We start from the raw sequence: 50,006 nt of genomic DNA, 5'->3' as shown, positions 1-50,006 counted from the left end.
GGGCCGGTCGGATCCACTCGCGGTGTCAGTCGCGGTTGCGGTGCGGGAACTCGCGGGCGACGTCGAGGAAGGCGTCGTTCTCCTCGGCGGTGCCGATGCTGACCCGCAGGCCCTCGCCGGGGAACGCGCGCACGGCCACACCCGCGGCCTCGGCGGCGGCGGCGAAGGCCGCGGTGTGCTCGCCCAGCCGCAGCCACACGAAGTTGGCCTCGGTCGAGGGCAGCTCCCAGCCGTCGGCCAGCAGCGCGTCGCGCACCCGCTCGCGCTCCTTGACGGTGGCGGCCACGCGCTCCAGCAGCTCGTCCTCGGCGGCCAACGATGCCACGGCGGCGGCCTGGGCGACGTGGTTGACCGCGAAGGGCACCATCGTCTTGCGCACGGCCGTTGCGATGTGGGGCCGGGCCACCAGGAAGCCCACGCGCAGCGCGGCGAGCCCGTAGGCCTTGGAGAACGTGCGCAGCACCGCGACGTTGGGGCGATCGCCGAAGGCCGTGATGCCGTCGGGGACCTGCGGGTCGCGTACGTACTCGCGGTAGGCCTCGTCCAGCACCACCAGCACGTGCTCGGGTACCCGGTCCAGGAACGCGGCCAGCTCGGACTCGCGCACGGCGGTGCCGGTGGGGTTGTTCGGGTTGCACACGAAGACGGCGCGGGTGCGGTCGGTGATGGCCGCGGCCATGGCGTCGAGGTCGTGGGTCTCGCCGCGCAGCGGGACGGTCACCGGGACGGCCCCGGACAAGCCCACCAGCGACGGATAGGCCTCGAAGGAGCGCCACGCGTAGACGACCTCGGTACCGGGCTCGGCCACGGCCTCCAGGATCTGCTGCAGCAGTCCCACCGACCCGGCGCCCAGGGCGATGCGGTCCTCGTCGACGCCGAAGCGGCTCGCCAGCGCACCGGTGAGCTCGGTGGCGGCGGTGTCCGGATAGCGGTTGAGGTCCGCCGCCGCCGCGGCCACGGCCTCTACCACGGAGGGCAGCGGGCCGTACGGGCTTTCGTTCGAGGAGAGCTTGACCGAGCGGCCGCTCGGCGAGACCACCTTCCGTCCGGGCTTGTAGGCGGGGATCGTTCCCAGCACGTCCCGGAGATATGGCGAATTCGGCTCAGCCACCGTTGTCCTTCCTCGATACTCTGTGCAATATCCAGGCTACTTTCGGCGATCTTCGCTCGGGAGCAGCCCCTGCGGAGCTCAGCGGCAATATCGCATAGAAGAGGAAACAGCACCATGGAGCACCCCCTTACAGCACGCAGGGCGACGACGACGGCACTGGCCGTGCTCGCCGTCGCCGCCGCGGCCGCCTGCGGCGGCGCACAAGGCGAGGAGGACGGTGACAAGGCGTCCGGCGCCGAGGCCGGCGCCGCTGCCGCCAAGCGGCTGCACGAAGCCCAGATGGCGCAGTTCGGCGAGGCCAACGTCGTGCCCGACCGCAGTGAGCTGGGCGCCTACTCCGAGCTGAGCACCACGCAGCGCACCGACCAGATGCGCAAGGCCACCGAGCTGGACAAGCCCCAGTGCATGGACGCGGCCAACCAGTGGGGGGAGCTGCCCGAGGTCCGCGACGCCCCGACGTCGCTGGCCACGTTCGCACGCGGAGACGACACGATCACCCACACGCTGGTCGAGCTTCCCGAGGAGATCGCCGAGAAGGCGGTGGCCGCCGAACCGCCCGAAGAGTGCTCACGCTACGAGGCGACCATGAAGGACGGGTCGACCACCTCCTACCGGCTCAAGGAGATCGACATCGAGCAGGTCGCCGACGACTCGCGCGCCTTCGCGGTCGAGACCGAGATCGGCGGCGACACGGTATGGCTCTACAGCCTCGTCTACCGCAACGGCGGGTACCTGGGCACCACCACCATGCTCGGGCCCAACGCGAAGGAGGACTACCGGGAGACGGTGGTCGCCTTCACCGAGAAGGCGCTGGAGCGCGAGCAGTCGGTGCTGGCGTAGGGCGGTGCCCGGCAGGCGGCGGGAGCGGTCGGGCGTGAGCCGCGGGCGCGCGATCCAGGCTGAAGCGCGAGTGGATGCGCAGGTCGGCGGCGGCGCGTGGACACGCGTGCACAACCCGCCGCCGCACGGGTGGCGTCGTCGGCCCTTCATCCACTAGAGTCACACTCATCGAACACGCGTTCGAGAAAGGAGTGGGGGGCATGACCACGGCAGCGCACGTCCCAGGTCGGACCGCGCCACGGCCCCCTGGGCTCGGGCGCGCCCCCCACTCCCCATTCGACGACCGCCGCGCGCTGCGCCGCGTCGACTGGGACGCGCGATCGTCTGCGGCTTTCTACCGCTCTCTAGAAGCCGCACTAGAGCCGCGTATAGAGTCCGATGGCATGGACCCCGTGCGGAACCCCTACGCCCCGGGCGCCGGCCAGCGTCCCCCCGAGCTCGCCGGGCGCGAGCGCGAACTCCGCCAGTTCGAGGTCGTTCTGGAGCGTGTGGCGCGCGGGCGGCCGGAGCGCAGCACGGTACTGACCGGACTGCGCGGCGTCGGCAAGACCGTCCTGCTCAACACGTTCCGGTCGATGGCCATCCAGCGCCTGTGGGGTACCGGCAAGATCGAGGCGCGTCCGGACCAGTCCATCCGCCGACCGGTGGCGGCCGCGCTGCACATGGCCCTGCGCGAGCTCGCGCCGCGCCACCGCGCGCCCGACCGCATCGAGTACGTCCTGGGCGTACTGAAGGCGTTCGCCCAGGCCAAGTCCGAGGACACCGCCACTGGGAAGTCCGGCGCCAAGGCGGCCAAGCAGGGTCCGCGCTGGCAGCCGGGGATCGACGTACCGGCCGTGCGCGGCAGGGCCGACTCCGGCGACCTCGAGATCGACTTGATGGAGTTGTTCGTCGACGCGGCCTCGATCGCCACCGACCTCGGTGTGGGCATCGCCCTGTTCATCGACGAGATGCAGGACATCACCCCCGACGACGTCTCCGCCCTCTGCACCGCCTGCCACGAGCTCGCGCAGAACGGCGGGCCCCTGGTCGTGGTCGGCGCCGGGCTGCCGCACGTTCCGGCGGTGCTGTCGGCGAGCAAGAGCTACTCCGAGCGCCTGTTCCGCTATACCCGCATCGACCGGCTGAGCCGCGGGGCGGCCGACTACGCGCTCACCGCGCCGGCCGAGAGCGAGGAGGTCTCCTTCGCTCCCGAGGCCCTTGAGGCGCTCTACCGCGTGTCCGACGGGTACCCGTTCTTCGTGCAGGCCTACGGAAAGGTCACCTGGGACCACGCCCTGGACACCCCCATCACCGCCGAGGACGTCGACATAGCGGCGCCCGAGGCCGAGGAGGAGTTGGCGGTCGGCTTCTTCGGCAGCCGCTACGAGCGCGCCACCCCGGCCGAGCGCGACTACATGCGCGCCATGGCGTCCCTGGGCGACGAGCCGGTGCAGACCACCGAGGTCGCCACCTCCCTGGGCCGCCGTCCCTCCAGCCTCTCCCCCGCCCGCGACAGCCTGATCAAAAAGGGCCTCATCTACAGCGCCGAACGCGGCACGATCGCGTTCACCGTCCCCCACTTCGGCCGCTTCCTCCGCCGCCAACCGGACTGAGGAGGGCCGGGCGGACTCTGTCGGAAAGTATCCGGGTGTCTAGGGTTTCCGCTAGATCGGCCTAGAAAGATGGAGACGGCCGGACGCTAGTGTCCTCTATTCCTGTCTAGGAAAAATCCTAGATTGGAATAGAGGGACGCATAGTCTTCTATCCGCGCGCCTGACCACGGCCTCAGCTCTGTTCATGGCAGGGAACCGCGCACCGCGTCTCGCTCGGATGCGGACCGGGCGCCGCAGCGCGGGCGGTCGCAGCACGGTCGGACTCCGGGCACAGCCTCGCGATCGACCGTTCCGCCAAGGCCATCGCGCAGGCCGAGGTCGGTTCCGTCGGCGAGACCGCCTCAGGACGCATGAGCCTCCGGCGCGTCACGGTGGAGGACCTCGTACCCGGCGAGGCGGCCTTCGACGTCGCCTTCGCGGTACGCGTCGGAGCCCTCGACGGCCGCCGCGCCGAGGCGGGACGCCGCGCCCTGGAGCGCATCACCGCCGCGCCGACGAACCGGCGGCCGCCGGTTCGTCGGCGGCGACCCTCTACAGGAGATCGCGCTGCCGCGCCGAGGTCGGGCGCCGCGGCGCCCGGGGCCGTCCCACCGCCCGGTGGTCGTCGGCAGCCGCGCTCGCAGTCGCCGGAACCGGATCGGCGCGGCCGCCGTCGGCCGGGCCGCCCAGTACCGACAGGAGCGTGCCCGTCTCACGGTCGGCGATCACCGCGCGGACGCCGGGGCGGCGGCCCTCCACCGGGACGCCGAACACCACGTCGACGCACCTGCCGGTGCGGCGCCCGGTGAACAGCACGAACCTCCAGCAGCCGTGACGCCAGACGTCCTTCGGCTCGGTGTCCTCCAGCAGCGCCGCGTTGATGCGCCAAAGGTCGCTGGCGCGCAACCGGGCGAGCGTGCGTTTCAACGGAACCTCCCGTACCGCGCAGGGCACCCGGCGGGTGGCCCGGCGCGCGAGTTCGGCCGATTCCGGCGAGAGCACACCCAGCAGCACCGTTTCGATCGCCACGACCGCCGCGTGGCCGGTCGATGCGCCGACCACCACCCCCGCGGCTGTGGCGGGGACGCCGACCGCGGCGAGGGCGGACACGGCCAGCAGAGCGCTGCGCGCGATGCTGCGCCAGTCCACCGGTGCCGTGCTGAGCCCGCCGAAGCAGCCGCACCCGGTCTCCGGCGCGGTGCGCCGCAGGACGACCAGGGCTGCGACCCCGCAGGCGAAGAGCGCGGCGGCCGCGATCCGGGCGGCGGCGCCGCCCGCGGCTCCGGAAGCGCCGAGCAGCGCGAAAGCGACCGTCCCCTCCGCCACCCCGTGGGCGAGCGTGGCCGCCCGCCGCCACCCGACGGGCAGCAGCACCGCCGGGCCCTGGCCGCGCTGCGAGCGGTCGGCGAATTTGGCCACCGCGCCCAAGAGCAGCACCACCGCCAGCACGGGCAACTGCGTCTCGCGGACGACGTCGAGCACGGAACCCATCACCAGCCCACGGTCAGCGTCGCGTTGAAGCAGCCGGCCTCCGGCCGACCGCCGAGCGCGACGAAGCTCGGCAGCGTCAACTGCGCGACTCGGCCCTGCTCACCGGGGCCGCAGTCGGCACAGCTGTCGCAGAAGTGCGCGGCGGCCGAGGCGCAGGCGAGTACCGGGAGCACGGCCGCAGCCTCGGCGCACTCGTTGCGCAGCGCCACGGTCGTACCGAGCGAAAGCAGCGGCAGCGGCAGGCAGCTGCGCACGCGGTCGCACTCGGGGCCGCAGTCGCCATCGCGGTCGAGCGCCGGGTAGGCGGCGCCACGCAACCCGGCCTGCTCCGGGGCGTCCGCAGCCGGGTCGTACCAGGACACAGCGCCCTGGACCCGGTTTCCCGCCTGCGCCGGCACCTCCCGAGGCGCCGCGTCCCACACGGCGAGGGGCGGCTGGGTGGTCGCAGGGACCGCCGCCTCCACGACACCGTCCTCCCAGACGCCGATCGCGTCGAAGAGGTAGCCGGGTTCCAGCACGGGGTGGCGCACGCCGATCCGGCCGGAGGAGCGGTACGGAATCACCACAGGGCGGCGCCCGCCCGTGTGGCCGGTGTCGACCTCCAGCGTGTCGCCGGACCGCGCGGCGATCACGCCGGTCACCCGCGCGATGCGGAGCCAGATCCGCTCGGCGACCCACCGGCCGGCGCGGCACCGCACGAGCGCGTCGTCGCCGACCCGCAGCGCGGACCGATCCGCCTCGCGGCCGCACCACAGCGTCGTCGCCGCATCGAGGAGGAACCGCTCCTCGCCCTGTGAGGTCGCCACGCAGACCACGTGGCGGGAGACGTCGGTGATCACCCCGCGCACGACGGGGTCGGGGTCCTCAGCGGCGGTCGGCTCCGGTGCCGCGCGTTCTCCCAGCACAGCCGCTGTGTAGCGCCTCCGCGCACGTAAGTCGGCCGGCATCTGCCCTCCTCCCAGGCGTCCTGGCTCCATTGTGGCCGCCCGCGGCCGCGCGAGGGCGCCACACGCCGATGCCGCCGCATGCCGGGGCCGTTCGCGCGAAGCCTGGGCCGCGCGGCGGCGAGCTCGGAGCGCCGGCTCGCGAAACGCCCGGTCGGCCGCGTGGATTTCACCGTTCTGGAGCGCCCTGCCAGGCGGGCACCGAACGCCCCCATTTGTACAGAGATAAGACTCATGAGAGCTGGCGATTACTCCTGCCGTGTCACAGTGAAACCACGATGACGAGGTGAAACGCACGATGCGCGCCCGGGCGGCCGTCCCGTGCGTACCCAGCGAGCCCGGGTCGGTGATCGCGTGACGGGAACAGCACACAGGTCCAGGTACGAGGAGTTCTCCGACTACGTCAGCAGCCGCGGTCCCGCACTGCTGCGGATGGCCAGGTCTTTGGCCAACAACAGCTCCGACGCCGAGGACCTCCTGCAGGCCGCCCTGATCAAGACCTTCTTCGCCTGGGACCGGATCGCCAGCCCCAACGCCCGCGACGGCTACGTGCGCCGCGCCATGGTCAACACCCAGATCTCCGAGTGGCGCCGCCAGCGCATGACCGTCTACCCCACCGCCGACATCCCCGACCAGCGCATCGACGACCCCACCTGGAAGACCGACCTCACCGACACCGTCCACCGCGCCATCGCCCGCCTTCCCGAGCGGCAGCGCACCATGGTGGTGCTGCGCTACTACGAGGACATGACCGAGGCCCAGATCGCCGACCGCCTGGGCGTCACCCTCGGCACCGTCAAGAGCACCCTCTCCCGCGCCGTGAACAAGCTGCGCCAGGACGCCGACCTCACCATCGACCGCGCGACCACCTGATCCCGCCTCGCTCCCGCCGCCGGCCACCGCGCCACCTGGCATTCGTTTTGCGGGCGGACCACGCGCTCGGTAGTGTTGTCTCAGCCAGGAGGCTTCGCCTAGTCCGGTCTATGGCGCCGCACTGCTAATGCGGTTAGGGTTCACGCCCTTCCGGGGTTCAAATCCCCGAGCCTCCGCAGGTCAGAAGGGGTCTGTCGCACAGCGGCAGGCCCCTTCGCTCATGTCGGGGGTTGCGCGCGGCTGCGGATGCGGATGCCGGCTCCGGACTCGGACAGGTGCCGCGGGCGCACCCGGGCTCAGAACAGAGGGCCCCACCAGCCGAGGTATTCGCCCAGGACCGCCGCTCCGACGACCAGGAGCGCCAGCGCGTAGCACCCGAGGAACTCCAGGCAGCCGCTGTCGCGGAAGAGCCAGCCGAGGACGATCAGAAGAAGGATGGCAGCGGCCGGCCCTATGACGATCACGCCGCTGTTTTACCCCCGCATGACCCGCCCGACACCCGTGAGGGGCGGGCCCGCGTCCCCGGTACACACGGCTCCGTCGAGCCGAGGAGCGGAGGCGGCGGTCATCCGGGGACCGTGCATACCCGGACGGAGCCGGTGCCCTCCATGACGTGCCAGGAGTTGGCCAGCACTTGGGCGAGCGGCACGAACTCGCGCTCGGCCGGGGTCGTGATCTCGCTGTCGGAGTCGAACGCCGCGAAGACGCACCACCCCTTGCCCGCGACCGTGCACGCCCACGGCGCCAACTCCGCGGGCATGTCCTCGGGCGGAGCGGAGCCGGCCTCCAGCGCGATGCCGCGCCGATCGGCTTCACGCTGCATGACGCGGGCGGCGTGCTCGCCCACTGCCAGGTGCGTCACTGGTCACTCCTTCGGGCGTCGCGCCACGGCTCCTACGACATGTGCTCGTGCTGCCGCGGAAGCGGGCTCGATCAGTCGTGGCACGACCATAGCCGCTCCCCCGGCACAACGTGCCCGTCCTGCGCAGCCGTTCCTGCGCAGCGACCCGGTGGGCGAGCCCGAACGACCGGAACCGCCTTTCTCACGGGATGCCGTGGCGGATCTTGACCTCGCAGGCCTGCGGCATCCCCGTCTGGCGGGTGCACTGCTCGATCTGCTCGTCCAACGGCGGGACCTCGCCCGTCTCTCGGGTGGGCGCGGGCTCGGGCGAAGGTTCGAGCCGCGGCTCCGACACCGTAGCGACCGCGCTCGGAGACCCGGACGGCGGCGAGACCGCGGGCTTTCTCGACGGAGCCTGCGTGCGCTCGGACAGCGACGACGTCTCCGCCTCCGGCAGTACGTACTCTCCCTGCGAACACCCCGCGGCGAGGGCGACGACGAGGGCGAGGCCGGGGCCGACGGCACGTGCGGCGAATCGCATGGCGCCCCCCAACGGCCGCTCCTGTGCTCTGTTCCCGAAAGACGCGTACGGCGCTTGCCGGGTTGCCCGTCCCGCGCAGCCGCTCAGCAGGGCGCCGTGCGGTGGAGCGGCGCGGCGGGCGTGCCGGGCGGAACGGTGCTATCGGGGTGCGGCTTCGCGCAGTAGGCGGGCCACCAGGTCGTGGGCCTTGTGGACACGTGCGTCGCCGCCGTCGATACCGCGGTGGGCGATGGCGCCCTCAAGCAGCAGGAAGACGTGCTCGGCCAGATCCCCGGCATCGGCGCCGGGCGCGTCCTCGGCGATCAGCTCGGCGAGGCGGGCGCGGACCGCCTCCTTGTGCTCGCGGATCACCCTCCACCCCGCATGGCCGGGCGGCAGTTCCGCGGCTGCGTTGATGAAGGCGCATCCGCGTGCGACGTCCAACTCCGGGTGGGAGAGGTAGGCGTCCATGAGCGCGAGCGTGCGGGGCGCCGCTGCCGCGGCCAGGCGCTCGTCGAGGTGTGCCCACCAGTTCTCGTGGCGCCGCCGCAGGTAGTGCACGACCAGTTCGTCCTTCGAGCCGAAGCGGTCGTAGAGGGTCTTCTTCGTCACCCCTGCCGTGTCTGACACCAGTGCCACACCCACCGCGTTGATGCCCTCGCGGTAGAACAGACCGCCCGCCGCGTCGAGGATCCGGCGCCCGGCCGGTGTCATGTCCGCTCGTGTCTGCATACCTCGACTATACCTACCGGTGGGTTGACCTCACGCGAAACGGCTCCCATCCTGGAATGTATACCGATCGGTATACCTCAGGAAGGACACTCATGACGCGGCATCACGCAGACGGCGCCGGTCCCGCAGCCGCACCCCCGTCGAGCGGTGCGGGCGCCGCAGTGCCCGCCGTGCGGTTGGCCGCCGCCGGGATCTCGCTCATCGCGGCCTGCTACGGGCTCGCGCGCTTCGCCTACGGCCTGTTCGTACCGGTTCTCAGCGCCGAATTCGGACTGAGCGCCGCCGCGGCCGGCGCCATCGCGTCGGCGAGCTATGCCGGCTACTGCGCCGCGGTCCTCGCCGCCTCGGCCGCCACGCCCCGTTGGGGCCCGCGCGCGGTGGCCGTCGCGGCGGGCGGCGCCGCGACCGCGGGCACCGGCCTGATCGCCGCGGCGCCCGCCGCCCCGGTTCTCGCCGTCGGCGTGGTGCTCACCGGCGTCAGCAGCGGCGCGGCGTCGCCGCCGCTGGCCGGGGCTGTGGCGCGCTGGGTGGCGCCCGAACGGTCCGACCGCGTGCAGAGCGTGGTCAACTCCGGCACCGGGCTCGGAGTCATGGTCTCCGGCCCGGTCGCCCTGCTCTTCGTCCAGGAGTGGCGGCTTTCGTGGGCGGCCTTCGCCTGCGCCGCAGCCGCCGCGACGCTGTGGGCCGCCGCGGTGATACCGGCGCACCGCCCCCGCGGCGCCGATCGCACCGGCCCCCGCCGCGCTCCGAGGCGACGGGGCGCGGCGCGGCCGACGCCGCTGGGCGCACCGCTGCCCGCCGGGGCCCTGCGTCTGCTCGCCGCCGCGGGTGCCATGGGCGCGGCCAGCTCCGCGGTGTGGACCTTCGGCCGCGACGTGGCCGTCGCCCAGGGCGCGAGCGCCACCGCGTCCACAGTCATGTGGATCGTCCTGGGCGCCGCCGGCCTGCTGGGGGCTCTGACCGGCGACGTGGCCGCGCGTGCGGGACTCGGCCGCGCGTGGACCGGCGGGATGCTCGGACTGGCCGCCGCCACGGCCGGGCTGGTGCTGGTGTCGGGGACCACGCCGGGCATCCACGTCGCCGGCGGCCTCTTCGGCGCCGTCTACATCGCGCTGACCGGTGTGCTGCTGCTGTGGGGCACGCAGGTCTACCGGACCGCGCCCGCGTTCGGCGTCGGCGCCGCGTTCCTGGCGATCGCGGTGGGCCAGGCCGCGGCGTCGCCGGTCGTGGGCCTGCTCAGCGACGCCTTCGGACCCGCGATCGCCTTCGCGGCCGCCGCTGCTCTGTCCCTCGCCGGCGCCGCGCTGGGTCCGCGCCGCACCCGGCGCCCGAGCGGTGAACCGGTGCGGGAGGGCCGACCGCGCGCCTCGGAGGAGGAGCCGGCGCCCTGCGGCAGGTGAGCGGGGTTCCGCATTCCGCGCCCGCCCGCGGGTAGCGGTGTGTCGTCGGTGTTCTGCATCCACAGCGGTGTGGAGGGAAGGGGGAACCGTGTCGGAACCGCTCGGCCACGAGCCGGAAGAGCCCCATGATCGCGAGTACGCTCCGGTGCTGCGCGAGGACGAGGAGGCACAGAGTCGGGAGCAGGCCCGTACCGAGGGGCGCAGGGTGACCGGGACCGGAGTCCCGACCTCCTTCGAGGCGGACAGCGGCGCGGAGGACGAAACCGAGACGCGCTCCGAGCTGGAGGAGCCCGAGTCGGGCGCGGACAAGGGCCCCTGAGACGGCCGGAGCGCACGGTCCGTGCCGACCGGCCACGGGGACGCTCCCGGCACGTGGGGCCGGGCGTTCGATCGGCCGCCGTCACAGGCGGGCGGAGTCTGAGGGGCCGCAGGGTACGGCGCCCGCGCGCATGTTTCCGCCTCTGCCACCGGTTCTCCCCGCCCGCAGCAGCCGCACGGTGTCGCGTCCGAACGACCACAGCAGCAGCGCCAGCGCACCCCCGGCCACCGCCGTCGCCACCCCGTACGGCAGCACCGCCGGGGTGACCGCGACCAGCGCGATCCCCTGCAGCGCGGCGACGGCCCTGCGTGCGTCGGAGGGCGGGAGCGGGGCGCGCAAGCGCGGAACCAGCAGCCCCGCACCGGCGAAGAGGTAGCGCAGCAGGCCGATCGCCAGCACCCACCAGCCCAGCACCGCCGCCGCCACGTGCACGCTCAGCACCAGCAGGAGCAGCGCGTCGGCCTCCATGTCGAACCTCGCGCCCAGCGCCGACGCCGTATCGGTGCGCCGGGCGACCGCCCCGTCCACGGCGTCCAGTACCAGCGCCACCGCGGCGAGGGCGGCCGGCAGCCAGTTCGGCGCCGCACCGGGCGAGACCAGCCCTTCGGCCACCAGCGCGGCCACACCCGCGATCAGTCCGCTGCGCGCCAGCGTCACCGCGTCCGCCGGGCCCGCGGGTCCCCGGCTGCGGCGCCGCTGGGCGGCGGTGTAGAGGCTCCAGGTGCCGACGATGCAGACCGTCCCCGCCAGCAGCCCCGCCGACGTCATCCCCGTCGCCGCGGACAGCACGGCCAGCAGCGCGAACGACGCCAGAGCCGCGGTGGTCTGGGCGCGTCGGCAGCGCCGCAGCGGTCCGGCCGCGATCTGCGCCAGCGCGGGTCCGACCGATACCGCCGCCTCGCGGATACGCGGACCGGCACCCGCCGCACCGCCGGCACCGCGTCGCCGGTCGCTCTCCCCTACAGCCCGCATCAGTGCAGCCTTCCCCGCTGAACACCCGCGCCCCGTCGCCGGGCCGAGGCCCCACGTACCGGGTATCGTACCCAGCGTCGCCCGACACCGGCCGGGAGGAAACGTGGCGCGCTCGGCATCGGCCTTCTGGATCACCGAACCCGGCACCGGCGCGATCCGGGACGCCGAACTCCCACCGCCCGGCGCCGGCGACGTCGTGGTGCGCACCCGCTACTCGGCGGTCAGCCGCGGCACCGAGGCGCTGGTCTGGCGCGGCGGCGTCCCCCAGAGCCAGTACCAGGCCATGCGGGCGCCCTTCCAGGACGGCGGGTTCCCCGGCCCGGTCAAGTACGGCTACCTCAACGTCGGCCGCGTCGAGGAAGGGCCGCCGGAGCTGCTCGGACGCACCGTCTTCTGCCTCTACCCGCACCAGACGCGCTATACGATCCCCGCCGACGCGGTCACCCCGGTGCCCGAGGACGTGCCGGCCCGGCGCGCGGTGCTGGCCGGCACGCTGGAGACCGCCGTCAACGCGGCCTGGGACGCCGCGCCGCTGGTCGGCGACCGGGTCGCCGTCGTGGGCGGCGGGATGGTGGGCTGCGCGGCGGCCGGGGTGCTGGCCGGACTGCCCGGCGCGCGGGTGCAGCTGGTCGACACCGATCCCGCCCGTTCCGCCACCGCCGCGGCGCTCGGCGTCGGATTCGCCGCCCCCGAGGAGGCCGCCGCGGACTGCGACGTCGTGGTGCACGCGAGCGCGACCGAGGCAGGGCTGGCCCGGTCGCTGGAACTGCTGGCCCCGGAGGGCACCGTGGTGGAGCTGAGCTGGTACGGCGACCGCCGCGTCAGCCTCCCGCTGGGCGAGGACTTCCACTCGCGCCGCCTGACGGTGCGCGCCAGCCAGGTCGGCACCGTCTCGCCCGCGACACGCGGCAGAGGCGGGTTCGCCCGGCGCATGCGACTGGCCCTGCGCCTCCTCGCCGACGCCAGGTTCGACGCGCTGATCACCGGCGAGAGCGCGTTCGCCGAGCTGCCCGAGGTGCTCCCCCGCCTCGCCGAGGGCGAACTCGCCGCGCTGTGCCACCGCATCGCCTACCCGGGCGCCGAGGGATGAAGCCACGGCGACGGCCGCGGCGAGGGTACGTCACCAGGCGGTGGGACAATGCAGGTGTGGACCTGCGCAAGGCATCGCATGCGGCAGGCGTCGGCGTGGTCGCCGCCAGTGAGCACGTCGGTCCACCGCGCGTGCACCGGGCCGTCCCGGCCCTGTCCGCGCGGCTCGTCGTCAGCCTGGGCGCTCCGATCGAAATGCGCTACGACGGGCGCGTGCGGAACATGCAGGCGGTGGTCGCCGGGCTGATGCGGCCCGGAGTGGCTACGCCGTCCCTCACGCTGCGGTCCGACCAGCCGACGGTGTACGTCGACCTCTCCCCCGCGGCGATGCAGCGTCTCACCGGTGTACCACCCGGCGAAGTGGACGCCGGCGGGGTCAGCGCCGACGCCCTCCTGCCGTGGGTCGGCCGGTTGAGCGCGGAGTTGGCCGACCACCCGCTCGGCCTGCGCGAGGCGCTCATGCGCGGCCGCCTCCTCGAACACCTGGAACGGGCCGAGCACGCTGCCGTGTCCGAAGACGCCCTCGCAGCGCTGGAGATCATCGGAGTGCATCGCGGGCGGATGTCCGTGGAGGAACTGGCGCGCCGGACACATCTCAGCCCGCGCCGCCTGCGCTACGTGATGCGGCGTGCGCTGGGGATCGGCCCGAAGTTCGCGTCACGCGTCGCGCGCTTGTCGGCGGCGATCAGCCGGGCCGACCACGGGGCCGGATCCTGGGCCCGGATCGCCGCCGAGAGCGCCTACCACGACCAGAGCCACCTCGTGCGGGACTTCGCCGACCTCATGCGGACGACGCCGACCGCATGGCTGGCGGAAGAAGGCCGAAATCTACAAGGCCGGGGGCGCCCGCTCCCGTGATCATCGAGGTATGAACAGCGAATTCCACCCGAAACTGCTCGTGTCCGACGCCGACGCGGCCATCGACTTCTACACCCGGGCTCTCGGAGCCGCACTGAGCTTCCGAACGGCCGACGACCGGGACGTCGTGAACCACGCGGAACTCACGCTGGGATCGGCCGTCTTCGCGCTGGCGCAGAGCGTCCCCGAGTGGGGATGGCACGATCCCCGTTCGGTGGGCGGATCGCCCGTCCTCATCACGGCCCACGTCGCCGACCCGGATTCGACGGCCGACCGCATGGTCCGACTGGGGGCGGAGCTTGTCGTCCCGATCGAGAACCGCCCGTACGGCAAGCGCCAGGGCAGGGTGAAAGACCCGTTCGGACACCTGTGGGTGATCAGCGGTGAGCTCCGTTAGGCCGGGTGTGCGGGGCTGAACGGACTCCGGCGTCGAGGGCGTGCGGCCGCCCTCGGTGTCGGCGCCTCCGGTGCGGCCTCGGCGCACGAAGGCCCTCTCGGCGAGCGCAGCGGGCGGCTGCGCGGGGAAGGATGCAGGCATGTTCAGGGTCACCGTCCGCGACCACTTCATGGTCGCCCACAGTTTCCACGGCGAGATGTTCGGGCCGGCGCAAGGGCTGCACGGCGCCACGTTCACCGTCGACGCCTCCTTCCACCGGGCCGAGCTGGACGCCGACAACGTCGTCGTCGACATCGGCCTGGCCGCCGGCGAGCTGGGCGCCGTCCTCAGCGAGCTGAACTACCGCAACCTCGACGACGAGCACGCCTTCGCGGGGGTCAACACCACAACGGAGTTCCTCGCCAAGGTCGTCGCCGACCGGCTGGCCGAGCGCGTCGCCGGCGGCGGCCTCGGCGAGGGCGCCCGCGGCCTGGAGCGGATCTCGGTCACGCTGCACGAGTCGCACGTCGCCTGGGCCTCCTACGAGCGCGCACTGTGACCGCCACGAGGGAGCACGCCGACCGCCCCTCCACGGTCCACGTCGTGCTGCCCGGCGGGATCGGCGCCACCGCCTCCCCCAGCGGCGGCGACGTCTACGACCGCCGCATGTGCCGCGGGCTCACGGCGGCGGGGCGGCCGGTCGCCGAGATCACCGTGCCGGGCACCTGGCCCCGTCCCGCCCCCTCCGCCCGCGCCCGGCTGGCCGAGTCCCTCGCGGCGCTGCCCGACGGCTCCCTCGTACTCGCCGACGGCCTGGTGTGCTGCGGAGTCCCCGAGATCACCGCAGCACAGGCCCGCCGCCTGCGCATCGCCGTCCTCGTCCACCTCCCGCTGGCGGCCGAGACGGGATTGAGCGGCCCGGAGGCGGCCGACCTCGACGCCCGGGAGCGCGCCGCTGTGCGGTCCGCCGACGCGGTCGTCGCCACAAGCCCGTGGGCGGCACGGTGGCTGGCCGACCACCACGGCCTCGAAGGCACACGGACACACACCGTCGAGCCCGGCGTCGATCACGCCCCGCTCGCGCCGGGAACCGACGGCGCCGCGCGGCTGCTGTGCGTCGCGTCGCTGACACCGCGCAAGGGTCACGACGTGCTGGTGGAGGCACTGGCGTCGATCACCGACCTGGACTGGACCTGCGAGTGCGCCGGACCCGCCGACCGCGCACCCGAGCACGCCGCCGAGGTACGGCGCTCACTCGCCCGGCACGGCATCGCCGACCGCGTGCACCTGGCCGGGCCGCTCGACGGCGCGGCGCTGGAGGCCGCGTACGCGGCGGCCGACCTGGCCGTGCTGCCGTCGCGCTGGGAGACCTACGGCATGGTCGTCACCGAGGCCCTGGCACGCGGCATCCCGGTGCTGGCCACCGACGCGGGCGCACTGCCGTCCACGCTGGGCACGCCCGCGGGAGGGGAGGCACCGGGCGGGGAGGCTCCTGGCAGGGAAATACCGGGCATGGTGGTGCCCGCAGGCGACGCGGCCGCGCTCGCGTCGGCGCTGCACGACTGGCTCGGATCCGCCGCGCTGCGCGATCGGTTGCGCAGCGCGGCGCGGCGTCGCCGCAGGTCCCTGCGATCCTGGACGGAGGCGGCCGCGCGCATGGACTCCGTACTGCAAGGACTGGAACGGGAGCGGCGATGAGCGCGCACGAGAACGGCGCGTTCGCGCCGGACTGGCTGGCACTGCGGGAAGGCGCCGACGCCGCAGCACGTTCCACCGAACTCCTCGAACCGCTGAAGACCGCCCTGCGCATGCCGGCGGCCGACGGCCCGCTGGTGGTCGTCGATCTCGGCTGCGGCACCGGCGCGATGGGGCGCTGGCTCGCACCGCGCTTGGCAGGCCCTCAGCACTGGGTCCTGTACGACCGGGACCCCGGGCTGCTCGCCCACGCCCGCGAGGGGCTGCCCGAGCACAGCGCCGACGGCGGCCCGACCACCGCGGAGCCCCGCATCGGCGACCTGGCGCAGCTAAGCGCCGCCGACCTGGCAGGTGCTTCGCTGGTCACCGCATCGGCGCTGCTGGACCTGCTGACCGCCGAACAGGCGGCAGACCTGGCGCGGGCGTGCGCGGAAGCCGGATGCCCGGCCCTGCTGACCCTGTCCGTGGAGGGCAGGGTGGAGCTGGAGCCCGCACACCCGCTCGACCGCGCGGTCGCCACCGCGTTCGACGCCCACCAGCGCCGCGGCACGGCGGGCGGGCGCCTCCTCGGCCCGGACGCGCCCGCAGTCACCGCCGCCGCGTTCGAGCGCTCCGGCGCGCGCGTGCACGACCGTCCCAGCCCGTGGCGCCTGGGCGCCGACGACGCCGCGCTCACGGCCGAGTGGCTGCGCGGCCGGGTCTCTGCCGCTGTCGAGCAACGCCCCGATCTGGCCGACGCGGCTTCCGCCTACCTGGACCAACGCCTGGAGCAGTGCGCGGCGGGACGCCTGCATGCCCGGATCGGCCACCGCGACCTCCTCGCGGTCCCCGCTCGACCGGGCGACCCACCACCGGCTCCCGATCCGCAGCAGCCGGCGGCGCCCTGACGCGTCACCCCGCACCGTGAGGGCGCCCAGATGTAGCGGTGCGCGCTGCGGAACACCCGTGCGTCCCTGTCGCACGCCCCCGCCCACGCCGCCGGAACCGATATCAAAGGGCCGCGGCTCCCGCCGTCCTCGCCGCCTCATGGGGTGGCCGTCCGCCCACCGCACCGACCGACGCACGCAGGGGCTCCGCCCCCGCTCGACGGCGTGGGCCGCTGGTGCCTACTGCGCCTCGGCGAGTAATACGGGTAGGAAGGCAGTGAATCGTCACCGGCTGCCGACTGGGCGCAGACGCACCGGCACACCGGCACACCGGCAGGCGGATCTTCCGCAGGGGGGAGGATGATGCGCGCGATCGGGCCCTGGGTGCGGGTGCTGCTGGGCGTCGCCGTGCTGGGGCTGCTGGCACGGACCCTGGGCGCCGAGCCGTTCGTGCGCGGGCTGGGGATGATCGACGGTCCCGCCCTGCTCGCCGCGGTGGGGATCGGGATGGCGACGACGCTCGCCTCGGCCGGGCGGTGGGTCGTCGTGGCCCGCGGTATGGGGCTGCGGCTGGGATTGCCGCGGGCCGTCGCCGACTACTATCGAGCGCTGCTGCTCAACGCGGTGCTGCCGGCGGGCGTCCTCGGCGACGTGCACCGTGCGTTCGAGCACGGTCGCCGTGTCCACGTGGAGGAACCCCCCGGGTCCGCCGGGCGGGCGGTACGCGCTGTGGTGCTCGAACGCGCCGCCGGGCAGGCGGTGCTGATCGCCGCCGCCGTGGCCGTGCTGATTCTCCGGCCCGAACTGCTCACCGCCGCCGCACGGGCGCTGCCCTCAGCCGAGGCGGCGGCCGTGGCGTCCGCCCTGCTCATGGCGGCGATCGGCGCGTCGACGGTGTGGCTGCTGCGCTCGGCGGGCGGTCGGCGCCGGCTGCACCGAGCGCGGGCGTGGGCGGCCGAAGCGCGTTCGGCCGTCCTGACGCGCAGGCGATGGCCGGCCGTCGCGCTGCTGTCAGCGGCCGGGCTCGCCGGGCACCTCTCCCTGTTCGTCGTGGCGACGCGGGTCGCGGGCACCGACGCTCCCGTGGTCGTGCTGCTGCCTCCGCTGCTGCTGGCGCTGGTGGCGATGAGCGTCCCCGTAGGCGTCGGCGGTTGGGGACCGCGGGAGTCCGCTGCCGCGCTCGGCTTCGCCGCCGTCGGCCTCGGAGCCGGGACCGGATTGAGCGCCGCGGTGGTCTACGGGGTGCTCGCCCTGGTCGCTGCTCTGCCGGGCGTATTCGCGCTGCTGCCGCTGGGAGGGGCCGAGCGTCGCCGCACCGGGGACCGGCCGCAGGACCCCGCGGTCACGGAGGCGCCGGAACCCGAGCGCCGATCCCCGGTCGGGGCGCTGCCGAAGAACGGCCGCGCGGCCGCGGGCCGCCTTCGCTGAGCAGCGCACCGCTCCCGAGTCCGCGACTGCCCGTCACATGGGCGCCGCCACCGGCGCACGGCGCCCCTCCGGCTCAAAGGCGCCGGATGCGGGCCAGCCACGCCGCCTGGTCGGCCTTGTCGCCCGGCTCGACTCCCATCGCCGCCGCGTCGCCGTCGCCGAGGGCCACGGTGCGGTAGTGCGCCGAACGCAGGTCCTCCAGCTCCCAGCCCGCGCCGAACGCGTCCCGGATGGCGCTGTCGCTGATCCGCGGGCCGATGCCCGGTTCGGCGTCGGAGAGGGCGAGCACGTGCACCAGACCGCCGGGGCGGCAGGCCGCGTGGAGGGATGCGACGTAGGCCGTGCGGTCATCGTCCTCGAAGACGTGGAAGAGCGCGCTGTCGACCACGGTGTCGTATCGGCGGCCCTCCTCCCCGAGGGCGAAGGCGTCGGCGACCTCGAACTCCGCGTCCGCTCCCTGCTCAGCCGCGTTGGCGCGCGCAGCCTCCACGGCACGCGGGGAGAAGTCGACCCCGCGCACGTCATGGCCCCGGCGCGCGAGGTGGATGGCGTTCTCACCCGTACCGCAGCCGGGATCGAGCACCGCCCCGCTGATCCAGCCGTCCCGCTCCAGGGCCACGACCTGCGGCTGCGGCTCCCCGATCACCCAGGGCGCTGTGCGGTTCTCGTAGATGGAGTCGAAGAAGGTCTCCGGCAGTGGCGTCATCGTGTGCCCCTTGTGCAGGTCGAGCGGGCTCGTGGACGGGACGGACGCGGCGCGCCGCCGCATCGCTCGCGTGCGGCCGCCGCGCTCCCGTCCCGATCACCACTCTGATCCCTCAAGCGCAGTCGAGGTCAATCGGTTTTCGCAGCGCCCCGCCGCCCCCCGGCACACCGCCACCACGGGTCAGCTCCCGCCTTCTCCCTCGGAACCGAGCAGGTGCGGTGCGTGAGTGCGCACCGCTTCCACGACCTCGTCGGGGTGCGGGTTGACCAGGGCGGCGGGTCCGATGAAGACCGTCGGCACCGTCTCGTCCCCGCCGGTGGCGGCACGCACCCGGGCAGCGGCGCCGGGGGTCTTCCAGATGTCGGTCTCAACCATGGGGACACCTCGCCGACGCAGCCGCAGGCGCAGCATGAAGCAGAAGATGCATCCCGGGCGCCAATGGAACTCGACGCCGGCAAGGTCGTGTTCGCTCATGCCCACTTCCTACCCTCCTCCCACGGGGTACCGGCCGTACGGCCGCCCCCACGCCCCAGGACGGCGGGGCCGTGCCGCCCCTCAGCGCCTCACGTGCGGGGAGCCCGGCCCTCGGCCGCGGCTGCGCACACCCCGCGGCGCCCGGCACTCGTCGGGCATCGCTCACGGACAGCCGGTCAGGGGGAGGCTGTGCGCATGCGGCCGCATCCGGCCTCGGGCGGCCCGCGCGCCGCGCCGCGGTCTTCCGGCCGTTGTGCGGCACCATGGCCGCCGCGCCGCGAGGGAGGGCGCTCCGGCCTTCAGTCATCGGACCCGACGAGTCGAGGGAAACCCCATGAGCGATGCACCGACCGTCTTCATCACCGGCGCCACCGACGGCCTCGGCCAGGGCCTGGCCAAGCGCCTCGCCGGCGACGGCGCCACGCTGATCCTGCACGGACGCGATCCCGAGAAACTCGCACGTACCGCCGACGAGGTCGTCGACGCGGGCTCCGCCGAACGGCCCCTCACCGTCACCGCCGATCTCGCCGACCTGTCCCAAGTGCACCGCCTGGGCGAGGAGGTGCGCGAACGCACCGACCGGCTCGACGTGTTCGTCAGCAACGCCGGCGTCGGCGCCGGCGAGCCCGACGGCCGCGAACGCCGGACCGGCGCCGACGGCTACGAACTGCGGTTCGCCGTCAACCACCTGGCCGGGTTCGCGCTGACGCTCCACCTGCTGCCGCTGCTGCGCTCGTCCGCACCGGCGCGGATCGTGCATGTGGCCTCCGCGGGCCAGCACCCCATCGACTTCGACGACCTGATGCTGGAGCGCGGCTACGACGGCTGGCGCGCCTACGGCCAGAGCAAGCTCGCCCAGATCATGTCCGGATTCGCGCTGGCCGAGCGCGTTCCGGCGGAGGAGGTGACGGTGAACAGCCTGCACCCGGCCACCTTCATGCCGACCAAGATGGTGTTGTCCGAGGTGGGCCGGCACGACGACAGCCTCGAAACCGGTGTCGAATCCGTCCACCGGCTCGTGGCCTCCCCCGACGTCGAGGGGACGACCGGCGCGTTCTTCGACCGCACCCGTCCCGCACGCGCCCACGAGCAGGCGTACGACCCCGCTGCGCGCGCCGAGCTGTGGCGGCGCAGCCTGGAGCTGACGGGGATGCCCGACATCGGCTGACACCCGCACCCCGCTGGGTGCGCGGCCGCCCGCCGCCCGGGGCGGCCGCGCACTCCTCCTGTGATGTGCGTCGCGGTCATACCTACCAGTCGGTATTCTTCTCTGGGAGTATGGCACCCGACACACCCCACACCCCGGTGCCCCGCACGTAGGAGGAGCCCCCATGCTGAACCTGGCGATCGTGCTGGAGGACAGCGCCCAGAAGAACCCGGACCGCACGGCCCTGGTCTACGGCGACATCCGCATGCCCTACTCCATGGTCGACGGGCTCGCCAACCAGGTGGCCAACCTGCTGGTGGCACGCGGCGTCCGCCCCGGGGACAAGGTCGCCCTGGCGTGCCCGAACCTGCCTTACTTCCCGATGGTCTACTTCGGCGCGCTCAAGGCGGGCGCGGTCGTGGTACCGGTGAACGTGCTCTCGCAGTCCCAGGAGCTCGCCTACTACCTGGAAGACGCCGAGGCCAAGGCGTTCTTCTGCTTCGAGGGCACGCCCGAGCTCCCCCTGGGCGAGCGCGGCAAGGAGGCCTTCGACGCCACGCCCGGCACCGAGCACTTCTTCGTGCTGCCCGGCGCCGCCCTGGCCACCGAGTCCTCCATCGAAGGGGCCCAGACGCTGTGGGGAGCGCTGGAGGGCGCCTCCGACCGGTTCGAGTCGGTGCAGACCGCCGCCGACGACACCGCCGTAATCCTCTACACCAGCGGCACCACCGGCCGGCCCAAGGGCGCCGAGCTGACCCACCAGAACATGCTGCTGAACGCGATGGTCAACGACGAGCTCGTGCCCAGCTACGGGGGCGAGGACTCCACGATGGCGGTCCTGCCGCTGTTCCACTCCTTCGGGCAGTCCTCCATCATGAACGCGGGCCTGCGCCGCGGCGCCAAGCTCGTGCTGATGCCCCGATTCGAGCCGGTCGAGGCGCTGAAGCTGATGCGCGACGAAGAGGTCACCCTCTTCGCGGGGGTGCCCACCATGTACTGGGCGCTGCTGTCGGCGGTGCGCGCCGGCAGCCTGGAGGTGCCCGCGAGCCTGCGGTCGGCGGTCTCGGGCGGTTCGCCGGCACCGCTGGAGGTCCTCAAGGAGTTCCGCGAGGTCTTCGGCGTGGACATCCTGGAGGGTTACGGGCTCTCCGAGACCGCGCCGACGGCCAGCTTCAACCAGATGCACCGCCCCACCAAACCGGGTTCGATCGGGTTCCCCGTCTGGGGTGTGCAGATGAAGCTCGTCGACGGCGACTGGAACACGGTCGAGGGCGAGGGGCCCGGAGAGATCGCCGTGCGCGGCCACAACGTCATGAAGGGCTACTACAGGCGCCCCGAGGCCACGGCAGAGGTGATGCGCGACGGGTGGTTCCGCACCGGCGACATCGCCCGCCGCGACGAGGACGGCTACTACTTCATCGTCGACCGGGCGAAGGACCTGATCATCCGCGGCGGGTTCAACGTCTACCCGCGGGAGGTCGAGGAGGTGCTCATCGCGCACAAGTCGGTCTCGCTGGCCGCCGTGGTGGGCGTTCCGCACGACACCCACGGCGAGGAGGTCAAGGCGTTCGTCGTGCCCGAGGAAGGCACCGAGCCCACCGAGGCGGAGCTGATCGACTACTGCCGCGAGCAGCTCGCCGCGTTCAAGTACCCGCGTTCGGTGGAGTTCCGCGACGCCCTGCCGATGAACGCCACAGGCAAGATCCTCAAGCGCGAGCTGCGGTAGCGCGCCGCCGCCCCGCAGACTGCGCCGGGGCGCTCGTCAGGCGCGGCAGGAACAGGAAGCGGGAGCCGAGAACCGGTCCCGGACCTCGACGGCCCGGGACCGGCCACGCGACCGGTGTGCGGCGCGCCCTCCCCTCATCGGCGGCCGCCGCCGGTCCGTCCGCACCTCGCAGTCCATCGCTCCTCGCACCGAGGCGCGGGACTCTTCGGCAAGATCCGTCCGAGCAAGTCCATATTCGCGGCCGTCGATGTGTCAAGGGCGCTTCCGGCTGCGATCACGCATCGAAGCGCGGCGGAGCGGGCGGCCGTTTCGGAGCCGGCCGGCTCCGAAACGACGGTGCACGAACTTGACAACACGCATCGCGTTCGCGAATCCTCACGGATCACGCGAAGCCGTCCATAACGGCACGCTCCCCGCTTCCCCCTCGGAGGTCTTCCGTGTACGACATGCTGCTCGTCCTAACGGGCGCATCCATCAGCCTGGTGACCAGCGTCGTCGTGACCTGGGTCCAGGGCCGGCAGGTCCGCAAGGGCGATAACCGCGTCGCCGCTCGCGAGTCGACTCGCGAACTGACCGGACTGTTCATCGCCGAACGCGAGGGCGCCGCGGAGAACGGCGGAACCGAACCGACGCCGGCTCTGGCCGAGGCCGAGATGATGTCGGTGGCGATTTCCGACCGCCGCACCCGCGAGCGGATGCGGGCGATCATCCGCCTCCTGCGCGAACTGCGGCTGCCCGAGCTGCGGGAGCTCGCCGACGCCAACCCCGCGGTCATGCGGCCGCTGCTGTGCGACCACGCGCTGGAGGTGCTGGGCTCCCACTTCCGCAACGAGCGGCTGCCCGCCCTGCCGCAGAGTGTCCAGAAGATGCTCGACGTCGAGGACGAGGCGCTGAACATCCACGCCGGCGGCTCGCCGCGCAACGTCGCCTCCGCGATCAGGACCGCGGACAAATCCGCGGACAAGCCCGCGGGGAAGGCGGCGAACAAGGCCTCGGGCCCGGCCCAGGACGCGGGCTCCTCGGGCAAGTCGTCTTCGGCCAAGGGATCCGGGTCCTCCTCGGCGGCCAAGTCCGCCCCCGCCGCGCCCTCCGCGGAGGGCGGCGAGGCACCGGCCCCGCGCGGCCGCATCCGCCGCAAGCAGGGGGCGGCCGAGGAGTCCGACACCTCGGCGCGCCGCTCCAAGACAGGCAAGGGCACCGACAAGGACGTCGAGGAGCACACCGCCTTCTGGAAGGACGACGAAGACTCCTAGAACGCCCCTCCCACACAGGCGGGCGGCCCCGGTGCAGATGGTGCACCGGGGCCGCCCGTTTCTTGTGTCGGGGTAGCGGCTAGCGGCCGCCGGGGTTTGTCAGCAGGTCAGACCAGGCTCAGGTTCCACCGCTGGAGGATCGGGTTGACCTCCTGGTAGTAGGTGGTGCCGCCCGAGCTGCAGTTGCCCGAGCCGCCGGAGGTGACGCCCTGGGCCTGGTTGCCGCTGATGAACGAGCCGCCGGAGTCGCCGGGCTCGGCGCAGACGCTGGTGCGAGTGAGCCCGTAGACGGTGCCCTGGGGGTAGCGCACCGTCTGGTTGCGGGCCTCGATGGTGCCGCAGTGCCAACCGGTGGTCGAGCCCGACCGGCAGATCGACGAGCCCACAGCGGCCTGGCTGGAGCCGTTTACGGCCACAGTGCCACCGGAGTAGTTGTTGACGCGCGGGGTGGGGTTCCAGTTGCTGGTGGCGCCGACGTAGCCCATGTCGCTACCGGGGAACTCCGAGCCCTGGAAGGTTCCGCTGCCGCCGTTGGCGCCGCTGGCCGAGGCGCCGCTGCTACCGCAGTGGCCTGCGGTGACGAACCCTGTGGTGACGGCGAAGCCGACGGAGCACCGGGAACTTCCGTTGATGTAGTAGGCGTCGCCGCCGACGATGTCGGCGAAGGTCTTCGGCTTCTCGGAGCTCTCCTTCACCTTGACCGCGGCCTTGTCGACCCCGGCGTCGGCGAGGAACGCCTTGCCGGCCTTCGCCGAGCCCTTCTCGACGGTCATGACCACATTGTCGGCCTCGACGTCGGCGTACCAGCCGGTCACGCCGGATCCGGCCTCCTCGGCGTCGGCGTTGAGCTTCTTGACGACCTTGTCGAGGGCGTCCTCGCCGTGGGTGACGACCTCTGCTTCGGCACCGGCGTCCTCGACGGTCTCGGCCGCCTCGGCGTCGGTGACCGAGACGGTCAGTTCGCCGGATTTCGCGTCGAACACGGCGCCGCCGAAGTCGGAGCCGAGGTCGCCGCGCAGCTCGTTCTCGAGGGAACGGGCCTTGCTCTCGTCCTTGAGCAGCTTGTTGGCCTGAGACTCGGTAAGTCCGAGGTCGCGCTGCATGGCGTCGAGCTGTTCCGGCGCCGCGGCCGGTGCGGTGTCAGCCGCCACGCCGCTGGTGGCGGCTGCGATCAGCCCGACGGACAGGGCGATGCCGCCGAGTGCCTTGAACTGGGGGGATTTTCGCACGTGCCTCTCCTTGAGCGGGAACGAAAGGGCGCTGCGCCCGGCTCGGGACCGGACGCGAATCCCTGGCGGTCCGGACCTTGTGAGCCCGTCCCACCGATCCACCGAACGTTCGGTGAATGAGACGAAACGATAAGTGAAGATCACGGCGTGCAACAGTCTTGACACGGTGAGGTGGTTTTCCCTAGCGGGACGACCGCGGCGGACCGGCGACCAGACCGGTAACCCCGTGCGGCTCTCCTGACGTCGGGATTCACAAATACGAAATGACTGCCAGAACACTCACGATCGCGGACGCAAGGGACGATCTTGGCCGGATTCGGCCATTTTTCACCGGGCTATCGAGACAGAGGAGGACGAATGACCCGATGCGCGAGACGGTCCCGCACGGTGCCCGGGCTTGTGCTGGACGCAGGGACTTGCATATGCGGGTACGGCGGGAGGGCCGGCATCCCCGCCGTTTAGGGGGCGGCGCAGGTGTCCGGGCTGCCGCGCGGCGGGATGCGGTGCCGGGTGGCGGCCGCCACCCAGTCGATTACGGGCTGCACGCATCCCATCGCGCGTTCGGGAAACAGGTACCAGTGACGGACTACCGATTCGAAGGGGGACCGTCATGGAGGTCACCGGTATCTTCACCGCGATCATCATCGGGCTGATCATCGGCGTACTGGCCCGCGTCATCCTGCCCGGCAAGCAGAACATCCAGATCTGGCTGACGATCGTCGTCGGCATCGCGGCCGCACTGGTCGGCACGGCGATCGCCGGCTTCGCCGGGTACGCGGACACGCCCGGTATCGACTGGTGGGAGCTGATCACCCAGCTCGTGCTGGCGGTCGCCGGCGTCGGCGCGGTCTCGGCCATGCGCAGCGGCAAGCGTTCCTGATCGGCCTCAGAGCGCCCGGGGGCGCGACTCGCGCCCCCCCGGCCCGCCGGGCGGCGCGGAGCGGGCCGCCCGGCCGTGCTCCGCGCGCCTGAACAGGGATCGGCCACGCGCCGCAGAGGAGATCCCCGCTCCCCCTTTCCGGACCGCTCCACCGCGATCCGTCGCGCAACCGGATCCTGCGGATGTGGAGCGCCTGGGATGTGGAGCGCCTGGAGCGTCGGCCGCGGAGGCTGACGGCCGGGGCACGGGGCTCTCGGAGCCGCCCGTGCCCTCGATCAAGCCGCGCGATGGGGCCACGTGTGCCCGAACTCGCCGAAGCGTCCCCACCGCCGGATGCGGCGCCGGGACCGGCCGCTACGTGGGAGGCCCCGGCCCTCCCCGAGTTCCGGTCGCAGATTGCGCGGTCATCAATGGGGCAGAAATCTCCGTTGAATTTCCCGGCATATACGGACGAACAGCCGCAACCTTCTCGCGCGCCGGAGCCGACGATCTCGTACGATCCCCCTACCGCTGCGGTCACCCGGTGCACCCCGGCCGAATCCCCTCCCCGCCCGCGATCCAGCGATTCCGCCTGCCCGGAACCGGCGCAGCCCACCCCTCTGCACGAAGAGATTCCGCATGCCCGACGACGCCCCCGGCTCCGATTCCGGCGCCGCAGGATCCGACCGGCCGGAGCGACCCGGCTCTCCCGGCGCAGATACGGCGGACACCCCCTCCCCGCCGGACGGGGCGGCGGAGGCCGACGATGCCGGGCGCGGCGGCGCCGATGCCGGTGAGACAGAGGAGGCCGCTGCGACCGATACGGCGGACGCGCCGACCGGTACCGGAGCGGACGGCGCGGCGAGCGAGGCCGGCGCCGGGGCGGAACAGGACGGCGTCCCCGGCAGCGCGCCCGCGAAGCCGGCCGGTACCGCCGCTGCCGGGCGGGGCCGGAGGCTGCCGCGCGCGGCCGCGTGGACCGCCGTCGCCCTCGTACTCGTGCTCACCGCCGGCGTCGCCACCGCCTACGGGTACTACCGGTCGCTGCAGGGCGACATCATCCGCCACGACCTCGACACCGCACTCGACGAGGCGGACCGGCCCGAGAAGATCGGCGACGACCTCAACATCCTGTTCATCGGCTCCGACGGCCGCGAGGGCGGCAACGCCGCCTACGGCGGGCGCGACTTCGTCGGCGAGCGGTCCGACGCCCTGATGCTGGCCCACATCTCCACCGACGGGCGGGTCACCGTGATCAACGTCCCGCGCGACTCCCTGGTCGATCTGCCCGAGTGCGCCCCCTACGGCGAGACCGAGGGCACCCCCGCTTACCACGGCATGATCAACGCGGCGCTCTTCCACGGCGGGCCGCCGTGCGTCGTCAAGACCGTCGAGTCGCTCACGGGCATCCGCGTCGACCACTTCGCGCACCTGACCTTCGTCGGATTCCGCGAGATGGTCGACGCGATCGGCGGCGTGGAGATGTGCATACCGCGCCCCATGCACGACGAGCGGGCCAAGCTCGACCTCGACGCCGGCCGGCAGCGGCTGGACGGAGAGGAGGCGCTGTCGTTCGTCCGGGCGCGCTACGAGATCGGCAACGGCGGCGACATCGGGCGCATCGACCGCCAGCAGATGTTCCTGGGCGCGCTGGCCGACGAGGCCGCCGACAGCGACCTGCTGACCCATCCGAGCCAGGCCACCGGCATGCTCCGCGCACTGTCCGAGCACACCGGCACCGACGGCGCGTTCACCCTGCCGACGATGGTCTCGATCGCCTCGACGCTGGCCGGGACCGACCCGTCCGACATCGCGTTCTACACGGTGCCCTGGCAGCGCGCGCCGTTCGACGCCAACCGCGTGGTCTGGGACGCCGACGCCGCAGCGCGGCTGTTCTCCGCCGTCCGGCACGATCGGCCGGTGGAGGACCGCCTGTTGATCACCGGAGAGCAGGAAGCCGACGGCTCCGAGGGCGATGCCGACGCGAGCGGGACCGGGGACGCCGAGGGCGCGGACGCCGCTTCGCCGCAGACCGACGATGCCTCCGACCCCGTCGCCGGTACCGAGGACGCCGCCGAACCGAGCGTCTCGCCCGGCGGCGGAGAGCCGTCGGCCGACGAGCCGATCACGGGGCGGGACGCGACCTCCAACCCCTGCGCCAACGGCCTGGGCCGGGGTACGCAGGACACCGAGGAGAGCGCAGAGCCGCAGATGTGACAGCGGCGCCCGCGCGGGCGCCGCTCACCGGTTCCGGCCGCCCGGAAGCCCGCCGACCAGCCGCCTCCGGAGGCGGGGCACCGGTGGTCAGCGATGGGTTCCGCAGGAAAATCTGTGATTTGTGCGAACCAACCTCCGAGTTCGCGCGTCACAGTCATCGGGTACCAAACCCCCACATCGCACTGTGGCCGACCCGCCCCCGCAGCCGAGCCGCGGTGGCATCCCTCCTGCCACACCCGGGGTCGTGCCCACGAACCGACGACCTGGAGGACCCCCGAAGTGACTTTCCGCTTTCCACGCCGGCCCGCGGCCGCGCTTGGCGCCGCGGCCGCCGCCGTCATGATGGCGGCGTCGGCCTGCAGCACGGGCGAGGGCGACCTGGCCAACGAGGAACCGACCGTCGCCCCCGCCGAGGTCTCCATCACTCCCGAGGACGGCGGCAGCGAGGTCCGACCCGACTCCCCCATCGTCGTGAGTGCGAACAACGGCAAGATCACCGACGTGCAGGTCGAGCAGAAACCCTCCGAGGGCGAGCCCGACACGAGCATGACCGGCAGCTACAACGACGACAAGTCCGAGTGGGTCAGCGACTGGACGCTGCACCCCGGCAGCGACGTCACCGTCACCGCTGTGGCCGAGAACGACGAGGGCGAGTCCATCGAGTCCATCAGCGAGTTCTCCACCGTCCCGCCGGTCGAGGGGCAGCGCCTGGAGATCAAGTCGATCAGCGTCGAGCCCGACAGCACCGTCGGGGTCGGCATGCCGATCGTCGTCGATTTCGACATGCCGGTCGAGAACAAGGCCCAGGTCGAGGCCGCGATGGAGGTCACCTCCGAGAAGCCGGCCAAGGGCGCATGGAACTGGTTCGGCGACAAGCAGGCGGTTTTCCGCACCGAGGAGTACTGGGAGCCGCACCAGAAGGTCGGGGTCGACCTGAACCTCGCCGGCGTCGCCGCCTCCGAGGGCGTGTGGGGCATCAAGAACCGCAGCTTCGAGTTCGAGGTCGGGCGCTCGCAGATGACCGAGATCGACGAGGACAAGCACCACATGACCGTCGAGCGCGACGGCGAGGTGATCAAGGAGTTCCCGGTCAGCCTGGGCGACGCCACCCAGCGGAAGTACACCACCACCTCGGGAACCCACCTGACCATGGCCTTCCACACCGACTACCGGATGAGCAACGACACGCTCGGGGTCGACGAGGACTCCCCGGAGTACTACGAGGTGTTCGTCGACTACGCGATCCGCATCTCCAACTCCGGCGAGTTCCTCCACGAGCTGGAGTCGAACCCGATGCTGGGTGAGGCCAACACCAGCCACGGCTGCGTGAACATGAGCCGCGCCGACTCGCGGTGGTTCTACGAGGAGAGCCTGCGCGGCGACCCCGTCGACATCACCGGCACCGACCGCGAGCTGGAGGTCACCAACGGGTGGGGCTACTGGCAGCGCTCCGCCGAGGAGTGGATCTCCAACAGTGCCACCGGCGAGGCCGACGACACCTCCGAGCCCGGCACCCCGGGCTCCCCGCACCACGAGAAGTGAGGCCGCCGAGCCTCCGATGAGCCGCGCCTCCGCCTGGACGGGCGGGCGACCGGGCGCCGGAGCCGATACGAAACGCGGGGCCCGCCTCCACCGCATCTCCGGTGGAGGCGGGCCCCGCGTCGTGTGCGGAGGGTGGCGGCGGCACCTCTGAGGTTTCCGGCCACAGCAGAAGGGACCCTCCGCGATCCCCTGGCGCCGGCGACCGCAGAGGTTGCGGCAACGGGGCATGCGTGCGCGCAACGCCGTGAGCCGGCTTGCCGCCGAGCAGTGGGCGACCCGGACCTCGCACGGTGCACCACCGCTCGACGGCACGAGAAGAGACGCGATGTGAAGCGTCTCCGGGGCGCCAAGGCCCCGCAGGAAGGTGCTGCGTGCGTTCGGCGGCAAGCCGGCTCGCTCGTTGTTCGAGCTGCGCCCCATCGCCGCAACCTCGGGAGTGGCCCGTCCCGGATGCTTCGCGGAGGGCCCTTCCCCTTCCCGGGGTGGCTCCGCCGCTTACGGGGGCGTCCCCAGGCCCCCTCCTTCCCGGGGACGCCCCGCGACGACGCACCCGGCCGACCCGGCGCGAATACGCTGCACGGTCGCCGGCCCCGCGCGCTCCGCCGCCGTCTTCTGGGTCGACGGCGGGACGGTGCGGAGGCGCGGAACAGGGTGCGAAGAGGCCCCGGGAGCGGGAGCCGACCGGGGAATCCGCCCTGGGAACCCCCACAGTTCCCAGGGCGGCGCTTCCGATCGGCTTCCCGGCGTCCCGGGGCCGACGTGCACCGCGGCTCCGACGGATCAGCCGCGGTGCACGGTCTGGCGGCTCGGTGCGGAGCGCCCGGTTCGCCGAGCGCTCCGCCGGAGGCCGGCTTAGAGCACCGGCGTGTTGACGCCCTCGGCGACGTCCACGGCGCCGGTGGCGCCCGCACCGCCGGCCGCGGCCTCGGCGACGTCGCCCGTCGTCTCGCTGACGTCGACCTGCTCGGTCACCTCGTTCACGGAGGGGGCCTGCTCGTCGACGCTCTCCACGGCGTCGCCGACCTTCTCGCTACCGGGGACGGCGGACTCGAGGGCCTCGGTGTCGGCGCCCTCGACGGAGACCGGGGTCTCCGGCAGCTGCTCCTCGACGCCCTCCGTGGACGGCGCGGGCAGCTCCTCGGCCACCCGGCCGACCTGCTCGGTGGTGTTGGGCAGCACCGCGCCCGCAGCGCCCTCGGCCACTGCGCCGACGGCCTCCCCGGCCTCTCCGGCGGCCTCGGCGGGCCGGTCCTGCACGGCGGGGGCCGGGGCGGGCACCTCGTTGCTCAGCGGCAGGGTCTCGGTGGCGCCGCCGATGGGCACCATGGAGAAGAGGTCGCCGCCGACCAGGCCGAGCGCGTCGCCGGTCGGCAGCATGCCCAGGGGGTCGCCCTGCTGGGGAACGGTGTCGTAGGCCGGCAGCGTCGTCGCGACGCCGTCGACCGGCTCGGCCTGCGGCACGGTGCCGTTGCTCAGCGGCAGGGTGCCGCTCGCCCCGCCCAGCAGGCTCTGCACTGCGCCGGTCGGCAGGACGCTCGCGGGGCCGACCTGGCCGGGCAGGTCGCTGCCGCGCAGCGGCAGGGTGCCGCTCGCCCCGCCCAGCAGGCTCTGCACTGCGCCGGTCGGCAGGACACTGGCGGGGCCGACCTGGCCGGGCAGGTCGCTGCCGCGCAGCGGCAGGGTGCCGCTCGCCCCGCCCAGCAGGCTCTGCACTGCGCCGGTCGACACCGGCAGGCCCTGGCCGGACAGCAGGTCGCCGGCAGGCAGCATCGAGGCGGCGCCGTCGACAGGGTTCGCCTGGTGGACCGCGTGGCTCAGGCCGACGGTGTTGCGCGCACCGCCGACGGCGTCGTGGACGGTGCCGAGCCCGGACTGGGCCTGGGAGCTCACACCGGACATGTCGCCGACCGGGGTCCCCAGGTTGGCGGTGTTGGGCGCGGGCTGGACGGTGCGCAGGTCGACGTCCTTCAGCCCGGAGACCAGCGAGTTCGCGCCTCCCCCGAGACCCGCGGGCAGGCCCGCGGTGGCCGGGGCGGATGTCGGCAGGGAGTCAGTTGCGCTCAGCGCGCCGAGGTCGTCGGCTCCGGCGGAACCCGCGCCGAGAGCGGCGACTCCTGCGGCACTGGCCGCCACGAGAACGGCCTTGGCGGACTGGCGAGCGAACTGGAACATGGAACGTCCTTCCGGATCATGTGAATTTCGGTTGCTTTGGGGATGGACTCTGATGTGTCCGTATTTCCCGCTGGAGAGCCCTGGCCAGAGGCCCTCTGCGGTTCTGGGATGAGTTAGGGGACTTCTCCCGGCGCTCCGCGTCCGTGCGTGGCGGGCAGGGACGGTGGATGCCGGGACCAACCTGAGGATCTGGCGGACCTCGGGCTGACGAGAGCCTCGTGGCGGAGGCGAGCGGACTCGCTGCCGATCACGGACACGGGGCTCACGTCAGCCCCCAGTGGGCGGATGCCGCTGGACCGATGGGCCGGGCGCCAGTCAGGGGGTGCGCGAAGGCGCGCCGCGCAATGCGGGGCGATCGCCGCGTCCCGGGCGTGCGGTCCTAGTCGGGAGAGAAGGTCGGCTTCTCGCCGAGGTCCTGAGGGACGTCGGCGAGGGCCTGGCGGGCGCACTGGAGCATGCCCGCAGCCGGGGCGGCCGTTGCCGCCGCCGGGAGGTACCCGGCGCACATGCCGCCGGGCTGAGCGGTGTTCACGCCGGAGCCGACCGCGGCGGCCGCCTCGGGGCGGTCGACGCCGCTGTCACGCGGCCCGGAGTCGTCGTCGCCGACGGCCTCGGCGGCGGGGCCGCCGTAGGGCGCGAAGCCCGCGTGGTCGGCTACGGGCGCGGCGGCGGAGAACGCCTGAGCGCTTTCCCCGAGACCCGGCGCGGAGCCGGTCCCACGCCCCGCCGGTCCGGCGGGGTCCTGCACACGGCCCGCACCGGGGACGGTGTCGGCGTCGGACTCGTCATCGGCGCCCAGGCCCGGAAGGACCTCGGCGCCGTCGAGACCGGACGGGTCGAACCCGGTCATGCTGAAGGCCGGGAGACCGTGCGCGGCGTTCTCCGCCGCGGCTTCGGACACCGCCGCGGCCGAGGCGGGCGTACCCGGGGAGGTCACGGAGGCGGGCACGGACGTGCCGACCTTGCTGACGGCCGCGACCGTGCCGCTGATCCGCTCGGCCGCCGGCTTGCGCCGGTCGGACTCGGAAGACTCGGAAGAAGAGGAAGCCGCGGAGGAGCCGGAGGACTTCTTGGAGGCGGCTTCGGCGCCGTCCTTGGAGCCGACGGCCTCGGTCGCGACTGTGTCCACACCGTCCTGGACCGCTGTGCCCACACCGCCCTCTGGCGTGTCGGGCCGCGTGCCCTGGTCCCGGCTGCCGGAGCCGGCCGAGTCGGAGGGTCCCGCCGACTCGGCGGAGTCGGTGTTCGCGGACGCGCCGGAGCCCTCGGCCGCGCCGGTGTCTTCCGCGGTTTCCTCGAGCTGGTCCGGACCCTCCTGAACGGCGCTCTGGCCCGCTTCCGCGGAGTCGGCGAGCCCGGGAACGGCGACCTCGTCCGCAGCGGCGTAGGCCGCCCCTGCGAACCAGGCACCCGAGAGCAGTCCGGCGACCACGAGCCACCGGCGCGCCGAGGGCCACACCCCCGGCGAGCGCCGGTCCGCACGCACAGCCGATGCGACGCGTGCTCCGCGTCGCGAACGGTCTGTGCCCTGCATGGAGGTTCCCTTTCGAGGAAGGCTCTACAGTTCGAGGAAGGCTCTCTCAGGAGTCTTCAGGATGCGGGTGTCCGGGGCCGAAGCCCACACCACCGCTCCGGCAATTCCGGATGCGGCGCCCCGCACCGACCGATAACCCGAAACCCGGGTTCGGTTCGATTGGAAGCGACCGTAGCACGATCACTACAGGAAGCAACCGTCCAACCGCATAATCCGCGCGCCCGGCGGTCCCCGATATCCGCATATCAGCGTGTTCGCCGGAGGTGAATTCCGCTGTCGGCGCCACGCGATAACGGCGGAGTGCGGGCGAGGGCGGATCGGGCTCGGATTCACCGATGCTGCGCGCTTCGGGTCGGGCGTACGACGAGGGCGGCGACGACAGCGGAGGCCCGGGGCTCGGCCAACGGCCCTGTCGGCGCCGCGCCGGTCACCTGCCGAGGGCGGGAATGGCGTCTGAGGATTCGGGTGGGCGCCATCGGTACCGCCGTCGTCGGACCGGGCGCCCCGATCGCGGCGGGAGGATCCGCCGCTCTAATCGGGGAACGTGTGCTGCCCGGACACGTTCGACGCAGCACGCCCTTCTGCGGCGCCGCACGCCTTCGGATTTCGCTATGCGAAAAGGAAGTGGCGATTCATCCGTTCTGCTCGCATGCGCAGCCGATTCCAACCGTCGCGCCGCGCCGAGGTGCGCGCAAAGCACGCCGCGGAGGCCCGGGGAGCGGCTTCGCCGAGATCGTCGCCTCCGTGGCGGTGCGGGAGGCCGGAGCGGGATGCGATCCGGGCATTCCAGGAGCGGTTTCCCAGGTGTTCACGCTGCTGCGGCGCGCCGGAAGACCCGAATCGGCGTAGCGCCGGTGTCGTCGCGCGGCCCTGCACCGGTCGTCCTCGGATCGCCCCCGTTCCGGCCCGCCGGCGAGCCGTCCCTCGTCGAGCGCCCGCCGCCAGGGGCTGGGTCCGTTTGCCGCCGACCGCCGGATGCCCAGCCCGACGCCGGCCGTACCGATGGCCGCTGTCCGAGCCACCCGCTGTCGTCGCCGCCCTCGTCGCATGCCCCGGCCCGACGACCGCAGCTCCGAGCGCCGCCGCCCCCCACCATCCGCCGCGCATCGTCCCCACCGCCGCATCGCGATCCCCGGGCACCCGGAACACCTCATTCCGCCCTGTCCGAGCCGGTTGCGGACGCGCTCACGCCCCCTCCACCCCGTCCCCCGCGCTCGGCTTCCCAGCGTCCACTCCGCCTGACAGCTACCGGTTTCCGTCCGTTTGGGCATGATTCTCCGTTGCCGGTGCCGTATCCTGCCGAGGACGGGCTTCCGCGCCCCGGCCCCGGGGGCGCCGGTCGATCGCACTGCCCCCGTGCGGCGGCGGGGAACGCCCCGGCCCCGTATATCCCCCGGTTCCACCGATTCGGGGTACGGCGATCGCCCTCCGCGATAACGTATGCACCCGGAGGTGCGCATCCGATGTCCGACATCCCGGAACGCTCGCTGCTCCCCAAGATGCGGCTCGACGAGCTCATCTCCGAACTGCATGTCCGGCTGGAGTCCGCATTGTCGACCCGCGACCGCGTGCACTCCCTGCTGGAAGCCGTCCTGTCCATCGGCAGCGACCTCGACCTCGCCACCGTGCTGCGCCGCCTGACCGAGGCCGCCGCGACGCTCGTCGACGCGCGCTACGCCGGGCTCGGAGTGCTGGACGAGCACGGGCACTTCGCCGAGTTCATCCCGGTCGGGCTCAGCTCCGAGCAGGCCGCCGGCATCCACGTCTTCCCCCTCGGCAAGGGCATCCTCTCCGTACCCACCCGCGACCGCGCCGCGCTGCGGCTGCGCGACGCCTCCCAGCACCCGGAGTTCCACGGGATGCCCGAGGGCCATCCGCAGATGCGGTCGTTCCTGGGCGTGCCGATCCAGGTGCGCGACGAGGTCTTCGGCAACCTCTACCTCGCCGAGAAGCGCAACGCCGGGGAGTTCGACGAGGAGGACGAGGCCATCGTCACCGCGCTGGCCACTGCGGCGGGCGTGGCCATCGAGAACGCGCGGCTCTACGAGGAGACTCGGCTGCGGGAGCGCTGGCTGTCCTCCTCCACCGAGATCACCACGCGGCTGCTCTCCGGCGCCGACAGCGACGAGGTGCTCGGCTACCTCGCCCAGCAGTCACGCGAGATGTCCGACGCCGACGTGGCGGTCGTGCTGCTGCCCGACTCCCGCGAACGCGACCTCATCGCCGAGATCGCCGACGGACCGGTCGCAGACCAGGTCATCGGCACGCCGATCGGCATGTCCGACACCAAGTGCGGCTGGGTCTACCGCAACGGCGAGCCCGCCACCATCGCCGACCTGCGCCAGGCCAACTGCCCGATGCTCACCCACCGCGGCTTCGGCCCGGGGCTGCTGGTGCCGATCGGCACGCCCGACCAGACCCGCGGCGTGCTGCTGCTGGGCAAGATGAACGCCCGGTCCCCGTTCAACGAGGCCACGCGGCGGATGATCGACGCCTTCTCCGCGCAGGCCGCGGTGGCCCTGGAGTTGGCGGAGGCGCGCCGCGACGCCGAGCGGCTGGTGGTGCTGGAGGAGCGCGACCGCATCGCCAAGGATCTGCACGACGTGGTGATCCAACGGCTGTTCGCCTCGGCCATGACGCTGATGAGCACGGTGCGCCTGATCGGCAACGCCGAGGCGGGCGACCGGGTGCAGCGCACCATCGACGACCTGGACGAGACCATCCGCGAGATCCGCTCGACCGTGTTCGCGCTCCAACTGCCCCCGAAGCCCCAGCACACCTCGCTGCGCGACCGCATCCTGACCGCGGCCGAGGGCGCGGCGCGCTCGCTGGGCTGCCAGCCCGGCGTTCGGCTGGAGGGGGCCATCGACACCTCGGTGCCCGAGGACGTCGGCGAGCAGTTGCTGACCGTGCTGGGCGAGGCGCTGTCCAACGTCGCCCGCCACGCCGACGCATCGGAAGTGCACGTCTCGGTGCAGGCCGACGACCGACTCACCCTGCAGGTCGACGACAACGGCCGCGGCATTCCCCACAACGGCCGCCGCAGCGGGCTGCGCAATCTGGCCGAGCGGGCGGTGTCGCTGGGCGGCGAGTTCGGTGTGGACCCGATTCCCACCGGCGGCACAGCGCTGCGCTGGAGCGTGCCGCTGCGCAGCCGCCAGGAGGGCGGCACGCAGGTGCCCGCCTGAGCGGACGGGGCCCGCCCCGGAGGCCGAGCCCGCGGTCCTCAGCGCCGCTTGCTGCGCAGCTCCGCGACGAGGATGGCGGCCTGGGTGCGGCGCTTGAGGTCGAGCTTGGACAGCAGACTGGACACGTAGTTCTTCACCGTCTTCTCGGCCAGGTAGAGCCGCTCGCCGATCTGCCGGTTGGTCAGCCCTTCGCCGATCAGGTCGAGGATCTGGCGCTCCTGCGGGCTCAGCTCGGCCAGCGGGTCGGGTTCGGGCGTGCCCTCGCGCAGCCGCTCCAGCATGCGGCCGGCGCTGGCGGGATCCAGCAGGGAGCCGCCGGCGGCCACGGTGCGCACCGCGCCGACCAGGTCGGCCCCGTGGATCTGCTTGAGGACGTAGCCCGCCGCCCCGGCCATCACCGCGTCGTAGAGGGCGTCGTCGTCGGCGAAGGACGTCAGCATCAGGCAGGCGATGCCGGGATGGTCGGAGCGGATCTCGCGGCACACGCTCACCCCGGACCCCCCGGGCAGCCGCACGTCCAGGATGGCCACGTCGGGCGCCGCGAGCGGAATGCGGGCCAGGGTCTGCTCGGCGGTGCCCGCCTCGCCCACGACCTCCATGTCCGGCTCGCTCTCCAGCATCGCGGCCACACCCCGCCGGACGACCTCGTGGTCGTCGACCAGGAAGACGCGGATGGACTCGGACCCCGACCCTGCGTCCGCACGTGCGGTGGTCATCGACGCCTCGTTTCGCTAGCGACACCTGCCCGGGTACGACCGTAGCGGCCCGCGCCGGTACAAGCACCGCCGAAAGCCACGAATCGCATAGGCCCAAAGTCCCGGAAGTGAGCCGAGCCGGGTCGTATTCGGACTGAGAGCCCCACTACGACCCGGCTGTGCGCCTCCCGGGTGCGTCTCCCCGGGCGTCCCGTCAGGCGAGCCGGCCGGCCCAGGGCCGCGCGCTCTCGAAGGCGTGGCAGGCCGCCATGACCAGGGCGTCGCCGTGGCGCGGGCCGACGACCTGCAGGCCCACCGGCAGGCCGGCCTCGGTGAAGCCGCAGGGGACGCTCGCAGCGGGCTGCTGGGTCATGTTGAAGGGGTAGGAGAAGCCCGCCCAGCCGGTCCAGCGCCGATCGCCGGAATCGGGCGGAACCTCCAGGCCCGCCTCGAAAGCGGTGATGGGCATGGCCGGGGTCAGCAGCAGGTCGTAGTCCTCGTGGAAGCGCCCCATCGCCTCGCCCATCGACATCCGGGTGGCCATGGCCGTCAGGTAGTCCTGCGCGGAGTAGGTCAGACCCTCGTCGACGATCTCCCGCAGACCGGGGTCCAGCCTGTCGCGCTGGGCCTCAGTGAGGGCCTCGGTCGCCTTGGCGGCTCCCGCGTACCAGAGGATCTGGAAGTGCTCGCGCGACTCCGGAATCGGAGGGTCGGCCTCCTCCACGACGGCGCCCGACTCCTCGAAGGCCTGGACGGCCTCGGCGACGATGCGCGCGACCTCGGGATCGACCGACAGATGGCCCAGCGCCGGGCTGTAGGCGATGCGCAGCCCGCGCATGGGGGTGTCCAAGGACTCGGTGAAGGAGTAGGCGGGCGTGTCCAGCCGGCCCCAGTCGCGGGGGTCGGGTCGGGTGATGACGTCGAGCATGAGCGCGGCGTCGGCGACGGTGCGCGTTATGGGACCGGAGTGGGCGAGGCTGCCGAAGGCGCTCGCCGGATAATGCGGCACCAGTCCCCATGTGGGCTTGATGGCGAAGACGCCGGTGAAGCTGGCGGGGATGCGCACGGACCCGCCCCCGTCGGTACCGGTGGACAGCGGGCCCATGCCCGCGGCCACGGCCGCCGCGGCGCCGCCGCTGGAGCCGCCGGGCGTCTTGCTGAGGTCCCAGGGGTTGCGGGTGACGCCGTACAGCGGGCTGTCGGTGACGCCCTTCCAGGCGATCTCGGGCGTTGTGGTCTTGCCGACGAACAGCGCGCCTTCCTCACGCAGCCGCGCCACCACCGGGGAGTCCTCGGTCCAGGGCTGGTCCGGGTCGACGTTGAGGGAGCCGCGCAGGGTGGGCCACCCGCGAGTGAGCATGATGTCCTTGATCGAGGTGGGTACCCCGTCGAGCCGGCCGGCGGGCTCGCCGCGGCTCCAGCGTCCCTCGGACTCGCGCGCGGCGGCGCGCGCCTCGTCCGGTTCGACCAGGCAGAAGGCGTTCAGGGCGGGGTTGTCGCGCTCGATGCGCTCCAGTACGGCGTCGGTGGCCTCGACCGGCGAGAGCTCGCCGCGGGCGTAGGAGCCGAGCAGCTCGGTGGCCGACATCCAGGCCGGGGAGTCGGCCTGCGCGGGGGCGTCCGCGTCCCGCGGCTGCCGGGTGTCTCCCTGGTCCAGCCCCTCGTACTTGGTACTCAATCTCTGTCCTTCCTCGCGTCGGCACGGGGTGGGCGGAGCGCAGGCCCCCGGCCGCGCGGCCGGGGGCGGGTGTCAGGGACCGGACACGTAGCCGCGGCGCTTGTCGACGACGTTGCGCAGCGGGCTCCCGCCGAGGAAGCGCTCCAGGTTGTCGGCGAACAGCTCGACCAGCTCATCGCGCCAGCCGACGACGTCGCCGGACATGTGCGGGGAGATGAGGGCGCCGGGCGCGCTCCACAGCGGGGAGTCCTCGGGCAGCGGCTCGGTGCGGGTGACGTCGAGCGCCGCGCCGGCGAGTTCTTCGGCGCGCAGGGCGCGCCCGAGCGCGTCCTCGTCGACCAGTTGGCCGCGGCCGACGTTGATCAGCCGGGCGTGGGGCCGCATGCGGGCGAGGAAGGCGGCGTCGGCGAGGTCGCGTGTGGCGTCGGTCAGGGGTGCGGCCAGCACGACGTAGTCGGCGCGCGGCAGCGCCTCGGCGAGGCCGGGGGCCGCCGTCTGCAGGGAGGACTCGACCACGGTGCCGAAGTCGGGGTCTTCGGTGCGCGCGGTGCGGCCGGCGCCTTCGACGGTCATGCCGACGGCGCGCAGTTGGCGGGCGATGGCGCGGCCGATGGGGCCGGTGCCGATCACCAGGGCGTGCTTGCCCCCGACGCGCTCGGTCTCGCGGTGGCGCCATTCGCGGCGCCGCTGGTTGTCGAGGGTGGCCGGCAGATCCTTGGCGAAGGCGACGACCAGGCCCAGGACGTACTCGGCCATGGGCTCGTCGAAGACGCCGCGGGAGTTGGTGACGGTCACGTCGCTGCCGACCAGCCTGTCGAACATGAGGTTGTCGACGCCGGCGGTGGCGGCGTGCACCCAGCGCAGGCTGTCGGCCTTGGGCCAGGCGTCCTCCACCGCCTCGGAGAACAGATCCCAGACGAACAGCGCGTGGGCGCCGGGCAGCACCTCGTGCAGCCGGTCGGCGGTAGCGTAGCGGACGGAGGCCAGCCTCGGGTCGGCCTCGATGCGCTCACTACCGGGCGGCAGGTCGCCTCCGTGCAGAACGGCGAGGCGGGTCTGCGGCGGGTTTTCGGATGTCACTTCGTGCGGCTCCGGGTTCACTGACGTGGGCGGCCGATGGTGTCGCTGCTCTGCCTACCCCCGATCACTGCCGTCCAATGGCGGGGTACCGCGAAGCGGTTGAAACGCTAGGCAGAGTCCGTAGGATTGTCAACAATATGCGGAGAGTCTGTACTGCGGGGGTGAGCAGGGCCGACCTGCGGCACTCCCATCCTCTGAGCGGCCCGATGGAATTTCCACCCGGCCGCTGCCGCTGTCGCCAAGGGTGGTGGCGACGCGGCGGTGAGCACGGGCGCCGCGACGCCACGCGTCAGCGCCTCCACACGTTGCTGTGTCGGGCTTCGCGATCGTATGGTTGTTGACAATCAGCATCGTTGATCCTGGTGCCATCCGGCTCTGCTGCACCGGGGACCAGGGGCTGAGCGTTGACGACCACACGCTTCAAGAGATCCACATACCGGCAGCGCCCGCCGCGAAGCGGCTGCCGCCCAGCTCACTACCACCCGCTAGCACCATAAGTCCCATCATCGGCCCAGCCGCCTCCCACTCGGGAGGCCCAGCGCCCCGAATCCGCGCCGGCCGACCCAGTCTCATCCCACCACCGCCCGGGAGACGCACGACCCGTGCCCTGCGGCGGCGTATCACGGTGCCCAGTTAGAAAGGCCCAACTCGACGATGCCCCGGTACATGACCATCGGCCTGGAGAAGCGCGGCGTCTCCTGTGTGGCCGAACTCCTCGACAAGGACGCCCCCCGCACCTGCGACACGGTTTGGGAGGCGCTCCCCCAGGGCGGCGACGTCTACCACGCCAAGTACGCCCGCAACGAGGTCTACGCCATGGTCCCCCGGTTCGCCGCCGAGGAGCCCGGCCAGGAGAACCCCACGGTCACGCCCATCCCCGGCGACGTCGTCTACTTCTCCTTCCCCGGCGGCATGCTCGATCGCCGGTTCAAGGAGGAGAAGGGCATCGACCACCTCCCCGGCGTCATCGACCTCGCCATCTTCTACGGCCGCAACAACCTGCTGCTCAACGGCGACGTCGGCTGGGTGCCCGGCAACGTCTACGCCACCATCGTCGAGGGCCTGGGCCCCATGGCCGAGGCCTGCAACGACGTCTGGCGCTCCGGCGCGATCGGCGAGCGCCTCCTCTACCGGCGGCTTGAGGAATAGCGACCGCTGTGCCCCGGGGGCCGCGGTTCCCGCTGCCCCGAAACCGATAACACGCAGAGAAGGAGGTGAGTGACCAATGCGGACCGATCGGACCGCCGGAGAACCGGTGAGCGGTGGCGACCAGGAAGAGCGGGTCCTCCTCGAGCACCTCGAAACCGCCCCCGACCCGGCTGAGGACGCACCCGCGGCCTCCGCCGAGGTGGTGGAGATCTCCGCCCTGGCCGAGACCCCGTGGCAGTCCGGCGTGGGCATCGTGGCGCCCTACGACTTCGCGCTCGACCGCGAGCTGTGGCGCTGGGCACCTGACGACGTCTCGCTCTATGTCACGCGGCTGCCGTTCGTCCCGGTACCGGTGACCGTGGACCAGGCCTCGGCGCTGAGCAACGGCGACGACGTCGCCCGCGCGACCCGCGACCTGCTGGCCCCCGAGCCCCTGGTGGTGGGCTACGCGTGCGCTTCGGGCAGCTTCGTCCACGGGGCCGAGGGCCAGCTCCGACTGCGCCAGAGCATCCTCGACGCCGGCGCCCCCGCGGCGGTCACCACCTCCGGGGCCACGATCCAGGCGCTGGAGGCGCTGGACGTACGCCGCATCGCTGTGGTCACGCCCTATGTCGACAGCGTCACCGACCGGCTGCTGGAGTACCTGGCGGAGCACGGCGTGGAGTCGGCCTCCAGCGTCGGCCTGGGCCTGCTCGGCCACATCTGGAAGACCACCTACTCCGAGGTCGTCCAGGCGGTGCGCGAGGCCGACCGGCCCGACGCCGAGGCCGTGTTCATCAGCTGCACCAACGTGCTCACCTACGACATCATCGCGCCGCTGGAGCGCATGCTCGGCAAGCCGGTGATCGCCGCCAACCAGGTCACCATGTGGGCCGCGATGCAGTCGATGGGCCGCCGGCCCGTCGCCCACGGCCAGCACCTCATCGACGCCACCGCCCGCACCACCGCCGCATGACGGCCGCCCCGGACCGCAGCGGCTCCCAGATGGGGAGGTATACGCAGATGCCCAGTGTCGGATTCCTCTACCCCGGCTACAGCGCCGAGGACGACTACCCGGTGTTCGAGGAGAAGCTGGGCGGCGACGTCCGGCTGCACCTCGTACACACCCTGATGCGCGAGGACGCCCACCGGGTCGACGCCCTGCTGGACGTCGGCGGCTCCGACGTCCTGGGCGAGGGCGCGCGCGAACTGCGGGAGCACGGCGTCGACGCCGCCGTGTGGGCCTGCACCAGCGGCAGTTTCGTCTTCGGCTGGGACGGCGCTCGCGCCCAGGCCCAGGCGGTCGAGGACGAGACGGGCGCAGCGGCCTCCAGCACCTCGTTCGCGTTCGTCAACGCGCTGCGTGCACTGGGGATCGAACGCGTGGCCATCGCCGCCAGCTACCCGGAGGACGTCGCCGAACGCTTCGTGGAGTTCCTCGGCGCAGCCGGCATCGAGGTGGTCGCCTGGGCCGGGCGCGGCATCGTCACCGCGGCCGAGGTCGGCACCCTGTCCGGCGAGGACGTGCTCGACTGGGTGGCCGCCGGCGACCACCCCGACGCCGAGGCCGTCCTGGTGCCCGACACCGCCCTGCACAGCGCGGCCATCCTGGACGCCCTGGAGGAGCGGCTGGGCAAGACCGTGCTGACCGCGAACCAGGTCAGCGTGTGGGAGGGACTGCGCCTGGCGGGCGCCGCCGCTCCCCGCGAGGGTCTGGGCACTCTGTTCCGCTCGGGGGCTCGGGTGCCCGCCTCGACCGAGCACTGACACCATGAGTGCCCGCTGCGGCGCGCGGCGGGCACCGACCACGGCACGCGCACGAGGACGAGAGGAGAACGGATGCCATGAGCTCCCACGGCGGACTCGAACCCGTGCCGCGAAGGTCCACCGCAGCGTTGATCGCCGACCAGCTCCGGTCGGCGATCATGTACGGCCACCTGGCGCCCGGCGACCAGCTGGGCGAGACCGACCTCGCGGCTCGACTGGGGGTGAGCCGCGGCCCCCTGCGCGAAGCGATGCAGCGGCTGGTCCAGGAAGGGCTGCTGCGCAGCGAGCGGCACCGCGGCCTGTTCGTCCGCGAGCTCCAAGCCGAGGATGTACGCGACATCTACGTGGCGCGCCTGGCGGTCGAGCGCGCCGCGTGTGAACTGGTCATGCGCGGCAACAGGGGCGAGGCGCTGGCACGCCTGACGGCCTCGCTGGACCGCCTCGTCGATGCCGCCGAGACCGGGGACCGCACCGAGATGAGCGATGCCGACCAGGCCTTCCACCAGACCCTGGTGAGCTGCTCGGGCAATCGGCGGCTGGAGCGCATGGCGCAGACCCTGCTGGTGGAGACCCGCATGTGCCTGACCGTGATGCAGGACGTCTACCCCGAGGCGGCAGAGCTCGTCGACGAGCACCAGAAGCTGCTGGACGCCATAACGGAGGGCGACGAGGCGCACCTGCTCTCCCTCATCGAGTCCCACATGCTCGACACCGTCGAGCGCATCAACGCCACCGGCGCCACCGGCCCGTCGGCGGCGGAGCACTCCTCGACCGGGCGGAACTGAGCCGGGGCGGTACGGACCGGTGACCGTCCGCCCGACCACACCACGACCCGCGGCGCCCCTCTCCCGAGTGGGCGCCGCGGGTCGTCTCGTGTGAAGGCGAGCGCACGAGAGCCCTCTTCTGGAAGGCGAGGAACTTCCCGGAAACCGCCCGGGCCCCGCACACCGGAGGCTGCGGCACGGGGGCCGCGACCGCGAAGCGCCGCCCGCCGACTCGGCGCCGAACGCACAGCATCCCCTCCCTCGACGGCGCGGTACCGCTCAGCGGCAAGCCGGCACACGCCACGCGAGGCGAGGTGGCGCACGCCACTCGCTGTACGTACACTCTGTCCGTACAATCATGACGAGACCTGTGGGGACGGACGCGATCCCGCCCCGGAGAGGAGCAGCCATGAGCCGAGGCCATGGCAGCCTGGTCCCACTGTTCGGGACGATGAACCGCCTGCCCGGCGGGCTCATGCTCATCCCGCTGCTGCTGGGATCACTGATGGGCACCTTCGCCCCCGCCGCACTGGACATCGGCGGGTTCACCACGGCGCTTTTCAAGGACAGCGCGCTACCGCTCATCGCGCTGCTCATCTTCGCCACCGGCACCCAGGTCACACTGCGCACCGGCGGGCCCGTCCTCGCCACCACCGGCGTCGTACTACTCGGCAAGAGCATTGTTCCGGGCCTGATCATCGTCGCACTCGGCGCGGTGACCGGGCCCGACGGCCTGTTCGGCGTATCGATCCTCGCGCTGCTCGCCGCCGGGACCAACTCCAACGGCGGGCTGTGGCTGGCGCTGACCGGCCAGTATGGGCGTGCCCGCGACCGCGGCGCCTACATCGCGGGCGCGGTCAACGACGGGCCGTTCTTCGCGCTGCTGTTCATCGGCGCCTCCGGGCTCGGCCAGATCCCCTTCACGGCGCTGCTCGCGGCCATCATCCCGTTCATCCTGGGCGTGGTCGTCGGCAACCTCGACTCCCAGTGGCGCGAGACCCTGGCGCCGGTGCCCGCCATCGTCATCCCCTTCTTCTCCTTCGCCCTCGGCACCGGGATCGACCTCGCCGACGTCGCCTCCGGCGGGCTCAGCGGCATCGTCCTGGGCGTGCTCATCACCCCCATCACCGGCGGACTGGTCTACCTGGGCTACCGGCTGATCCTGCGCCGCGGCGGCGAGAGCGGCATCGGGTTCGCCGCCGGAACCACCTCGGGCAACTCCATCGCCACCCCGGCGATCGTCGCCGCCGCCGACCCCTCCTTCCAGTCCTACGTGGGCGCCGCGACCTCGCAGGTGGCCGCGTGTGTGCTGGTCACCGCGGTACTCGCGCCGATGCTGGCCTCCTGGGCCCTCAAGCGCAGCGGGGCCACCGGCGCCCGCGCCGAGGAGGACGCCGAACAGGCCGGTGAGCGGGAGGATGCCGCATCCCCGGAGGAGGCGAAGCCGTGACACCCGAGATCGCCGTGGTCGCCGACGACCTCACCGGCGCCAACGACACCGCGGTGCGCTTCCTGCGCGCCGGCTGGTCGACCGAGCTGCGCCTGGCGGGCGCCGGCGGCGGCGCCCACGTGGTCGCCCTGAGCACCGACTCGCGGGCGCTGGGCCCCGACGCGGCCGCCGCTGCCGTCACCGAGCGCGTGCGCGCCCTGCGCGGCACCCGCCACCTGTACAAGAAGGTCGACTCCACCCTGCGCGGGCAGGTCGCGGCCGAGATCGAGGCCGCCCGGCGGAGCTGGGCGGCGGACGCGGTCGCCGTCGTGTGCCCGGCGTTCCCCGAGGCAGGGCGCACCGTCGAGGACGGCGTCCTGCTCGTGGAGGGCACACCCGTGCACCGCACGCCAGTGGGCGCCGACCCCGTGACGCCGGTGCGCGAAAGCCACATCCCCACTCTGCTCGGCGCGGCGCAGGTGGTCCTCGGGAGCGCGGACACGGCGGCCGACGCCGCCCGGCTCGCCGACGCGGGTCCGGTCGTGGTCGCCGACGCCCGCACACCCGAGGACCTGGAGCGCCTGGCAGCGGCCATCGCGCACCTGGGGCCCCGCGCCGTCCCCGTCGGATCGGCCGGGCTGGCGGCGCCGATGGCCGAGGCGTGGGCCCCCGCGGCCCCGCCCGCGCTGGTCGTCGTGACCTCGCTGCACGCCACCACCCGCGAGCAGGTCGACCGGCTCGCCCGTGAGCTGCCGGTCCAGTGCTGCGACGCCGCGGCCCTCTCCGACGACACGGCGTGGAAGGCGTGGTGCGCCGAAGCCGACCGACGCCTGGCCGACGCCGGCGACGCCCTCGCCCTCGTCGCCCCGCAGGAGCGCACTCCGCGGCTTGAGCCCACCGAGGTCGCCCGGCGCTTCGGCGCGCTGGCCGCCGGCCTCGCCGAGCGGCACCCCGTCGCCGGGTTCGTGGTCACCGGCGGCGACGGCGCCCGCGCGCTCGCCGACGCGCTCGGCGCCACCGGGATCGCGCTCACCGGCGAGGTCGCGCCGGGCATCCCCGCCGGAACGCTCTCGGGCGGAGGCCTGCACGGGCGGCCCATCGTCACCAAGGCCGGGGGGTTCGGCACCCCCGACGCACTGCTCACCGCCGTTGAGGCGGTCCGGAACAGGAGGTACCGGTCATGACCCGACCCACCCTGGCCATCACCCTCGGCGACGCCGCCGGAATCGGCCCGGAGATCACCGCCAAGTCGCTGCTGAACCACCCCGAGCTGCGCGAGGTGTGCCGCCCCTTGGTCGTGGGCGACGCCGACGCGCTGCGCGCCGGGGTCGGCCTGGCCGGAGGCGACCCGGAGCGGGTGCACGTGGTCGACTCGCCCGACCAGGCCGAAGACCGGCCCGGGACCATCGACGTCGTCCAGGTCGGCCCGTCGCTGGCGCACGTGCCCTACGGCGAGCTGAGCGCGGAGGCCGGCGACGGTGCCGCGCGCTTCGTCATGGCGGCCTGCGACCTCGCCCGCCGCGGGTTCGTGGACGGGATCGTCACCCCGCCGCTGAACAAGGCCGCCATGCACCTCGGCGGGCACTCCTGGCCCGGGCACACCGAACTGCTGGCGCACGAGTTCGGCGTCGAGGACTTCAGCCTGGTGCTGTCGGCAGGCGATCTGTACTTCTTCCACCTGACCACCCACGTGTCGCTGGCCGACGCGATCCGGCTGGTCACCCCGGAGCGCACCGACGCGGTGCTGCGGCTGGCAGGCGCATTCGCCGCGGCTCTGGGCACGCCGGAGGAGCCCATCGGCGTGGCAGGGCTCAACCCGCACGCCGGGGAGAACCGGCTGTTCGGCGACGAGGACGCCGACGTGCTGGAGCCCGCCGTGCAGCGGGCGCGCGCGGCAGGCGTCAACGCCTCGGGGCCGCTGCCGGCCGACGCACTGATCCCGGCCGCGGTGCAGGGCAAATGGAAGCTGATCACCGTCTGCTACCACGACCAGGGGCACGCGCCCTTCAAGGCGGTCTACGGCGACGACGGCGTCAACATCACCGTGGGGCTGCCGGTGGTGCGGGTCTCCGTCGACCACGGCACCGCGTTCGACATCGCGGGGCAGGGGATCGCGCGCGAGGCCAGCCTGGTGCTGGCCATCCGCCGCGCGGCCGAGCTGGCGCCCGGGTGGGCGCACGTCCGGCAAAGCGCGCAGACCGCCGTCTGAGCCCTACAATGCCGACCATGCCCGTGGACCGGTCCGACCCCCGCCCGCTGCACGCGCAGATCGCGACGGCGCTGCGCGCCGAGATCCGCGACCGGGCGATCGCGCCCGGCGACACGCTGCCCAGCGAGGCGGCGCTGCAGGAGCGCTTCGGCGTCTCGCGCAGCGTGGTCCGCCAGGCGCTGTCCACGCTGGAGGCCGATGGGGCGATCCGGCGCGACCCGGGGCGCGCGGCGGTGGCCACGGCCGGGATCGAGCACCGGCGGCTGGTGCAGCGGGTGACCGGGCTGTTCGACCAGTTCTCGCGCAGCGGGCTGCGCCTGGCGACCCGGGTCGTCCGATTGGAGGAGGCCCCCTCCCCGCCCGCGCACGTCGCCCGGCACCTGGGCACCCGCACTGTGCTGCGGCTGGAGCGGGTGCGCTCGGTGGACGGCGACCCGCTCTCCTACGTGCGCACCTGGCTGCCCGCGGACCGGGTGCCGGGCCTCAGCGCGGACATGCTCGCCGACGCCTCGCTGCACCGGCTGCTGGAGTCGCACTTCGGCGCCCAGCCGCGGAGCGGTCGGCGCCAGGTGCGCGCGGTTCCGGCCGACCCCGTGATCGCGGAGGCGCTGGGAGTTCCGGCCGACGCGCCGCTGCTGCTACTGGAGGGCAGCACCTTCGACCAGGAGGGCGCCCCGCTGGAGTGGTTCGAGAGCTGGCACCGCTCGGACCGGGTGGTGTTCGACATCGAGGCCGACGAGTCCACCGAGCAGGTGCGCCTGCAACCGGGTACGGCGTTCGCGGAGGCCGCGGGCGGCGGCGCTGACGCGGGCGCCGGTGCGCGTGCGAAGAGTACGGCACTTGCGGAACCCGGTGGTGCGAGTGCACGAGCGGGAGATGCGGCGGAGACAGCGGAATCGGGGGAAGCAGAGGCGCCCGACCCGTCCCGCTGTGACCGGCTGCATCGTGCGCGGGAACTGGCGCACGAGCTGCGTACTGAGCTGGACCGACTGGCGGCGGAGGAGCCGTAGGGGCGTTCCAAGCCTCCACCCGCCGCGGGCTCGACCATGTGCGACGACGAGCAGGTGCGCCTCGTCACCGAAGTAGCCGGTACCGGTTGTGAACCCCGTGCGTCAGCCGACTCGTGAACCGGCGAGTATGACGCCCACGCGTGCGGAGCTCACCTCCGCACCGGTATCGGCATGCCCGGGCGCCTCTGCTCGGGGCTCGGTGAGTCGTTCGACCGCCCGCAGGGGCTCGGGCGGCCCGCGAGTGCCGCTTCGCCGGCTGCCGCGGCGACCGGGCCGGCGGGTGCGGAAGGAGTGCCCGGAGCGGGCTTCCGCAGCGCCGTGGGCGAAGCCGACGGAGATCACGGTCTTGCCGCCGTCCCAGCGAACCGCGCCTCGGCGCGACCTCGGAGACGCGCGCCACCTTTATTGACTGAGTAGTCCAAATCAGGCAGAGTTATGGACGAAAAAGTCCATAATCTGAAGAGGTGGGTGGCGTGGCCGTCCTGAAGGGCAAGACCGCGGTGGTTACCGGCGGAAGCAGCGGCATCGGGCTCGCGATCGCGCGGGCATACCGCGACGAAGGCGCGAAGGTGTTCATCACCGGCCGTCGCAAGGAAGCGCTCGACATGGCAACCGCCGAGCTCGGCGAGAATGTGACCGCCGTGGTCTGCGACTCCGCCGTGCCCGCCGATCTCGACGCTCTCTACGAGACTGTCCGCGAGCAGGCTGGGCACGTCGACATCGTGGTCGCCAATGCCGGTATCGGCATCGAGACCCCCTTGGGCGAGGTCACCGAGGATCAGGTCGACGCCCTGTTCGCCACCAACGTCAAGGGTGCCGTCTTCACTGTCCAGAAGGCATTGCCGCTGCTTCGCTCAGGTGCATCCATCATCTTGACCGGATCGAGCGCCGCGAGACGCCCTTCCTACGGTCTCGAGATCTACGCGGCGACGAAGGCCGCGGTGCGTAACCTGGCCCGCGGCTGGGCCCACAGCTCGCGGCAGTACGGCTTCCGGATCAACGTGCTCTCGCCGGGCATGGTTTCGACTCCGGGCCTGCACGATCTCGTCCCCGCGGAAGTCCGGGAACAGGCCAAGGAGATCATTCCTCTGGGTCGGCACGGCGCACCGGAGGAGATCGCCGCGGCCGCCACCTTCCTGGCCTCGGACGCCTCCAGCTACCTCAACGGCTCCGACCTCGCCGCCGACGGCGGCGCCGCGCAGGTCTGATGCCCTCAATCCGCATCCAAGGCGCCTGATTCCGTCGGGGTAGGCCCACCCAAGGCGGCTTCCCGGTGAACCGCGCCAAAGTCGGGCTGGTGTGGCAGGGCCTCGCTCGTGCGCACCAGCCCACGCTTTGGTTCGCCGAGCCGTGAGCGCGGCGAAGCGCGGGCCGGTGCGCTCGCAGCCGCTGGGATCGAGGACCTGGTCATCCGCGCTGGTGGCTACTGGCCGGCGTGAGATCGCGCACCAGCCCGCGACGGCAGCAGCCGAGCCAGAGCGGACTCGGCTACAGAGGCGAGCGCGTCGACACCCATACCCGTCCGTCCGAGCGCGACCACGCCAAGCTGGGCGGCAAGAACCGCATAGGCGATCTGGTCGGCATCCGCATCGGGATCCACGTCGCCTTCGTGCTGGGCCCGCTCGATCGCCTCCGTCAGGACCTTGGTGGTCGCGTCGTAGCTGCGTCGGGCCTCGGCCGCAACATCCGGCATGCTCGCTGCCAGCTCGGCCGTGCTGTTGGCCAGGAGGCATCCGCGCCGGGCGGATGCCCCGGTGGGGTCACAGCTCGGACCTCGCACGAACTCGCGCACGAGGTCGATGCCCCGCGGCACGGACGCCAGCCGCTCGCGGAGCATTCGATCGTTGGCGTCGTCGTATTCGCGCAGCACCCGCAGGAACAAGTCATGCTTGTCACCGAAAGCTCCGTACAGGCTGCCCTTGCCCAGCCCGCTGACACGCATGAGATCGTCGACCGACGTCGCCGCGTAGCCCTTGTCCCAAAACTCCTGGCGGATGGCCTCGACGACACCGTCCTCGTCGAACTTCCGGGGTCGTGGCATACCACGACGATACGGGTTCTTGACCAGGCAGGCTAGAACTCGCCGGCGCTGAACCGGTAGCCGGGTCCGACCATGGGCTGGTGGGGTTTCCGGGTCGTCGGAGCGGGTGGGATGCTGCTCAGCCAGGGACGCAGAACGCGCAGGGGTATGCCCACGATGCCCGCGAAAGCGTTCCCCCGGTCCTGACCCCTCCTCCCTCCTAAGGCCAGACATGCGCGGCCCCCGACCG

The 50,006-nt window shown here is 72.8% G+C and carries 45 protein-coding genes, 1 tRNA gene and 1 pseudogene; 30 read left to right on the top strand and 17 right to left on the bottom strand.

Features of this window, described 5'->3' with window-relative positions:
* Positions 1-25 precede the first annotated feature (25 nt).
* Positions 26-1,111, bottom strand: coding sequence for a histidinol-phosphate transaminase (gene hisC / locus LP52_RS24575; RefSeq protein ID WP_040276783.1), 1,086 nt, complete (start codon positions 1,109-1,111; stop codon positions 26-28).
* A gap of 114 nt (positions 1,112-1,225) precedes the next feature.
* Here hisC and LP52_RS24570 point away from each other — a divergent pair, with 114 nt between their 5' ends.
* From LP52_RS24570 to LP52_RS29055, 3 genes and pseudogenes are all read left to right on the top strand, one after another.
* Complete coding sequence (locus tag LP52_RS24570; protein ID WP_040276782.1) at positions 1,226-1,951, top strand: hypothetical protein; 726 nt, start codon at positions 1,226-1,228, stop codon at positions 1,949-1,951.
* 383 nt (positions 1,952-2,334) lie between these two features.
* Positions 2,335-3,546: an ATP-binding protein gene (locus LP52_RS24565; RefSeq protein WP_040276781.1), complete on the top strand. Its 1,212-nt coding sequence runs from the start codon at positions 2,335-2,337 to the stop codon at positions 3,544-3,546.
* Between the two features lie 269 nt (positions 3,547-3,815).
* Positions 3,816-3,917, top strand: a pseudogene (locus LP52_RS29055) (SAM-dependent methyltransferase); the annotation flags it as partial.
* A gap of 160 nt (positions 3,918-4,077) precedes the next feature.
* Here the strand turns inward: LP52_RS29055 and LP52_RS28605 are convergent.
* Positions 4,078-5,016 (bottom strand): MauE/DoxX family redox-associated membrane protein, encoded by a 939-nt coding sequence (locus LP52_RS28605; RefSeq protein WP_238581081.1) that lies wholly within the window; start codon positions 5,014-5,016, stop codon positions 4,078-4,080.
* On the bottom strand, positions 5,016-5,963 hold the full coding sequence (locus LP52_RS24555) for a hypothetical protein (protein ID WP_040276780.1): 948 nt from the start codon (positions 5,961-5,963) through the stop codon (positions 5,016-5,018). Before LP52_RS24555 ends, LP52_RS28605 begins: the two co-directional genes overlap by 1 nt.
* A 351-nt stretch (positions 5,964-6,314) precedes the next feature.
* Here LP52_RS24555 and LP52_RS24550 point away from each other — a divergent pair, with 351 nt between their 5' ends.
* Both LP52_RS24550 and LP52_RS24545 read left to right on the top strand, forming a co-directional pair.
* Positions 6,315-6,833: a SigE family RNA polymerase sigma factor gene (locus LP52_RS24550; RefSeq protein ID WP_040276779.1), complete on the top strand. Its 519-nt coding sequence runs from the start codon at positions 6,315-6,317 to the stop codon at positions 6,831-6,833.
* Positions 6,834-6,920: 87 nt separating this feature from the next.
* A tRNA-Ser gene (locus LP52_RS24545) sits at positions 6,921-7,009 on the top strand.
* Between the two features lie 120 nt (positions 7,010-7,129).
* On the opposite strand, the gene LP52_RS27535 is transcribed toward LP52_RS24545, so the two are convergent.
* The 4 genes from LP52_RS27535 to LP52_RS24530 all read right to left on the bottom strand — a co-directional run bounded on the left by LP52_RS27535 (position 7,130) and on the right by LP52_RS24530 (position 8,926).
* A complete protein-coding gene (locus LP52_RS27535; protein ID WP_157036467.1) occupies positions 7,130-7,297 on the bottom strand; it encodes a hypothetical protein in 168 nt (55 codons plus the stop codon).
* A gap of 101 nt (positions 7,298-7,398) precedes the next feature.
* Positions 7,399-7,695, bottom strand: a complete 297-nt coding sequence (locus LP52_RS24540; protein WP_052810238.1) for a hypothetical protein — start codon at positions 7,693-7,695, stop codon at positions 7,399-7,401.
* Between the two features lie 181 nt (positions 7,696-7,876).
* On the bottom strand, positions 7,877-8,215 hold the full coding sequence (locus LP52_RS24535; protein ID WP_157036466.1) for a hypothetical protein: 339 nt from the start codon (positions 8,213-8,215) through the stop codon (positions 7,877-7,879).
* Positions 8,216-8,353: 138 nt separating this feature from the next.
* Complete coding sequence (locus LP52_RS24530) at positions 8,354-8,926, bottom strand: TetR/AcrR family transcriptional regulator (protein WP_040276777.1); 573 nt, start codon at positions 8,924-8,926, stop codon at positions 8,354-8,356.
* 92 nt (positions 8,927-9,018) lie between these two features.
* On the opposite strand from LP52_RS24530, the gene LP52_RS24525 reads away from it, so the two are divergent.
* Positions 9,019-10,326 carry an MFS transporter gene (locus LP52_RS24525; protein WP_084723465.1) on the top strand — a complete coding sequence of 436 codons (1,308 nt, stop codon included), beginning with the start codon at positions 9,019-9,021 and terminating at the stop codon, positions 10,324-10,326.
* A gap of 88 nt (positions 10,327-10,414) precedes the next feature.
* Positions 10,415-10,645, top strand: a complete 231-nt coding sequence (locus tag LP52_RS24520) for a hypothetical protein (protein ID WP_040276776.1) — start codon at positions 10,415-10,417, stop codon at positions 10,643-10,645.
* An 81-nt stretch (positions 10,646-10,726) separates the two neighbouring features.
* Here the strand turns inward: LP52_RS24520 and LP52_RS24515 are convergent, their stop codons facing one another.
* Positions 10,727-11,617 carry a CDP-alcohol phosphatidyltransferase family protein gene (locus LP52_RS24515; protein WP_084723464.1) on the bottom strand — a complete coding sequence of 297 codons (891 nt, stop codon included), beginning with the start codon at positions 11,615-11,617 and terminating at the stop codon, positions 10,727-10,729.
* A 103-nt stretch (positions 11,618-11,720) separates the two neighbouring features.
* Between LP52_RS24515 and LP52_RS24510 the strand changes: the two genes are divergently transcribed.
* The 7 genes from LP52_RS24510 to LP52_RS24480 all read left to right on the top strand — a co-directional run bounded on the left by LP52_RS24510 (position 11,721) and on the right by LP52_RS24480 (position 17,929).
* A complete protein-coding gene (locus LP52_RS24510) occupies positions 11,721-12,707 on the top strand; it encodes a zinc-dependent alcohol dehydrogenase (protein WP_040276775.1) in 987 nt (328 codons plus the stop codon).
* A 56-nt stretch (positions 12,708-12,763) separates the two neighbouring features.
* The gene (locus LP52_RS24505; protein WP_040276774.1) at positions 12,764-13,564 is read left to right on the top strand and encodes a helix-turn-helix domain-containing protein; all 801 of its coding nucleotides are present in this window, start codon (positions 12,764-12,766) and stop codon (positions 13,562-13,564) included.
* A gap of 10 nt (positions 13,565-13,574) precedes the next feature.
* Positions 13,575-13,961, top strand: coding sequence for a VOC family protein (locus LP52_RS24500; RefSeq protein ID WP_040276773.1), 387 nt, complete (start codon positions 13,575-13,577; stop codon positions 13,959-13,961).
* A 139-nt stretch (positions 13,962-14,100) separates the two neighbouring features.
* Positions 14,101-14,499 carry a 6-pyruvoyl trahydropterin synthase family protein gene (locus LP52_RS24495; RefSeq protein WP_040276772.1) on the top strand — a complete coding sequence of 133 codons (399 nt, stop codon included), beginning with the start codon at positions 14,101-14,103 and terminating at the stop codon, positions 14,497-14,499.
* Positions 14,496-15,638 (top strand): glycosyltransferase family 4 protein, encoded by a 1,143-nt coding sequence (locus tag LP52_RS24490; protein ID WP_052810237.1) that lies wholly within the window; start codon positions 14,496-14,498, stop codon positions 15,636-15,638. The genes LP52_RS24495 and LP52_RS24490 overlap by 4 nt, the downstream gene beginning before the upstream one ends.
* Positions 15,635-16,522: a class I SAM-dependent methyltransferase gene (locus LP52_RS24485; protein WP_052810236.1), complete on the top strand. Its 888-nt coding sequence runs from the start codon at positions 15,635-15,637 to the stop codon at positions 16,520-16,522. The genes LP52_RS24490 and LP52_RS24485 overlap by 4 nt, the downstream gene beginning before the upstream one ends.
* Positions 16,523-16,861: 339 nt before the next feature.
* Entirely contained in the window at positions 16,862-17,929 is a 1,068-nt protein-coding gene (locus tag LP52_RS24480) for a lysylphosphatidylglycerol synthase transmembrane domain-containing protein (protein ID WP_052810235.1), read from the top strand.
* A 73-nt stretch (positions 17,930-18,002) separates the two neighbouring features.
* Here the strand turns inward: LP52_RS24480 and LP52_RS24475 are convergent, their stop codons facing one another.
* On the bottom strand, positions 18,003-18,635 hold the full coding sequence (locus LP52_RS24475) for a class I SAM-dependent methyltransferase (protein ID WP_040276788.1): 633 nt from the start codon (positions 18,633-18,635) through the stop codon (positions 18,003-18,005).
* Positions 18,636-18,815: 180 nt separating this feature from the next.
* Positions 18,816-19,109 carry a glutaredoxin domain-containing protein gene (locus tag LP52_RS24470; protein WP_040276771.1) on the bottom strand — a complete coding sequence of 98 codons (294 nt, stop codon included), beginning with the start codon at positions 19,107-19,109 and terminating at the stop codon, positions 18,816-18,818.
* Between the two features lie 334 nt (positions 19,110-19,443).
* Here LP52_RS24470 and LP52_RS24465 point away from each other — a divergent pair, with 334 nt between their 5' ends.
* The 3 genes from LP52_RS24465 to LP52_RS24455 all read left to right on the top strand — a co-directional run bounded on the left by LP52_RS24465 (position 19,444) and on the right by LP52_RS24455 (position 23,235).
* Entirely contained in the window at positions 19,444-20,277 is an 834-nt protein-coding gene (locus tag LP52_RS24465) for an SDR family NAD(P)-dependent oxidoreductase (RefSeq protein ID WP_040276770.1), read from the top strand.
* Positions 20,278-20,440: 163 nt separating this feature from the next.
* On the top strand, positions 20,441-21,982 hold the full coding sequence (locus LP52_RS24460) for a long-chain-fatty-acid--CoA ligase (RefSeq protein WP_040276769.1): 1,542 nt from the start codon (positions 20,441-20,443) through the stop codon (positions 21,980-21,982).
* 446 nt (positions 21,983-22,428) lie between these two features.
* Positions 22,429-23,235: a hypothetical protein gene (locus LP52_RS24455; RefSeq protein ID WP_193790040.1), complete on the top strand. Its 807-nt coding sequence runs from the start codon at positions 22,429-22,431 to the stop codon at positions 23,233-23,235.
* Between the two features lie 107 nt (positions 23,236-23,342).
* On the opposite strand, the gene LP52_RS24450 is transcribed toward LP52_RS24455, so the two are convergent.
* Entirely contained in the window at positions 23,343-24,464 is a 1,122-nt protein-coding gene (locus LP52_RS24450; RefSeq protein ID WP_040276768.1) for a S1 family peptidase, read from the bottom strand.
* A gap of 610 nt (positions 24,465-25,074) precedes the next feature.
* Between LP52_RS24450 and LP52_RS24445 the strand changes: the two genes are divergently transcribed.
* The 3 genes from LP52_RS24445 (at position 25,075) to LP52_RS24435 (ending at position 29,082) form a co-directional block, all read left to right on the top strand.
* Positions 25,075-25,344 carry a GlsB/YeaQ/YmgE family stress response membrane protein gene (locus LP52_RS24445; RefSeq protein WP_040276767.1) on the top strand — a complete coding sequence of 90 codons (270 nt, stop codon included), beginning with the start codon at positions 25,075-25,077 and terminating at the stop codon, positions 25,342-25,344.
* Positions 25,345-25,962: 618 nt separating this feature from the next.
* Positions 25,963-27,540, top strand: a complete 1,578-nt coding sequence (locus tag LP52_RS24440; RefSeq protein WP_052810233.1) for an LCP family glycopolymer transferase — start codon at positions 25,963-25,965, stop codon at positions 27,538-27,540.
* A gap of 279 nt (positions 27,541-27,819) precedes the next feature.
* Positions 27,820-29,082: a L,D-transpeptidase gene (locus LP52_RS24435; protein ID WP_052810232.1), complete on the top strand. Its 1,263-nt coding sequence runs from the start codon at positions 27,820-27,822 to the stop codon at positions 29,080-29,082.
* Positions 29,083-29,934: 852 nt separating this feature from the next.
* Here the strand turns inward: LP52_RS24435 and LP52_RS24430 are convergent.
* Both LP52_RS24430 and LP52_RS24425 read right to left on the bottom strand, forming a co-directional pair.
* Positions 29,935-31,254: a hypothetical protein gene (locus LP52_RS24430; RefSeq protein ID WP_040276766.1), complete on the bottom strand. Its 1,320-nt coding sequence runs from the start codon at positions 31,252-31,254 to the stop codon at positions 29,935-29,937.
* 379 nt (positions 31,255-31,633) lie between these two features.
* The gene (locus tag LP52_RS24425; RefSeq protein WP_157036465.1) at positions 31,634-32,788 is read right to left on the bottom strand and encodes a hypothetical protein; all 1,155 of its coding nucleotides are present in this window, start codon (positions 32,786-32,788) and stop codon (positions 31,634-31,636) included.
* Between the two features lie 1,463 nt (positions 32,789-34,251).
* Here LP52_RS24425 and LP52_RS24420 point away from each other — a divergent pair.
* The gene (locus tag LP52_RS24420) at positions 34,252-35,976 is read left to right on the top strand and encodes a sensor histidine kinase (RefSeq protein ID WP_052810231.1); all 1,725 of its coding nucleotides are present in this window, start codon (positions 34,252-34,254) and stop codon (positions 35,974-35,976) included.
* Between the two features lie 38 nt (positions 35,977-36,014).
* Here the strand turns inward: LP52_RS24420 and LP52_RS24415 are convergent, their stop codons facing one another.
* From LP52_RS24415 to LP52_RS24405, 3 genes are all read right to left on the bottom strand, one after another.
* On the bottom strand, positions 36,015-36,692 hold the full coding sequence (locus tag LP52_RS24415; protein WP_040276764.1) for a response regulator transcription factor: 678 nt from the start codon (positions 36,690-36,692) through the stop codon (positions 36,015-36,017).
* 193 nt (positions 36,693-36,885) lie between these two features.
* Positions 36,886-38,328 carry an amidase gene (locus LP52_RS24410; protein ID WP_052810241.1) on the bottom strand — a complete coding sequence of 481 codons (1,443 nt, stop codon included), beginning with the start codon at positions 38,326-38,328 and terminating at the stop codon, positions 36,886-36,888.
* Positions 38,329-38,421: 93 nt separating this feature from the next.
* On the bottom strand, positions 38,422-39,429 hold the full coding sequence (locus tag LP52_RS24405) for a D-2-hydroxyacid dehydrogenase (RefSeq protein ID WP_040276762.1): 1,008 nt from the start codon (positions 39,427-39,429) through the stop codon (positions 38,422-38,424).
* 666 nt (positions 39,430-40,095) lie between these two features.
* On the opposite strand from LP52_RS24405, the gene LP52_RS24400 reads away from it, so the two are divergent.
* The 9 genes from LP52_RS24400 (at position 40,096) to LP52_RS24360 (ending at position 48,944) form a co-directional block, all read left to right on the top strand.
* Positions 40,096-40,578, top strand: coding sequence for a DUF3830 family protein (locus LP52_RS24400; protein WP_202966168.1), 483 nt, complete (start codon positions 40,096-40,098; stop codon positions 40,576-40,578).
* Positions 40,579-40,654: 76 nt separating this feature from the next.
* Positions 40,655-41,533 (top strand): maleate cis-trans isomerase family protein, encoded by an 879-nt coding sequence (locus LP52_RS24395; protein WP_040276760.1) that lies wholly within the window; start codon positions 40,655-40,657, stop codon positions 41,531-41,533.
* A gap of 47 nt (positions 41,534-41,580) precedes the next feature.
* Positions 41,581-42,324 carry a maleate cis-trans isomerase family protein gene (locus tag LP52_RS24390; RefSeq protein WP_040276759.1) on the top strand — a complete coding sequence of 248 codons (744 nt, stop codon included), beginning with the start codon at positions 41,581-41,583 and terminating at the stop codon, positions 42,322-42,324.
* A 77-nt stretch (positions 42,325-42,401) separates the two neighbouring features.
* On the top strand, positions 42,402-43,109 hold the full coding sequence (locus tag LP52_RS24385) for a GntR family transcriptional regulator (protein WP_040276758.1): 708 nt from the start codon (positions 42,402-42,404) through the stop codon (positions 43,107-43,109).
* 388 nt (positions 43,110-43,497) lie between these two features.
* A complete protein-coding gene (locus tag LP52_RS24380; RefSeq protein WP_040276757.1) occupies positions 43,498-44,538 on the top strand; it encodes a 2-keto-3-deoxygluconate permease in 1,041 nt (346 codons plus the stop codon).
* Positions 44,535-45,701: a four-carbon acid sugar kinase family protein gene (locus tag LP52_RS24375; RefSeq protein WP_040276756.1), complete on the top strand. Its 1,167-nt coding sequence runs from the start codon at positions 44,535-44,537 to the stop codon at positions 45,699-45,701. The genes LP52_RS24380 and LP52_RS24375 overlap by 4 nt, the downstream gene beginning before the upstream one ends.
* A complete protein-coding gene (pdxA, locus tag LP52_RS24370) occupies positions 45,698-46,726 on the top strand; it encodes a 4-hydroxythreonine-4-phosphate dehydrogenase PdxA (RefSeq protein WP_040276755.1) in 1,029 nt (342 codons plus the stop codon). The genes LP52_RS24375 and pdxA overlap by 4 nt, the downstream gene beginning before the upstream one ends.
* Before the next feature lie 8 nt (positions 46,727-46,734).
* Positions 46,735-47,736 (top strand): GntR family transcriptional regulator, encoded by a 1,002-nt coding sequence (locus LP52_RS24365; protein WP_040276754.1) that lies wholly within the window; start codon positions 46,735-46,737, stop codon positions 47,734-47,736.
* 473 nt (positions 47,737-48,209) lie between these two features.
* Positions 48,210-48,944, top strand: coding sequence for an SDR family NAD(P)-dependent oxidoreductase (locus tag LP52_RS24360; protein ID WP_040276753.1), 735 nt, complete (start codon positions 48,210-48,212; stop codon positions 48,942-48,944).
* Between the two features lie 215 nt (positions 48,945-49,159).
* Here the strand turns inward: LP52_RS24360 and LP52_RS24355 are convergent, their stop codons facing one another.
* Complete coding sequence (locus tag LP52_RS24355; RefSeq protein ID WP_040276752.1) at positions 49,160-49,777, bottom strand: TetR/AcrR family transcriptional regulator; 618 nt, start codon at positions 49,775-49,777, stop codon at positions 49,160-49,162.
* Positions 49,778-50,006: the final 229 nt, after the last annotated feature.

This window comes from Streptomonospora alba (genome assembly GCF_000826685.1).
Taxonomy (GTDB): Bacteria; Actinomycetota; Actinomycetes; order Streptosporangiales; family Streptosporangiaceae; genus Streptomonospora; species Streptomonospora alba.
The sequence above is the reverse complement of the archived record's forward strand: the minus strand, read 5'-3'. Positions and strand labels throughout refer to the sequence as shown.

What these genes read in the sequence shown, in the direction of transcription:
- LP52_RS24380 (WP_040276757.1), top strand. Translation starts at nt 43,498, where the DNA reads ATGAGCCGAGGCCATGGCAGCCTGGTCCCACTGTTCGGGACGATGAAC.
- LP52_RS24530 (WP_040276777.1), bottom strand. Translation starts at nt 8,926, where the DNA reads ATGCAGACACGAGCGGACATGACACCGGCCGGGCGCCGGATCCTCGAC.
- LP52_RS24500 (WP_040276773.1), top strand. Translation starts at nt 13,575, where the DNA reads ATGAACAGCGAATTCCACCCGAAACTGCTCGTGTCCGACGCCGACGCG.
- LP52_RS24395 (WP_040276760.1), top strand. Translation starts at nt 40,655, where the DNA reads ATGCGGACCGATCGGACCGCCGGAGAACCGGTGAGCGGTGGCGACCAG.
- LP52_RS24455 (WP_193790040.1), top strand. Translation starts at nt 22,429, where the DNA reads ATGCTGCTCGTCCTAACGGGCGCATCCATCAGCCTGGTGACCAGCGTC.
- LP52_RS24425 (WP_157036465.1), bottom strand. Translation starts at nt 32,788, where the DNA reads ATGCAGGGCACAGACCGTTCGCGACGCGGAGCACGCGTCGCATCGGCT.
- LP52_RS24495 (WP_040276772.1), top strand. Translation starts at nt 14,101, where the DNA reads ATGTTCAGGGTCACCGTCCGCGACCACTTCATGGTCGCCCACAGTTTC.
- LP52_RS24570 (WP_040276782.1), top strand. Translation starts at nt 1,226, where the DNA reads ATGGAGCACCCCCTTACAGCACGCAGGGCGACGACGACGGCACTGGCC.
- LP52_RS24355 (WP_040276752.1), bottom strand. Translation starts at nt 49,777, where the DNA reads ATGCCACGACCCCGGAAGTTCGACGAGGACGGTGTCGTCGAGGCCATC.
- LP52_RS24400 (WP_202966168.1), top strand. Translation starts at nt 40,096, where the DNA reads ATGACCATCGGCCTGGAGAAGCGCGGCGTCTCCTGTGTGGCCGAACTC.
- LP52_RS24475 (WP_040276788.1), bottom strand. Translation starts at nt 18,635, where the DNA reads ATGACGCCACTGCCGGAGACCTTCTTCGACTCCATCTACGAGAACCGC.
- LP52_RS24485 (WP_052810236.1), top strand. Translation starts at nt 15,635, where the DNA reads ATGAGCGCGCACGAGAACGGCGCGTTCGCGCCGGACTGGCTGGCACTG.
- LP52_RS24460 (WP_040276769.1), top strand. Translation starts at nt 20,441, where the DNA reads ATGCTGAACCTGGCGATCGTGCTGGAGGACAGCGCCCAGAAGAACCCG.
- LP52_RS24390 (WP_040276759.1), top strand. Translation starts at nt 41,581, where the DNA reads ATGCCCAGTGTCGGATTCCTCTACCCCGGCTACAGCGCCGAGGACGAC.
- LP52_RS28605 (WP_238581081.1), bottom strand. Translation starts at nt 5,016, where the DNA reads ATGGGTTCCGTGCTCGACGTCGTCCGCGAGACGCAGTTGCCCGTGCTG.
- LP52_RS24430 (WP_040276766.1), bottom strand. Translation starts at nt 31,254, where the DNA reads ATGTTCCAGTTCGCTCGCCAGTCCGCCAAGGCCGTTCTCGTGGCGGCC.
- LP52_RS24565 (WP_040276781.1), top strand. Translation starts at nt 2,335, where the DNA reads ATGGACCCCGTGCGGAACCCCTACGCCCCGGGCGCCGGCCAGCGTCCC.
- LP52_RS24525 (WP_084723465.1), top strand. Translation starts at nt 9,019, where the DNA reads ATGACGCGGCATCACGCAGACGGCGCCGGTCCCGCAGCCGCACCCCCG.
- LP52_RS24465 (WP_040276770.1), top strand. Translation starts at nt 19,444, where the DNA reads ATGAGCGATGCACCGACCGTCTTCATCACCGGCGCCACCGACGGCCTC.
- LP52_RS24365 (WP_040276754.1), top strand. Translation starts at nt 46,735, where the DNA reads ATGCCGACCATGCCCGTGGACCGGTCCGACCCCCGCCCGCTGCACGCG.
- LP52_RS24470 (WP_040276771.1), bottom strand. Translation starts at nt 19,109, where the DNA reads ATGAGCGAACACGACCTTGCCGGCGTCGAGTTCCATTGGCGCCCGGGA.
- LP52_RS24515 (WP_084723464.1), bottom strand. Translation starts at nt 11,617, where the DNA reads ATGCGGGCTGTAGGGGAGAGCGACCGGCGACGCGGTGCCGGCGGTGCG.
- LP52_RS24420 (WP_052810231.1), top strand. Translation starts at nt 34,252, where the DNA reads ATGTCCGACATCCCGGAACGCTCGCTGCTCCCCAAGATGCGGCTCGAC.
- LP52_RS24445 (WP_040276767.1), top strand. Translation starts at nt 25,075, where the DNA reads ATGGAGGTCACCGGTATCTTCACCGCGATCATCATCGGGCTGATCATC.
- pdxA (WP_040276755.1), top strand. Translation starts at nt 45,698, where the DNA reads ATGACCCGACCCACCCTGGCCATCACCCTCGGCGACGCCGCCGGAATC.
- LP52_RS24535 (WP_157036466.1), bottom strand. Translation starts at nt 8,215, where the DNA reads ATGCGATTCGCCGCACGTGCCGTCGGCCCCGGCCTCGCCCTCGTCGTC.
- LP52_RS24555 (WP_040276780.1), bottom strand. Translation starts at nt 5,963, where the DNA reads ATGCCGGCCGACTTACGTGCGCGGAGGCGCTACACAGCGGCTGTGCTG.
- LP52_RS24385 (WP_040276758.1), top strand. Translation starts at nt 42,402, where the DNA reads ATGAGCTCCCACGGCGGACTCGAACCCGTGCCGCGAAGGTCCACCGCA.
- LP52_RS24480 (WP_052810235.1), top strand. Translation starts at nt 16,862, where the DNA reads ATGATGCGCGCGATCGGGCCCTGGGTGCGGGTGCTGCTGGGCGTCGCC.
- LP52_RS24415 (WP_040276764.1), bottom strand. Translation starts at nt 36,692, where the DNA reads ATGACCACCGCACGTGCGGACGCAGGGTCGGGGTCCGAGTCCATCCGC.
- LP52_RS24440 (WP_052810233.1), top strand. Translation starts at nt 25,963, where the DNA reads ATGCCCGACGACGCCCCCGGCTCCGATTCCGGCGCCGCAGGATCCGAC.